This is a genomic window from Afipia sp. MLSD5-FHT05B12, assembly GCF_058793355.1.
Map to the genome: position 1 here is coordinate 1 of NZ_JBXAFS010000026.1, position 47,702 is coordinate 47,702.

A 47,702-nucleotide genomic window follows, 5' to 3' on the forward strand; every position below is an offset into this window, starting at 1 on the left:
AGCCTCCGAAGGCCGCGCCGCGTGCGCCCGAGCCTGTGCGTCCGGCCGCCCGCAAATCAGGTGTTGTGTTGCAGACCCTGACCGAAGACGAGCAGAGCGCCCGCGCCAGCGCGCTCGCCGATGCGCGCGTGCGCGAGGAAGAGGAACGCCGCGCGGCGGAAGCCGAAGCTGCGCGCCGTAACACCAAGGAATTCAAGGAACAGCAGGAGCGCGAAGCTGCCGAAGCCCGCAAGAAGGCCGAGGAAGAACGCCATCGCGCCGAGGAAGAGGCCAAGGCGCGCGCCGAACGTGAAGCAACCAAGCGCAGCGCCGAAGCCGCGGCCAAGGCGGCTGCGCCTGCCACCACGGCACGCACAGCCGCAACGCCTCCCGCACGACCTGCTGCCGTCGCCGCCGATGGCTCCGACGACGATGAAGCTCCGCGCATGGTACGCCGTCCAGGCGGCGGTCCGGCTCGTCCCGTCATTGCGCCGAAGCCGGCCGCCAAGCCTGGACCTGCGAAACAGCGCGGGCGTCTCACTATTTCGACCGCGCTGAACGCCGATGACGTGCGCGAGCGTTCGATCGCCTCGTTCCGCCGCCGCACCCAGCGCCTCAAGGGCCATGCGTCCAATGAACCGAAGGAAAAGCTGATCCGCGAAGTCACGATTCCCGAAGCCATCACGATTCAGGAACTCGCCAACCGCATGACCGAACGCGCGGTGGACGTGATCCGCCTGCTGATGAAGCAGGGCGCGATGCACAAGATCACCGACGTGATCGACGCCGATACCGCGCAACTGATCGCCGAGGAAATGGGCCATACCGTCAAGCGCGTAGCCGCGTCGGACGTGGAAGAAGGCCTGTTCGACGTTGCCGACGATCATGCTTCGGACACGATACCGCGTCCTCCGGTCGTAACCGTCATGGGCCACGTCGACCACGGCAAGACCTCGCTGCTCGACGCGCTGCGTCACGCCAATGTCGTCAGCGGCGAAGCCGGCGGCATCACCCAGCACATCGGCGCCTATCAGGTCACGTCGCCCGAGAGCGGCAAGAAGATCACCTTCATCGACACGCCGGGCCACGCCGCGTTCACCGCGATGCGCGCGCGCGGCGCCAAGGTCACCGACATCGTGATTCTGGTTGTCGCTGCCGACGACGGCGTCATGCCGCAGACGATTGAAGCGATCAACCACGCCAAGGCGGCGAAGGTTCCGATGATCGTTGCGATCAACAAGATCGACAAGCCGGATGCGAAGCCGGAGCGCGTGCGCACCGAACTGTTGCAGTACGAAGTTCAGGTCGAGTCCTTCGGCGGCGAAGTTGTCGACGTCGAAGTGTCGGCCAAGAACAAGACCAATCTCGACAAGCTGCTGGAAATGATCGCGCTGCAGGCCGAACTGCTCGACCTGAAGACCAACCCGGATCGTCCGGCCGAAGGCACCGTGATCGAAGCCAAGCTCGATCGCGGCCGTGGTCCGGTTGCGACCGTTCTGGTCCAGCGCGGCACGTTGCGGGTCGGTGACATCATCGTGGCCGGCGCAGAAATGGGCCGCGTGCGCGCACTGATCAACGATCAGGGCCAGACCATCCAGGAAGCCGGACCTTCGGTTCCTGTCGAGGTGCTCGGCTTCAACGGCCCGCCGGAAGCAGGCGATCGCCTCGCCGTCGTCGAGAACGAAGCCCGCGCCCGTCAGGTCACCGACTACCGTGCGCACCAGAAGCGCGAGAAATCCGCAGCCAGCAACGCCGGCATGCGCGGTTCGCTCGAGCAGATGATGTCGCAGCTCAAGACCACGGGCCGCAAGGACTTCCCGCTGGTCATCAAGGCCGACGTGCAGGGCTCGCTGGAAGCCATTCTCGGCTCGCTCGAGAAGCTCGGCACCGACGAAGTCGCCGCCCGCATCCTGCATGCAGGCGTCGGCGGCATCTCTGAATCCGACGTCACGCTGGCGGAAGGCTTCAATGCCGCCATCATCGGCTTCAGCGTCCGCGCCAACAAGGAAGCGGCGGCCCTCGCCAAGAGGGACGGCATCGAAATCCGTTACTACAACATCATCTACGATCTCGTGGATGACGTGAAAAAGGCGATGTCCGGCCTGCTCGCGCCGACGCTGCGCGAAACCATGCTCGGCAACGCCCAGATCCTCGAAGTGTTCAACATCTCGAAGGTCGGCAAGATCGCCGGTTGCCGCGTCACCGACGGCAGCGTGGAACGCGGCGCCAATGTGCGCCTGATCCGCGACAACGTCGTCGTGCATGAAGGCAAGCTCTCGACACTGAAGCGCTTCAAGGACGAAGTGAAGGAAGTGCAGTCCGGCCAGGAATGCGGCATGGCATTCGAAAGCTATCAGGACATGCGGGTCGGCGACGTTATCGAGTGTTACCGCGTGGAGACCATTCAGCGCTCCCTGTAAGTCCAAGTCTTACGGGTTCGTTGAATTAATACGGGACGTCATGCCCGCGAGCCTGTCCCCGACTTGATCGGGGATGTCGCGGGCATCCACGTCTTCATTAAGTTTCACAGCAAGGACGTGGATGGCCGGGACAAGCCCGGCCATGACGTCTGAATTTTCAGGACCACTTCATGCCCCGCCAACAACGCGGCAAATCACAAGGCTCGGCCTCCGGCGCATCGCAGCGGCAGTTGCGCGTCGGCGAGCTTGTGCGCCATGCCATCTCCGATCTCCTTTCACAAGGCAGCGTGCATGACCCGGCGCTCGAGGGTCACATCATCACCGTGCCCGAGGTGCGGATGTCGCCGGATCTCAAGCTCGCGACCATCTATGTGATGCCGCTCGGCGGCCGTGGCATCGACGACGTGATCGCCGCGCTCGATCGCAACAAGAAGTTTCTCCGCGGCGAAGTCGCGCATCGCGTTAACTTAAAATTTGCGCCTGATCTTCGCTTCCGCGTTGACGAACGATTCGACGAAGCAGAACGGATCGAGAAATTACTGAGAACACCCGCGGTTCAAAAAGACCTCAAGACAGATTCGGACCAAGACTGATGACGATGACTGTTCCAAACCGCGCGATCGAACCGCAATCCGCCGATTCGAACGCGGTGAGCGAAAATAAATTTTCCGATGCGCACCGCAAGGCGGATGGCACTCATGTTTCGGTTACCTCCCCCCTTGTGGGGGAGGTCGACGCGCAGCGTCGGGAGGGGGGTGAGCAACGGACGGCAATGCGTCAATCTACCCCCCTCCCCAACCCTCCCCCACAAGGGGGGAGGGAGCAGAAAAAAGGCGGCCAGCAGAAGCGCGACCGCCGTGACGTCCATGGCTGGGTGATTCTCGACAAGCCGATCGGCATGACGTCGACGCACGCGGTCGCCGTGCTCAAGCGCCTGTTCAATGCCAAACGCGCGGGCCATGCCGGCACCCTCGATCCGCTCGCTTCAGGCGGATTGCCGATTGCGCTCGGCGAAGCCACCAAGACCGTTCCGTTCGTGATGGACGGCCGCAAGCGCTACCGCTTCACAGTGCAGTGGGGCGAGGAGCGCGACACCGACGACACCGAGGGCCGCGCCACCCAGACCAGCCCTGCCCGGCCCACCGCCGAGGCGATCCGGGCCCTGCTGCCGCAGTTCACCGGAACCATCGAACAGATCCCGCCACAGTATTCGGCGATCAAGATTCAGGGCGAACGGGCCTATGACATGGCGCGCGACGGCGAAGTGGTCCCGTTGCAGCCCCGGCCGGTCGAAATTCACGAATTAACCCTTGTGGAACAACTAGATGGCGACCGCTCGGTATTCGAAGCCGAATGCGGCAAGGGCACCTATGTCCGGGCGCTGGCCCGCGATATGGGCCGGATTCTCGGGTGTTTTGGCCATATTTGCGCGCTCCGGCGCACGATTTGCGGGCCTTTTACCGAAGCGGACATGATTCCACTGGCAGATCTGGAGGCTTTGTGCGATAGAGCCGCGTCTGGCGAGGGCAGCCTCGCCGACGCGCTTTTGCCCGTTGAGACCGCGCTGGACGACATCCCGGCACTGGCCGTCACACGGGCGGATGCCGCAAGGCTCCACCGGGGCCAAGCGGTTTTGTTGCGCGGACGGGATGCGCCAATTTCAAACGGCACAGTCTATGCCACCGTCGGAGGAAGGCTTCTGGCCCTCGCCGAGATTGGCAATGGCGAACTCATCCCCAAGCGTGTGTTCAACCTGACCGGGCTGACAGCTCATCCCGGCCGCAAAGAAGGTGTTTGACGATGTCGATTGCCGCAGAACGCAAAGCGGAAGTCATCAAGAAGAATGCAACCAAGACCGGTGACACCGGTTCGCCCGAGGTCCAGGTCGCGATCCTGTCGGAACGCATCGCCAACCTCACCGAGCATTTCAAGAGCCACGTGAAGGACAACCATTCACGCCGCGGCCTTTTGAAACTCGTCTCCACGCGCCGTTCCCTTCTGGACTACGTCAAGAAGAAGGACGAGGCGCGTTACAAGGCGCTGCTCGAGAAGCACAACATTCGCCGCTAAGAGATACACGCGCGCAGGTTTGCGCGCGTTTTTGCGTGGCGTGTGAATACGTCACGCATTTCCAACGCGTGGTCCCTTGAAATATCCACGCGGCGTGTCCAGCAGCAATCCGGCGGCTGGGCGATAACGGGTAACATGCCCGTACCATCGAAAGGATGGACGCCATTCCAAACCTGAAGACCATGGCAGGATCGCCGGACGCTGACGCCGCATTCGCATGCGATCAGCGTCCCGCAATCTTGCGCATGGTTTTTGTGTTTCAGGCGTCCGTTCTTTCGTGAACCCATGAAAGACGAAGACAATGTTTAATGCTCATTCAGTCGAGATCGACTGGGGTGGACGTCCACTCAAACTCGAAACCGGCAAGATTGCGCGTCAGGCCGACGGTGCCGTGATCGCCACCTACGGCGAGACCATCGTGCTTGCCACCGTCGTCGCCGCCAAGGCGCCGCGTGAAGGCGTCGATTTCCTGCCGCTTACTGTGGACTATCAGGAAAAGACCTACGCAGCCGGCCGCATTCCCGGCGGCTACTTCAAGCGCGAAGGACGGCCCACCGAAAAGGAAACGCTGGTTTCCCGCCTGATCGATCGCCCGATCCGCCCGCTGTTCGTTGACGGCTGGCGCAACGAAACCCAGGTCATCGTGACGGTGCTGTCGCACGACATGGAAAACGACCCGGACATTCTCGCGCTGGTGGCCTCCTCCGCTGCGCTGACTCTCTCCGGCGCGCCGTTCCAGGGCCCGATCGGCGCAGCCCGCGTCGGTTTCATCAACGACGAATACGTTCTCAACCCGACGCTCGACGAGATGGCCGATACCAATCTCGATCTCGTCGTCGCCGGCACCGCCGACGCCGTTCTGATGGTGGAATCGGAAGCCAAGGAACTGAACGAAGACATCATGCTCGGCGCCGTGATGTTCGGTCATCGGCATTTCCAGCCGGTCATCAAGGCAATCATCGAACTGGCCGAGAAGGCCGCGAAGGAGCCGCGCGAGGTCAAGACTGACGACAACAGCGCGATCGACACCGAAATGCGCAGCGTCGGCGAAGCCGAATTGCGCACAGCCTATGCCATTCCGGTCAAGCAAGACCGCTACGCTGCGGTCGGCGCCGTGAAGAAGAAGGTCATGGACCATTTCTTCCCGGAAGGTCAGGAACCGAAGTACGACAAGCTGCGCATCGCCGGCGTGTTCAAGGAACTGGAAGCGAACGTCGTTCGCAACAACATTCTCGACACCGGCAAGCGCATCGACGGCCGCGACGTCAAAACCGTCCGTCCGATCATCGCCGAAGTCGGCGTGCTGCCACGCGCACACGGCTCGGCTCTGTTCACGCGCGGTGAAACCCAGGCGATGGTTGTCACCACGCTCGGCACCGGCGAAGACGAGCAGTACATCGACTCGCTGTCGGGAACGTACAAGGAGCGCTTCCTGCTCCATTATAACTTCCCTCCCTACTCGGTTGGCGAGACCGGCCGCCTCGGCGGCACCAAGCGCCGCGAAATCGGCCACGGCAAGCTCGCCTGGCGCGCGATCCATCCGGTCCTGCCGGCACATCACGAATTCCCGTATACGCTGCGCGTCGTCTCGGAGATCACCGAGTCGAACGGCTCATCCTCGATGGCTTCGGTCTGCGGCGCCTCGCTGGCGCTGATGGACGCGGGCGTTCCCCTGAAGCGGCCGACTGCCGGTATCGCGATGGGTCTCATTCTTGAGGGCGAGCGGTTTGCGGTGCTGTCCGACATTCTCGGCGACGAGGATCATCTCGGCGACATGGACTTCAAGGTCGCCGGCACCGAAAACGGCATCACGTCGTTGCAGATGGACATCAAGATCGCCGGCATTACCGAGGCGATCATGAAGCAGGCCCTCGCCCAGGCGAAGGACGGCCGCATCCACATTCTCGGTGAAATGGCGAAGGCATTGACCAATGCCCGCGCCGAGCTCGGCGAGCATGCCCCGCGCATCGAAGTGTTGCAGATCCCGACCGACAAGATCCGTGAAGTGATCGGCACCGGCGGCAAGGTGATCCGCGAGATCGTCGAGAAGACCGGCGCCAAGGTCAACATCGAAGACGACGGCACCGTGAAGGTGGCATCCGCCAACGGCGAATCGATCCGCGCCGCGATCAAGTGGATCAAGTCGATCGCGTCCGATCCGGAAGTCGGCCAGATCTACGACGGCACCGTGGTCAAGGTGATGGAGTTCGGCGCGTTCGTGAACTTCTTCGGTCCGAAGGACGGTCTGGTTCACATCAGCCAGCTCGCCGCCAACCGCGTGCAGAAAACCTCCGACGTCGTCAAGGAAGGCGACAAGGTCAAGGTCAAGCTGCTCGGGCTGGACGATCGCGGCAAGGTTCGACTGTCGATGAAGGTTGTCGATCAGGAAACCGGCGAAGACCTCGAGGCCAAGCAGAAGGCCGAAGGCGTTTCCGCCGCTGAGTAATTGTTTCACAAACTTGTGTGATAACCCGAAGGGGCGGCATTTTGCCGCCCCTTTTTGTTTGCCTCATGCGAAACTTGCTTTGTATCCGCAGCGTAGCCCTGTGTTGGCTCGGCTGCATTCGCACCGGATCGCATCACGCTGCCACATCAGGGAGACCACCATGTCATCGATATCCCGACGCCATCTCATCGCCGCTGCCGCCGGGGCCGCAGCCTTCGCTGCCGCGCCGCGCATCGTGTTTGCGCAGGCTGCACCGGCTCCCGCTGCTCCGGCGGCCGCGCCCGCCACCGGCCCCTTCACGCTGCCGCCTCTCACCTACCCGACAAACGCCCTTGAGCCGCATATCGATGCCAGGACCATGGAAATCCACCACGACAGGCATCACGCAGCCTACGTCGCCAACATGAACACCGTAGCCAAGACAAATCCGCAACTTGGAGCGGTGCCGATCGAAAACATCCTCGGCAACATCAATGCGCTGGATGACTCGATCAGGTTCACGGTGCGCAATAATCTCGGCGGCCACGCCAACCACACCATGTTCTGGAGCATCATGGGCCCGAACGGCGGCAAGCCTGAAGGCGACGTGCTTGCCGCGATCGATAAGGATCTTGGCGGCATGGAGAAATTCCAGACCGATTTCAACGCCGCTGGCGGGCGCCAGTTCGGCTCTGGCTGGGTATTTGTCACGGTTACCAAGGACGGCAAGCTTGCGATCGAGACCCGGCCCAATCAGGACTCTCCGATCATGGACGGCAAGCGCGTGCTGATGGGCAACGACGTCTGGGAGCATGCCTATTACCTGAATTACCAGAACCGCCGCCCCGACTATCTCAAGGCGTGGTGGAACACGGTGAACTGGGCGAAGATTTCCGAGCGTTATGCCGCGGCGAAGGCCGGCACGCTCGGGGTGTAGATTTTCAATACACGTCAATTTCAAACAAAAGGGCGGCTTTTCAGCCGCCCTTTTTCAATCACAAAGCGATCATCCAGCGACAGTAGAATTGGTTCGCCGATCAGAATTACTTATCTGATCGCAAAGAAAAACCGACTGGACCTGATGCTGGAATTCTTCCAAAGTTCTGCCGGAACGGTTCTCAACCGTACCGTCGCCCACGGCGAAACGCCCAGCAACAGCGAGCGCATTTCAGAGACCTGAGACAGCATCCGGGTCTTGGCAGGAAGACATTCCAACGTGAGCGGCGCATCGGATCAAACCGGCGAACCAAAAATCACAGAACGAATCGGAGAAGATCATGGACGCAAAAACCGATGACAAAGGCGCAGGCAAGTGCCCCGTTGCACATACACGAGGCCGTCATAACCGCGACTGGTGGCCCGAACACCTCGATATCGGTGTGCTGCACACCAATGCGCCGGCCGCCGATCCGATGGGGGAAGCGTTCGACTATGCCAAGGAATTCGAAAGTCTCGACCTTGATGCCGTGATCAAGGATCTGCATGCATTGATGACCGACTCCCAGGAATGGTGGCCAGCCGACTTCGGTCACTACGGCGGGCTGTTCATCCGCATGGCCTGGCACAGCGCGGGCACCTACCGCATCACCGATGGCCGCGGCGGCGCCGGCGCCGGTCAACAGCGTTTCGCGCCGCTCAACTCATGGCCGGACAACGCGAACCTCGACAAGGCACGCCGTCTCTTGTGGCCGATCAAGCAGAAGTACGGCCGGAAAATCTCCTGGGCCGATCTGATGATTCTCACCGGCAACGTCGCGCTCGAATCGATGGGCTTCAAGACGTTCGGCTTTGCCGGCGGACGTGCCGATGTCTGGGAGCCGGAAGAACTTTATTGGGGTCCTGAAGGCACGTGGCTCGGCGACGAACGCTACAGCGGCGAACGCCAGCTGTCCGAACCGCTCGGCGCGGTGCAGATGGGTCTCATCTACGTCAATCCGGAAGGGCCGAACGGTAACCCGGACCCGATCGCCGCGGCCAAGGATATCCGTGAAACGTTCTTCCGCATGGCGATGAACGACGAAGAAACCGTTGCGCTGATTGCCGGCGGCCATACCTTCGGCAAAGCCCATGGTGCCGGCGATCCGTCGCTGATCGGCCCGGAGCCGGAAGGCGCGGCTCTCGAGAACCAGGGTCTCGGCTGGAAGAGCAAGCACGGCACGGGCATTGGTGCCGACGCCATCACCGGCGGCCCGGAAGTGACATGGACCCAGACCCCGACGAAGTGGAGCAACCACTTCTTCGACAACCTGTTCAAGTATGAATGGGAACTGACGAAGAGCCCGGCAGGTGCGAAGCAGTGGAAGGCGAAGAACGCCGACGCCTCAATCCCCGACGCCTTCGACAAGTCAAAGAAGCACCTGCCGACAATGCTGACGACGGACCTCTCGCTGCGGTTCGACCCGGCTTATGAGAAAATCTCGCGGCGTTTCTACCAGCATCCGGAACAGTTCGCGGACGCGTTCGCGCGCGCCTGGTTCAAGCTCACGCACCGCGACATGGGACCGATCGTGCGCTACCGCGGCAAGCTCGTGCCGAAGGAAACGCTGATCTGGCAGGACCCGATCCCGGCCAATGATCATCAACCGATCGGCGACAAGGATATCGCCGACCTCAAGGCGAAGATTCTCGCTTCCGGTCTCACCGTGCCGCAACTCGTCGCGGCAGCATGGGCGTCGGCATCGACGTTCCGCGGCTCCGACAAGCGCGGCGGCGCCAACGGCGCGCGCATTCGCCTCGCCCCGCAGAAGGATTGGGAGGTCAACCAGCCCGCTCAGCTCCAGACCGTGCTTGCGAAGCTCGAGGAGATCCAGAAGGGCTTCGGCAAGAAGGTATCGCTCGCCGACCTGATCGTTCTCGGCGGCAGCGCGGCGGTCGAGAAAGCCGCGAAGGATGCCGGCATCGACGTCAAGGTTCCCTTCGCGCCAGGTCGCGCGGACGCAACACAGGAGCAGACCGACGTCGATTCCTTCGCGCCGCTCGAGCCCCGCGCTGACGGCTTCCGCAACTATATCAACAGCAAGAAGCTCCAGTTCATGCAGCCCGAGGAGGCGCTGGTGGACCGGGCGCAATTGCTGACGCTGACTGCGCCAGAGTTGACGGCCCTCATCGGCGGTCTTCGCGTTCTCGGCGCCAACGCCAATGGCTCTAAGCACGGCGTCTTCACCCAGAAGCCGGGAGCGCTGACGAACGACTTCTTCGTCAACCTCCTCGATATGAATACCGAATGGCAACCAGCCGGCGATGGCGTGTACGAAGGCCGCGACCGCAAGACCAAGGCGGTCAAATGGATCGGCTCCCGTGTCGACCTGATCTTCGGCTCGCACTCCCAGCTTCGCGCCATCGCGGAGGTTTATGGAAGCGCGGACTCGAAGGAGAAGTTCGTCAAGGATTTCGTAAAGGCTTGGACCAAGGTGATGAACGCCGACCGCTTCGACCTCACCGGCCAACCCAAGACGCTGCAAGCCGCGGAATAATCCGTTCGGCTTGACGACAGAACGAACAAAGTCCCCGCGATCGCATCGCGGGGGCTTTTTCGTTGCGTCTTCGCCGAGAGACAATCCTGCTATGAATTGGCTATAACGTAAAAAAGTCTGGGAGGACCGAGAATGATGAAGCTTTACTGGTCGCCGCGCTCGCGCTCGTTTTCCGGTCTCTGGCTGATGGAAGAGACCGGACAGCCTTACGAACGGGTGCTGACGGATATTTCAATCGGCGCGCAGAAGACCCCGGAGTTTCTCGCGGTCAATCCGATGGGCAAGGTGCCCGCGCTGAAAGACGGCGATGTATCCATCGCGGAAGCCTCCGCGATCTGCGCCTATGTCGCTGACCGGTACCCTGAGGCAAAACTTGCGCCGTCCATCGGCGATCCGCGCCGCGGAAAATATCTGCAATGGCTATTTTTCTCGCCGGGCTGCATCGAGCCGGCGATCATCCAGATCTTCACCAAGATCGACGTGCCGACCTCGACCGCGGCGTGGGGCAGCGCAACGCAGGTGTTCGACGTGCTTGACGCTGCGCTTGAGAAGGGCCCGTTCCTGCTCGGCGATATGTTTTCCGCCGCCGACATCATGATCGGTTCAGGACTGAATTTCGCGATCAGGCTGTTCAAGATGGTGCCGCCACGGCCGTCATTCGACCGCTACATCGACGCCTGTTCGGCGCGCCCCGCGTTTCAGCGCGCCACCGTGATCGCAGCGGGATGAGGATCCGGCGCGTGGGCTAGTCAGCCTTGTCTTCGGCCTTCAACGCATCCGGATGCGGCATCGAGATGATGTTGTATCCGGAGTCGACGAAGTGGATTTCGCCGGTCACGCCGCCGGACAGATCCGACAGCAGATACAGAGCCGTGCCGCCGAGTTCGTCGAGCGTGACGCCCCGTCCCAGCGGCGAGTGTTTTTGCTGGAACGAAAACATCGCGCGCGAATCGCCTATTCCAGAACCGGCCAGCGTGCGCACGGGCCCTGCCGAAATTGCATTGACGCGAATGCCGGCGCGGCCAAAATCCGCTGCGAGGTAACGCGTCGAGGACTCCAGCGCCGCCTTGGCCACGCCCATCACATTGTAATTCGGCATCACGCGGGTCGAGCCGCCAAAGGTGAGCGTTATGATCGAGCCGCCGTTCGGCATCATTTCAGAAGCGCGCTTGGCGACTTCCGTGAACGAGAAGCACGAGATCACCATGGTGCGCGAGAAATTCGCGCGGGTGGTGTCGGCGTAGCGGCCCTTGAGTTCGTTCTTGTCGGAAAAGCCGATGGCGTGGACCACGAAATCGATCGTACCCCATTTCTCCTTCATCGCGGCGAAGGTCGCATCGACGCTGGCGATGTCCTCGACATCGCAAGGCAGGACCAGCGCTGCATTTAGCGAGTCCGCCAGCGGCTTGACGCGTTTGCCGAGCGCATCGCCCTGATAGGTGAAGGCAAGCTCTGCGCCGTGGGCGTGAAGGGTCTTTGCAATACCCCATGCAATCGAATGATCGTTGGCGACGCCCATGATGAGCCCGCGCTTGCCTTGCATCAATCCGGACATGTCAAACCCTGCTGCGCCCACTCGATATTTTGGTGAGACTGAAAATGATTACGCGTCGAGACGCTTGAACACCAATGTCGCGTTGGTGCCGCCAAAGCCGAAAGAATTCGACAGGACCGCGCCAATCTTGGCGCCGTCAATCCGCTTGCGCACGATCGGCATGTCGGCAAACACCGGGTCGAGCTCCGTAATGTTCGCGCTTTCACAGATGAAGCCGTTGTTCATCATCAGCAGCGAATAGATCGCTTCCTGCACGCCGGTTGCGCCGAGCGAATGACCGGTCAGCGACTTGGTTGCCGAGATCGGCGGGCATTTGTCCCCCGCGCCGAACACATTGCGAATGGCATTCATCTCGGGCGGGTCGCCCGCGGGCGTCGATGTCGCGTGCGGATTGATGTAGTCGATCGGGACATTCACGGTGGACAGCGCCATTTTCATGCAGCGCTCGGCGCCTTCGCCCGACGGCGCCACCATGTCGTAACCATCGGAAGTCGCGCCGTAGCCGACGATCTCGCCGTAAATGCGCGCGCCGCGCGCCTTGGCGTGCTCAAGCTCCTCGAGCACGACGACGCCCGCACCGCCGGCGATGACGAAACCGTCGCGGCTGATGTCGTAGGCGCGCGACGCGGTCGTCGGCGTATCGTTGTATTTCGACGACATCGCACCCATCGCGTCGAACAGCACGGACATGGTCCAGTCGAGATCCTCGCACCCGCCGGCGAAGATGATGTCCTGCTTGCCGACCTGAATGGTCTCATAGGCATTGCCGATGCAATGGTTGGACGTGGCGCAGGCCGACGAGATCGAATAGTTGACGCCCTTGATCTTGAACCAGGTCGCCAATGTCGCGGACGCTGTCGATGACATGGCCTTGGGGACGGCGAACGGGCCGACACGCTTCGGTCCCTTGGTACGGGTGATGTCAGCAGCCTCAACGATGGCGCGTGCCGAGGGTCCGCCCGATCCCATGATGATGCCGGTGCGCGGATTGACGATATCGGACTCTTCCAGTCCCGAATCGCGGATCGCCTGCTCCATCGCGACATGATTCCATGCCGCACCCTCGCCCAGGAACCGCATGGCGCGACGATCGACCACCTCGGCGGGATTCAGTGTCGGCGCGCCTTGAACCTGCGAACGGAAGCCGAGCTTGACGTAATCCTCGGCCCGCGAAATTCCAGGCTTGGCTTCATACAGACTCGCAAGCACTTCCTGAGTGTTGTTTCCGATGGAAGAGACAATGCCCATCCCCGTGACCACAACCCGCCTCATGATCCCTCGCCTTTAGTTGCTGCGCTTTGACGTCTGCGCCTTCGACTGCCCGAGCCGGTCCATATGGCCGGCAATTCCGAAGCTCATCCTCGTGAGCTTCATCGACCCTGCATTACGTTCCCGGCTGCAATGGGGCATCCTGCTGGAATAGCCCGACCTTGAGATCCTTGGCGCGATAGATGATCTCGCCATCGGCCGAAAGTGTCCCGTCAGCTATGCCCAGCACCAGCTTTGAGCGCATCACGCGCTTGATGTCGATGTTGTACACGACCTTGGTGACATGCGGCAGAACCTGCCCCGAAAACTTCAGCTCGCTGAGACCGAGCGCCCGGCCGCGACCTAGACCACCCGTCCAGCCAAGAAAAAAGCCGACCATTTGCCACAGCGCATCGAGTCCGAGGCATCCGGGCATCACAGGATCACCCTTGAAATGGCAGCCGAAAAACCAGAGATCGGGTTTGACCTCAAGTTCGGCGCGAATCAGACCCTTGCCGTACTCGCCCCCGGTGTCATTGATCTCTGTGATCTGGTCGAACATCAGCATCGGAGGGAGCGGCAGCTGGGCATTGCCCGCTCCGAACAGCTCGCCCCGGCCACAAGCCAGGAGCTCTTCGTAGGAGTAGCTGTTCCGGCGGTCTTTCATCTCGATCCCTTATTTTGACATGCCGGTCCTGCGGCAGCTCCGCGGGACCTCTAACATAGGCCCACCGAGGGTCAAAGTGGCCGTAACAGCCCGATTCGAGACCGTTTTTAACCCCAAGCGATCCTCGCTAGTTGCGAAAAACTTGCATGTAGCTGCATCCTTTCCTATAATTGGGTAACAAGCCTTCTCAGCGGGCGGCTATCGGCTGCCCCAATGTATACGAGTGATCTGATGGATGACGTTGTAACCACCGTGAGCAAGCGCGACGAGCCGCACGTCCAACATGGGCATGCGCCGGCGCTCACCGGCTGTCCGTGGCATGACGTCAATGAAATGTTGCAATCGGTCGGCCTGCGTCCGACCCGGCAGCGTATGGCACTGGGCTGGCTGCTGTTCGGCAAGGGCGGACGCCACCTGACCGCTGAAATGCTCTACGAAGAGGCGACCCACGCCAAGGTGCCGGTGTCGCTCGCCACCGTTTACAACACGCTCAACCAGCTCACCGAGGCCGGCCTGCTGCGTCAGGTCAGCGTCGACGGCACCAAGACCTATTTCGACACCAACACCAGCGCGCATCATCACTTCTACATGGAAAGCAATCACGAGCTGGTCGACATTCCCGACCCAAATCTCGTGTTGCAGAAGATGCCCGACGTGCCGGAAGGCTACGAGATCAGCCGCATCGACATGGTCGTGCGCCTGCGCAAGAAGCGCTGAGCCGATCTTTATTGTCTTGAGAATACGATCGCCGGGCCCTGCCCGGTGATCTGCTTTTTGAGGTCAGTTGACCTTTTCGTCGGCATAGACGCCCCACAGCCGCTGCTGCTCGATCCAGCCATCGTAACCGCTGCCGGCGACGCGGCACCAGCCGTTGTTGCATCGCTTGACGGTCACGACCACGCCGGCCTGTAGCCTGGCCGCGACAGCGCTGTTTGCATCCGCGCTGTCATAGATCGGCGCGAGATCGTCCTTCTTCTTCATGGTGACGACCGCGGTGCGCTTGCCTGACAGCAGCGAGTGATAGACCCAGCCTTCCGCGCCTTCCGAATCGCGCACACGGCGCCAGTTCTCGAACTCGGCGGTGATTTCCACCGGCAGACCCGAGCGCGTGTAGATCCAGGTCACATCCTGATCCTTGGTCGGCCCGGCGCGGACATTGACGTGATCCGACTTCAGGCTGACATAGCGCGGCACCGGCAGGCCACTGGCCGTCGCCACGGCGTCCTTGTCCTTTGCGGCAAGGCCGGGCGCGCATGACGCGACCCAGAGGGCACAAATCCCGACAAGTGACGCAAAATTCCGAGCAAATCCCATAACAACATTCCTTCGTGCGGCCCCGCCGCCGCTTCCCGCCGTCCGTGATGCCCTCCAGCATTCCCGGTCGCCACTGACCGCGCTTTCAGGAACCTTGGGAGGGCCTTGAAGACCCGCCACGCTCCTTGGGGTTCTTGTCTTGGCGCGGCCTTCTGCTAGAGAGGGACCATGGGCCAAGCGCCTGAAAAGCTGCGAAAAGCTCACCGGACTGACAACGAATTTCTACCTTCGAACAGGCCGGTTAATGTGAACTGAACGGCCGGACCAAACTGTCCGGAAACGGCGACTCCGCTTACGGGATTATTTCTTCACGCGAACCAGTATCCACTTCGCTTGAAAACGCTCTAAGGAGGCCTTCGGAGAATGGTTGCGGGTAAGAAAAAGCCTCTGGTGGTGGTCACGCGAAAGCTGCCTGACAGCACCGAAACGCGCATGCGCGAGCTTTTCGACACCCGGCTCAATCTCGACGATACGCCGATGACAAAGGAACAGCTCGCCGAAGCCATTCGCACCGCTGATATTCTGGTGCCGACGGTATCCGACGAGATCACTGCCGAGCTGCTCAGCCAGCCGGACATCCGCCTCAAGCTGATCGCGAACTTCGGCAACGGCGTCGACAACATCGATGTGGCTGCGGCGATTGCGCGCGGCATCATGGTCACCAACACACCGAAGGTTTTGACCGAAGACACCGCCGACATGACCATGGCGCTGCTTCTGGCGGTACCGCGCCGTTTGATCGAAGGCGCGTCGATCCTGACCGAAGGCAAGGACTGGCCGGGCTGGTCGCCGACCTGGATGCTCGGGCACCGCATCGGCGGCAAACGCCTTGGCATCATCGGCATGGGCCGCATCGGTCAGGCGCTGGCGCGCCGCGCCCATGCCTTCGGACTGCAGATCCACTATCACAACCGCCGCCCCGTCGCGCCGCAGATCGAAGAAGAGTTGGGCGCGACCTATTGGGACAGCCTTGACCAGATGCTGGCGCGGATGGATTTCATTTCGGTGAACTGCCCGCACACACCGGCGACGTTCCACCTGCTGTCGGCGCGGCGGCTCAAACTGATCCGCAAGGATGCCTACGTCATCAATACCGCGCGCGGCGAGGTGATCGACGAAGCGACACTGACAAAACTGATCGAGGACGGCGAGATCGCGGGCGCAGCGCTCGACGTGTTCGAGAACGAGCCTGCGGTCAACCCGAAGCTGGTGCGGCTGGCCAAGGCGGGCAAGGTCGTGCTGCTGCCGCATATGGGATCGGCCACCATCGAAGGCCGCGTCGAGATGGGCGAGAAGGTGATGATCAACATCCGCACCTTCCTCGACGGCCACAAGCCGCCGGACCGCGTGCTGCCAGGCGTGGCGTGAGCATTGCTACACGCACGTCATTCCGCACAGCCCGCATAGCGGGCTGACCCGGAATCTCGAACAGTTCATTGAAAACAATTTCTGGATTCCGGGTTCGCTCGCAAGCTCGCGTCCCGGAATGACAATGCTTGGGACTATTTATGCGCCGATAAATCCCTGATCGTCGGCTTGTCACCGTTCAGCGGATTTGACGGATCGCGCGCGTAACGCAACGTCTCGAACCGCATCGCGCGCGCATCGATCATCACCAGCCGCCCGACGAGACTTTCGCCAAAACCGACAATCTCGCGGATGGCTTCCAGCGCCATCATCGAGCCGAGGACGCCCGCCAGCGCGCCGAGAACGCCGGCTTCTTCACAGGTCGGCGTCGTGCCCGGCGGCGGGGCTTCCGGAAACAGGCAGCGATAGGTCGGATTCCGATTGCCGTTCGCGTCCATTCCGTGCGCGCGAATTGTGGTCAGTGAGGCATCGAACACACCGAGCGCGCCGGCGACAAGGGTTTTCTTCGCCAGATAACACGCGTCCGACACCAGATAGCGCGTGGCGAAATTGTCCGAGCCATCGACCACCACATCGTAGTTTCCGATCAGATCCAGCGCATTGGCCGCGGTCAGCCGTACCGCGTGGGGGCGCAGCGCGACATGGGGGTTGAGCGCCAGAATCCTGTCCCCCGCGCTGTCCACTTTGGGCCGGCCTACATCCGGCGTGGCGTGGATAATCTGGCGCTGCAGGTTGGACAGCGACACCGCGTCGTCATCGACCACGCCGAGAGTGCCGATCCCCGCCGCAGCAAGATACATCAGCGCCGGGGCACCGAGCCCGCCCGCGCCGATCACCAGCACCCGGGCGGCTTTCAGCGCAGCCTGACCGGGACCGCCGACCTCGCGCAACACGATATGGCGCGCGTAGCGCTCCAGTTCCTCAGATGTCAGCATTCCCGCCGTCGCCTTCCTGCTTCAACTTATTTTAGCCGTGCGGTTCGAACCACCTCGCCGCTGTCGCGGACAAACTAACGTTATTTTGGAGCATGATCTTGTCCGAAAACCGGTACCCACTTTTCGGGATCATGCTCTATGCTTGAGTGCGTTCATTACCAGCTACGAGACCAATCATGAAATTGCCGCTCGTCATTGCCGCGATATTGGCAGCCCTGCACGGCTCCGCCGCCGCACAGACACCGGCCAAGCAGCCGCCGCAGCCCAAGCAGGCGCCGGCGCAGATCAAGCCCAAACCGGTGACGACGGTGCCGATCCGCCCGGCGGTGCAGACCCCGGTCGATACCGCCAAGGCAATGGAGCAGGCCGAACGTCTCGCAATCCAGTCGGATCTGGCCTGGGTGAGCCTCTACAATGGCGTCATCAATGGCGAGGCCAGCGACCGGATGGTGGCCGCCATCAAGGCCTTCCAGAAAGACCACGGCGCCAAGGAAACCGGCGTGCTGAACGCGCAGGAGCGCGGAGCGCTCAGCGCAGCCGCGAAAAAATTGCAGGACAATGTCGGCTGGAAGATCGTCAGTGACGCGACCAGCGGCGCGCGGATCGGCCTGCCGTCGAAACTGGTGCCGCTGATCGTCAGCGACGTCAACGGCACCAAATGGTCGTCCGCCACCGGCACCATCCAGATCGAGTACGCGCGCCGCAAGGAAGCTGGTGCGACCACAGCGACAGTCGCTGCCAGCGAGAAGAGGCTGAACGCACGCAAGGCCGACTACAGCGTGGTGAAGCCAGATTTCTTTGTGCTGTCGGGATCGCAGGGCCTGAAGAAATTCTATATTCGCGGCCAGACCCGGAACGACGAAGTCCGTGTTCTCACCATCCTCTACGACCAGGCCACCGAAGGCACCATGATCCCGGTCACGGTGGCGATGTCGAGCGCATACAATCCGTTCCCCGGCAACGGCACCGCGCAGGTCAGCCCGCCGCCACGCAAGAAGGTCGAGTACTCCACCGGCATCATCGCCAGCGCGGATGGCGCCATCGTTGCGGACCGTCAGGCCACCGACGGCTGCATGACCATCGCTGTGCCGGGTTATGGCAATGCGACACGCGTGGCTGACGACGAGACCCGCGAACTGGCGCTGCTGCGCATCTACGGAGCGACGGGGTTGAAGCCGCTGGCGATGGCAGGCAATGGCACACCAAAGCCGGGTGTCACACTCACCGGCATTGCCGATCCGCAAAGCCAGGGCGGGCGCAGCGCCGTAACTTCCGTTGCCGCAACTGCAGCGCCCGCAGGTGCGGAGACATCGCTCTCGCCTGAACCCGCGCTCGGCTTCTCCGGCGCGGCGGCAACCGACAGCGACGGCAAATTCGCTGGCATCGCGCGGCTCAAGCCCGCGGTCGTGGCAGGACCAACGGGCACGCCGCTACCATCGCAAGCGTTGCTGGTTTCCGCCGAGTCCGTGCGCGAGTTCTTGAAAGCGAAGGGTGTGACGCCGACCGCTGGCGCATCCGATACCAAGGCCTCGGTGCTGCGGCTGGTCTGCGTGAGGAAGTAGCGCGACCTTTCTCCGGTCGTCCCCGCGAAGGCGGGGACCCATACTCCCTGAATTCAGTTTTGGAGTGCGATATTGAAATTCTCGCCAAAACGAGAACGTAGTGGTTATGGGTCCCCGCCTTCGCGGGGACGACCCATTGAATATTGCGCGAAACACAATCATTCAGAAACGACAAAGTTCACTTCTGACAGGTCGGGCACCAGAAAGTCGAACGGCCGTTCTGGGTGAACCGCTTCACCGTGCCACGGCACTCCGGCGTCTTGCACGGCTCGCCCTCGCGGTCATAGACCAGAAACGAATGCTGGAAATAGCCAAGCTCGCCGTCGGTCTGGCGGTGATCGCGCAGCGACGAGCCGCCTGCCTTGATGGCCGCATTCAAGACGGTGCGAATTGAATTGACCAGGCGCCTGGCGTGATCGGTGGGGCCGCCCTTGCGGTCGGCCAATGTCGAAGCCTGCCGCTTCGGGGACAGGTGCGAGCGGAACAGCGCCTCGCAGACATAGATGTTCCCGAGACCCGCGACCACGCGCTGATCAAGCAGCGCAGCTTTCAGTGACGTCTTCTTGCCCGCGCAGGACCGTGCCAGCATCGCGGCGTCGAATTCGTTGCCGAGGGGTTCGGGTCCAAGGCCGCGCAGCAGCGGTTCGGATTCCATGTCCGTGCGCGGCACGATTTTCATGTAGCCGAAGCGGCGCGGATCGTTGAACGAGATCGTCGCGCCCGATGCCATGTGAAACACCACATGGTCGTGGGTGCGGTTCTCGCTGCGCGGATAGTGAAAATCGCCTGGCGTGTTCTCGCCGTCGGGAAGCACCACGCGAAACGAGCCCGACATGCCGAGATGCATCAGCAGCACATCGCCGCTTTCCATGTCGGCCATCAGGTATTTCGCACGCCGGCCGAGGCCGCTGACCACCTTGCCTTCGAGGCGCGCGACAAAATCCTTCTGGAACGGAAATCGCAGGCCGTCGCGGCGGGTCTCGACACGCGCGATCCGCTGCCCCTCCATCACCGGCTGCAAGCCGCGCCGAACGGTCTCGACCTCGGGTAACTCAGGCATCGGCGGCTCTCATGCCGGGGCCTTGTCGGCTTCGCTGAAAGTGATGTGATTGGAGAACGGATCGTACACGGTCAATGTGGTGGCACCCCACGGCTGCTTCTCGAGGCCCGGCCGCATGTAGTTGTAACCTTTCGCTGCAAGCTCGGCATGGTACTCGGCAACGCCAACGGTATCGACGTGGATATGCGCGCCGGGCGAGCCGTCACCATGATGCTCACTCAAGTAAAGCTGGATCCCGCTCCGCGAGATTCCCATGAACAGCGGCAGCGACGGCTCAAAACGATGCTCGAAATCGGCCTTGAACCCCAGATAATCGAAATAGAACTCACGCGCCCTGGCGATATCGAACATCCGCAGGATTGGAATAACCCGGCTGAACTCGATCGGCATCGGCGACCCCGCAAGCAATTTGCGCATTAACCTTGACGCCATGCGGCGTCGAATCCGCGCATTCCGGCAAGGTATGTAGCGCGCTGCGGCGCGACACGCTATGGTCCCGCCGCAAAAAGCCGCCTGGATGGAAAAGTATGGAACGGCCTGACGGAACGACACATTTCGGCTTCCGGGATGTGGAGCTTGGCGAGAAGCAGACGCTGGTGAACGAGGTGTTTCACAGCGTGGCAAAGCGCTACGACCTGATGAACGACCTGATGTCCGGCGGCATGCACCGGCTCTGGAAAGAGGCGATGATCACCGCCCTCAACCCGCCGCGCTCCGATACGCCGTTCGCGCTGCTCGATGTGGCCGGCGGCACCGGCGATATTTCCTTCCGCGCAGCCAGGGCCGCAGGCCACGGATTTCGGGCGACCGTCTGCGACATCAACGGCGAGATGCTCGCCGTTGGCCGCGAACGCGCGGTGGCCCAGCATCTCGATCATCAGGTGTCGTTTGTCGAAGGCAACGCGGAAGCCCTCACCTTCCCGGACAAGAGTTTCGATGCCTACACCATCGCGTTCGGCATCCGCAACGTGCCCCGAATTCCGCTGGCGCTCAGCGAAGCATACCGCGTGCTGAAACCCGGTTCGCGGTTTCTCTGTCTGGAATTTTCGTCCGTCGATGTGCCGGGCCTCGATCGGATCTACGATCTGTTTTCGTTCAATGTGATCCCGCAGCTTGGCCGCGCGGTCACCGGCGACGCAGAATCCTATCGCTATCTCGTCGAATCGATCCGCCAGTTTCCGAAACCCAATGCCTTTGCCGACATGATCCGCGCAGCAGGTTTCTCCCGCGTCAAATACGACATCATGTCCGGCGGCATCGTCGCGCTCCATTCAGGCTGGCGTTTGTGATTTCTGCCATCACTCATACCCTGAGACTGGCGCGAGCGGGTTACGTGTTCGCACGCGAAGGCGTGTTCGGCTTCGCCGATCCATCCACCATGCCGCCGCAGGCGCAGTTCGCGGTTCGCATGGCGCGGCTGATCGAGCGGCGCGGCGCGGCGACAAGCGGACGGCTGTCCCGCGCGCTGACGCGGCTTGGCCCGACTTACGTCAAGCTCGGCCAGTTTCTCGCCACCCGTCCCGATGTCGTCGGCGTGACGATGGCGCGCGATCTTGAAAATCTGCAGGATCGCCTGCCGCCATTTCCGCAAGCGCAGGCAGAAGCCGTGGTCGCCGACGCCTTCGAGAAGCCTCTGGCACAGGTGTTTGCGAGCTTCGGCGAATCGGTCGCCGCTGCATCCATCGCACAGGTGCATCGCGCCGAAGTGGAGAAGGACGGCGTCCGCAGGACAGTCGCAGTGAAGGTGCTGCGCCCCAATGTCGGCGGCCGGTTCCGGCATGATCTCAGCGACTTCATGTTCGCGGCGCGAAAAATGGAAGCGGTGTCGGCCGAGGCACGGCGGCTGCGTCCGGTCGAGATCATCGATACGCTGTCGCGCTCTGTAGCGATGGAAATGGATCTGCGGCTGGAAGCGGCCGCGCTCTCGGAGATGGCGGAGAACACCCGCGACGATCATGATTTCCGCGTTCCGTCGGTGGACTGGGATCGCACCAGCCATCATGTGCTGACGATGGAATGGATCGACGGCATCGCGCTGAACGATCGTGCCAAGCTTGAGGCCGCGCAGATCGATCTGCCGGATCTCGGCCGCAAGGTGATCCAGAATTTCCTGCGGCACGCGCTCCGCGACGGTTTTTTCCACGCCGACATGCACCCGGGCAACCTGTTCGTCGACGACACCGGACGGCTGGTCGCGGTCGACTTCGGCATCATGGGACGGCTTGGCCTGAAGGAGCGGCGCTTCCTCGCAGAAATTCTCCTGGGATTCATTACGCGGAACTATCGCCGCGTCGCTGAGGTGCATTTCGAAGCAGGCTATGTGCCCGCGCATCATTCGGTGGAGAATTTCGCGCAAGCCATCCGCGCCATCGGCGAGCCGATTCACAACCGCGCGGCTGATGAAATCTCGATGGCGAAGCTGCTGTCGCTGCTGCTCGAAGTGACCGGCCTGTTCGATATGCGCACGCGGCCTGAGCTGATCATGCTTCAAAAGACGATGGTGGTGGTGGAAGGCGTGGCGCGGGGCTTCGACCCCAAGCTCGACATCTGGACCACCGCCGATCCCGTGGTGCGCGAATGGATCGCGCGCAACCTCGGCCCGCTCGGCCAGATCGAAGGCGTGGTGCATGGCGCTGGCGACCTCGGCAAGGTGCTGGCCGGGCTGCCGGCGATCGCCGCGCGATCGGTCGCGGTGCTGAACCAGTTCGACCAGATGACCCGCGACGGGCTGGTGCTGGCGCCTGAGACGGTCGCCGCCATCGGCAAGGCCGAGGCGAAACGCAGCCGCTGGCAGACGGCGGCGCTGTGGGTGATCGCACTGACGTTTATCGGTATTCTGTGGTCCATCCGCTGAAATGATAGCATTGCAGTCATGATTTGATTGCATTGCCATCATTTGCTATGAATTGCTCGTATGGGAACATGCCTCCATCGGAGCAAGTCATGGCCAGCCTGACCGTCCGCAAACTCGATGAAGCCCTCAAGGCCAGCCTCCGGCTGCGCGCCGCCCGGGCCGGCCGTTCGGTCGAGGACGAGGTGCGGATGATTCTGCGGGAGGCGGCCGAGGCACCAGCGCCGGCCAAGGCCCTGTCCGGCCCCGCGCGAAATACTCCGGTCCAGCCGCACCGGACCCGCGCACAGTCCGCCACCAGCCTGCCCCGGGTCACGCTCATCATCGGAGGCGGCATCGCCGCCTACAAGGCGCTCGACCTGATCCGCCGCCTGAAGGAACGCGGCATCCATGTCCGCTGCGTGATGACCCGCGCCGCGCAGCAGTTCGTGACCCCGCTCACCGCCGGGGCGCTGGCGGATGAGCGCTGCTACACGGACTTGTTCGATGCCCAGAGCGAGTTCGATGCCGGGCACATTCGCCTGGCCCGCGATACCGATCTGATTATCGTCGCACCCGCCACCGCCGACCTGATGGCCAAGATGGCGCAAGGCCAGGCCGACGACCTCGCCACCGCGATCCTGCTGGCGACCAATCGTCAGGTGCTGGTGGCGCCCGCGATGAACCCGCTGATGTGGGCCAATGCCGCGACCAAACGCAACGTCGCGCAGCTCGCGCGCGATGGCGTCGCCTTCATCGGCCCGAATTCCGGCGAGATGGCGGAGGCGAATGAAGCCGGTGTCGGCCGCATGTCCGAGCCGACCGAAATCGCCATCGCCGCAGAGGCGATGTTGCGCCCGCTTCCGACAGGACCGCTCGCGGGGAAAAAGATCCTCATCACGGCGGGCCCGACCCACGAGCCGATCGATCCGGTGCGCTATATCGCCAACCGATCCTCCGGCAAGCAGGGTTATGCCATCGCGGCATCCGCAGCCGATGCAGGTGCGGACGTGACGCTGATTTCAGGTCCGGTCGATCTCGACGATCCCGCAGGCGTTCGCGTCATTCATGTGGAATCCGCACGCGACATGCTGGCGCAGGTGGAGCGTGCGCTGCCGGTGGACATCGCGATTTTTGCCGCAGCCGTGGCCGACTGGCGCGTCGCCAACGCCGGCGAACAGAAAATCAAGAAGACCGCAGGCGGCATGCCACAGCTGGCACTGGTCGAAAACCCCGACATCCTGGCGACCATCTCGAAGCTCGAACAAAACCGGCCTCGCCTCGTGATCGGCTTCGCCGCCGAGACCCAGAATCTGATTGAGAACGCGACCTCGAAGCTGAAGCGCAAGGGCTGCGACTGGATCGTCGCCAACGATGTGTCGCCCGCGTCCGGCGTGATGGGCGGCGACCGCAACACCGTCCACATTCTCACGCGGGATAAAGCCGATATCGCGGTTGATTCCTGGCCAGTGATGACGAAAGAGGAAGTCGCCGACGCCCTCGTGGCGAAAATCGCCGACACCCTTGGACAATCATCCGAATGACATCAGTCATCACCGTCGAGGTTCAACGCCTGCCACACGCTGAGGGCCTTGCGCTACCGGCCTATCAATCCGCGCATGCCGCGGGCCTCGATCTGCTGGCGGCGGTTCCCGAAGGTGAACCGCTGACGATGCAGCCGGGACAGCGCGCCCTGGTACCGACCGGGCTGGTGATCGCCGTGCCGCCGGGCCATGAGGCACAGGTGCGGCCGCGCTCCGGTCTCGCATTCAAGCATGGCGTGACCGTTCTCAATTCACCGGGAACCGTCGACGCCGACTATCGCGGCGAAGTTTCGGTGCTTTTGATCAATCACGGCGACGAACCATTCACGATCCGGCGCGGTGAACGCATCGCCCAGCTTGTCATCGCGGCGGTGACGCAGGCAAATCTGGTGGTCGTCGCATCGCTGTCGCCCACCGATCGGGGCAGCGGCGGATTTGGTTCCACCGGACGGTAAATCGATCCCTCGTTAAAGGCCGAATCGCACCGCACAATCGCTCGGCCAGCCATTATTTTGCAGTGCGATTCACGTTCACGGTCTGGACTCTTACCCGGCGACTCCTCTTGAGGATATTGTCGTTCGATTCGTGTGCGGTGGTTGGGATAGATCATGTCAGGCGTGATCGAGGGGATGCGGCGGACCTTGCTGTCGTGCACTTCGATTGTGCGCGGAGGGGCAACTGGCCTTGGCGCGTGTCTTGGCGCGACGGTCCTGTTCGGGGCTGCGCCCGCGTTGGCGCGCGATGGCTTCATCGACAATGCACTGTCGCTGTTTGCGAACCTCGACCGCCAGGAAATAGCGGCGCTTAGCGTCGCAGCGGCGGTACTCGGATTTTCGGTGGTCGCAGCAATCCTTTTGATGCGCACTCGCCTTCGCGCCGCGCGTATCGAATCCCGTCTGCTGTCGGATAACCAGGCGCTCCAGCTCGAAGCAGACCGTTTTCGCGCGCTGCTGTTCGCCGAGCCGCAGGTTCTGATCTCATGGGCCGCCGGCGAAGACCGTCCGGACATCAGCGGCGACATCGCGTTGCTGATGCCGCATGGTACGGACCATTTCAATCCGCAACGAATCCTTGCATTCGGAAGCTGGCTGCTTCCCGAGCAGGCGCTCACGATGGATCACGCCGTCGATAAGTTGCGCGAAGCGGGTGAAGGCTTCCAGCTCAATCTCACCACGGCAACGGGCCGCACCATCGAAGCGATGGGACGGGCCATCGGCGGGCAGGCCATCGTCCGGATTCGCGAACTCTCCGGCGTGCGGATGGAACTCGCCGAGATCAACATCCGGCACAATCAATTGCTGGAGGAGACCGGCGCGCTTCGCGATTTCGCCGCGGCGGTTCCGCTGCCGGTATGGGCACGCCGCAGCAACGGTACGCTCAGCTTCGCCAATGCCGCTTACGCGCAGGCAACCGATGCGGCTTCGATTGCCGATGCCATTGAGCGCAATCTCGAACTGCTCGACCACGACGACCGCGCCACCATGGCGCGCGCACTGGCAGACAAGAATGTCTTCGAAGCGCGCGTTCCGGTGGTGACCGGCGGCCAGCGCCGCATCCTCGACATTCACGCGCTGAACGTGACGGGCGGCAGCGCCGGGATCGCAGTCGATGCGACGGAGGCCGCGAGCCTGCGCGCCTCGCTGGAGCGGATGGCGGAGGCACACCGCCGCATGCTCGATCAGCTTTCTTCCGGCGTGGCGGTGTTCGACGCCGCGCGGCGCCTGACCTTCTACAACGATTCCTACCGCCGGCTCTGGGACTTCGATCGGGCGTTTCTCGACGACAATCCCGATGATTCAAGCGTCATCGACCGGCTGCGCGTCGCCCGCAAGATTCCCGAACAGCAGGACTTCCGCGCCTGGAAGAACAGGCTGTTCGAAGCCTACCGCGCCATCGAGCCGGCGAAAGACACCTGGTATCTGCCTGACGGCCGCGCGCTCAGCGTCGTCACCACGCCCAATCCGGAAGGCGGCGTCACCTACCTGTTCGACGACGTCACCGAGAGCCTGAAGCTGGCGCGGCAGAACGATGGCCTGATCCGCGTTCAGCGCGAAACGCTGGACAACCTCTCGGAAGCCGTCGCGGTGTTCGGCAGCAACGGCCGCGCGCAACTGTTCAATCCGCCGTTCGCGCGCATGTGGAAGCTGTCTCCAGAAGCCCTGGCGCAGCAACCGCATATCGAAACCATCGAGCGGCTGTGCCGGCCCCTGTTCGACGACAACGCGACCTGGCAGACCCTGCGCGCGGCCATCACTGGCATCGACGACCGCATTTCCGTTCCGCTCAAGCTCGAGCGCAAGGACGGCAGCGTGATCGATTGCACCACGATGCCGCTGCCCGACGGCGCGACCATGCTGACGTTCCAGGACGTCACCGACACGGTGAATGTGGAGCGCGCGCTGCGTGAGCGCAACGAAGCGCTGGAAGCCGCCGACCAGATGAAGGTCGATTTCGTCCACCACGTATCCTACGAGCTGCGCTCACCGCTCACGACCATCATCGGTTTCGCGCATTTCCTCAGCGATCCGTCGACCGGGCCGATGACGCTGAAGCAGAGCGAATATCTCAGCTACATCACGACCTCGACCAACGCGCTGCTCGCCATCATCAACAACATCCTCGATCTTGCCACCATCGATGCCGGCGCGATGACGCTCAATCTCGGGCCGGTGGACGTGCAGAAGACCATCTCGGACGCAACCGCCGGCATTCAGGACCGGCTCGCCCACGAACAGATCCGCCTTGATGTCGAGATCGATCCGGCGATCGGCGATTTCGTCGCCGACGAGCGCCGCATCGTCCAGGTGCTTTATAATCTGCTGGCCAACGCGGTCGGCTTCTCGCCGCAGAACAGCATCGTGACGCTGCGCGCGCGCCGTCACGATTCAAGCGTGGTTTTTTCGGTGTCCGACTCCGGCCCCGGCATTCCCGAAGAAGTCAGGGACAAGGTGTTCGACTGGTTCGAAAGCCATGCCAATGGATCGCGCCATCGCGGTGCCGGGTTGGGCCTGTCGCTGGTCCGTTCGTTCGTCGAACTGCACGGCGGCAAGGTCCATGTCGACTCGGTCGTCGGCAAAGGCACCACGGTGACCTGCGAATTTCCCGTCGATCAGACCTATCGCAATGCCGCTGAATGAGCGACCCCTCGACATTCCATGCCGCGCTGGCGAATGAGACCGCAACCGGCCAGCTGATGGCGGACCTCGCGCTGCTGATGAGCGCGGGCGATGTCATCACATTGTCCGGCGACCTTGGCGCCGGAAAGACCGCCGCCGCCCGCGCGCTGATCCGTTATCTCGCGCAGGACGACGAACTTGAGGTCCCAAGTCCAACCTTCACGCTGGCGCAGACCTACGACCTTCCATCGTTTCCGCTGCTGCATGCCGATCTCTATCGCGTCAACGATCCCGATGAACTGGAAGAAATCGGATTGTCGCCGCTGCCCGACGGGACGGTGGCTTTGATCGAATGGCCGGAGCGCGCACCCGGCATGCTGCCGCCCGACCGGATCGACATCGCGTTCAGCCACCGCCCGTCGCTCGGCACCAGCGCACGCGCGGCCGAGATCACGGGATTCGGAAAACTGTCCGCGAAGGTCGAACGTCTGGCTGCGCTTCGGAGTTTTCTCGAACTCACGGGCAGCCTCGACGCCAGGCGGCAGCGCATGCCGGGCGATGCCTCGACACGGTCCTACGCACGGCTGATCAAGGGCGACCGATCGGCCATCCTGATGAATTCGCCGCGCCGTCCCGACGGCCCGGCGCTGTACGACGGAAAGTCTTACAGCGAGGCGGTCCATCTCGCCGAAGACGTCAAGCCCTTCGTCGCCATTGCCAATGGATTGCGCGAGCGCGGCTATTCGGCGCCCGCCATCCATCATGCCGATCTCGACGAAGGCTTTCTCATCACAGAAGACTTTGGCAGCGCCACCTTCATTGAAGGCGATCCTCCGAAGCCGATCGCCGACCGCTACCAGACCGCGGTCGACATGCTGGCGGCGTTTCATCGGGAACTGTTGCCGGGCGTGCTGCCTCTCGCGCCGCATCTCGATTACGTCATCCCGCCATTCGATAACGACGCGATGATGATCGAGGTCGGCCTGATGCTGGAATGGTATCTGCCCGACAAGGGCGTGACGCTGACGAGCAACATTCAGGCAGACTTCCTGCTGATCTGGCGTGATCTGCTGGCAAAGCTCGCCGACACTCCGAAAACCTGGATGTTGCGCGATTTCCATTCGCCCAATCTGATCTGGCTCGAACACCGCAAGGACACCGGCCGCGTCGGCATCCTCGACTTTCAGGACACCGTGATGGGTCCGGCGGCCTACGATCTGGTATCACTGTTGCAGGACGCGCGGATCGACATCCCCGAGAAGATCGAGATCGCGATGCTGACCCGCTATGCCGGCGAGCGGCGGGCCGCGGACGCCACCTTCGACCCAGCCGCCTTTGTCCAGCAATATGCCATCATGTCGGCGCAGCGGAACACACGGCTGCTCGGCACTTTCGCGCGGCTGAACCGGCGCGACGGCAAGCCGCAGTATCTGCGGCATCAGCCGCGAATCTGGACGTATCTCAACCGGGCCCTTGCTCATCCGTCGCTTGAGACATACCGGGAATGGTGCATGGCCCATGTCCCCCCGCCGGCGACCTGAGCAATGCCGCCACTTGAAGGCCTTGCCTTTACCGGTTGTTAGCCAGCCAGCACGTAATTTGGGTTCCGACGACTGTGCGGCGCGCAGCCCCGGCGATGCATCGCACGACATCGAAAAGCAGCGAGCGGAGTAACAATTCATGGCAACGGAACGACGCGTGGGCGACCGCGTGGTTTTCGAGCGCGGTTTTGCAGCTCACCTGATGGGCATTGACGGAACGTGGCGGCGCAACTGTCTGGTCGAGGATATCTCCGAGACCGGTGCGAAGCTGACCGTCGAAGGCTCTGTCGAAGGCCTGAACCTCAAGGAATTCTTCCTGCTGTTGTCCTCGACCGGCCTGGCATACCGCCGCTGCGAACTGGCCTGGGTCAATGGCGAGCAGATCGGCGCGGGCTTCCTGAAGCCGGATACCAAGAAAAAGCCTGCACGCCGCTCCGCTGGCTCGCAGATTGTGGAGGTCTGATAACGCATCGGGTAGCCGGAACCGCCGCCCCCCTTGAGTCGCACCGTTGTCACAAAGTGTGTCTACAGCCTGAACTGCCAGCGCGCAGCGCCGATTCGGATGCTATGCTCGGCATCTACCCGACTTTGCAGGCAGTCCTGCCACGGGTTGCTGCGAAACAGTTGAGATAAACGCGCCGATGCCGACCAAACCCGTCTCCGCCATGGTTCTCGCCGCCGGTCTCGGCGTTCGCATGCGGCCGCTGACGGACAAAATGCCGAAGCCGATGGTCTCGGTCGCCGGAAAGCCGCTGCTCGATCACGTGCTCGACCGGCTCGCGGAAGTCAGCGTCACCACCGCCGTGGTCAACGTGCATTATCTTCCCGATCAGATCGTGCAGCATGTCAACGGCCGGACAACCCCGCGCGTGATCATCTCCGACGAACGCGACGTTGTGCTCGGCACCGGCGGCGGCGTCGTGAAAGCGCTGCCCTTGCTTGGCGATACGCCCTTCTATCATCTGAATGCCGACACAATGTGGATCGACGGCGTGCAGCCAAATTTGCTGCGCCTCGCGGAGGCGTTCGATCCGGCACGGATGGACATTCTGCTGCTGATGGCGCCGACCTCGCACAGCATCGGCTACTCCGGCTGCGGCGACTACGCCATGCTGACCGATGGCGCGCTGCGCAAGCGCAAGGAGCATCAGGTGGTGCCGTTCGTCTATGCCGGCGCCGCGATCATGTCGCCCGCGATTTTCAAGAACGCGCCGGCCGGCGAATTCTCGCTGACGAAGATATTCGACGCCGCCAACGAACAGGAACGGCTGTTCGGCCTGCGGCTCGATGGCCTGTGGATGCATGTCGGAACGCCCGACGCCGTGCAGGCCGCCGAAGAAGCGCTGCTCGCCAGCGTCGCCTGAGAGCCGGTCAAGACTCCCCTCGCTCCCCCTCCGCGTGCCATGATGCCGCCGATCGCGAATCGGATATTTTATGCGCGTTTTCAATGTTCCCTCGTCTGCGCCGTTTCTCCACACGGTCATCGCAGCGCTTGTCGACGGCCGGCTCGTCGAGGGATTCGACGCGCGCACAAATCCCGGGCGACTGGCCGACGTTACGCTCTACCTGCCGACCCGCCGCGCAGGCCGCATGGCCCGCGAGGTGTTTCTCGATGTGCTGCAAACCGATGCCGTGGTGCTGCCGCGCATCGTCGCCCTCGGCAGCGTCGATGAGGACGAACTGGAATTTTCCGACGACGGGCAACTTGGCGGCCCGGATGCATCATTGCTTCCGCCAAAACTGGAAGACCTCGAACGCAGGCTGACGCTGGCTCAACTCGTGGCGCAGTGGGCAGCGGGTCTCAAATCTGACGATCTGGCTTCTGCTACGCTTGTTGCAGGCGGTCCCGCCTCGACGCTGGCGCTGGCCGGTGATCTGGCCCGACTTATCGACGACATCGTAACCCGCCAGGTAGAATGGCGCGCACTTGATAGCCTGGTCCCCGACGATCTGGACAAATACTGGCAGCTGACGCTGGATTTCCTGAAAGTTGCCCGGGACGTCTGGCCGCCTGTCCTCAGCGCGATGGGCAAAATCGAGCCCTCCGCACGCCGCGACATGCTGATCGCAGCGGAAGCGAAGCGGCTCAGGGCGTGGCAAAAGGGTCCGGTGATCGCCGCAGGCTCCACGGGCTCGATGCCCGCGACGGCGAAGTTCCTGCACGCCATCGCGGAGCTTCCGCAAGGCGCCATGGTGCTGCCCGGTCTCGACACCGATCTCGACGACGCTGCGTGGGACTCGATCGGCGGCACTGTGGCGGCCGGTGACCTCGTTGCGACACCCGCGGCCTGGAGTCATCCCCAGGTCGCGCTGCACGGATTGCTTGCGCGGTTCGGCATCAGGCGCCGCGACGTCGAGCTGCTTGCAGCGCCTGCCGCCCATGGCCGCGAGGTGCTTGCGTCCGAGGCAATGCGTCCCGCGACATCGAGCGAGCAATGGCACGCACGGCTTGGCGACAAGTCTGTTGCGCAGCGAATCGCCTCCGGCATGGAGGGCATCACGCTGATCGAAGCCGCCAATCCCGAGATGGAAGCGCTGGCGATCGCGGTGGCGATGCGCGAGGCGCGCGAACAGCATCTGACTGTTGCTCTGGTGACACCCGACCGCGCGCTGGCACGCCGCGTGATGGCGTCGCTCGATCGCTGGAAACTCCAATACGACGACTCCGGCGGCGATTCCCTGATGGACACACCGGCCGGCATTTTCGCGCGGCTTGCGGCACAAACAGTCGCGGAAGAGTTGGCTCCTCCGGCTTTGCTGGCGCTGCTGAAACATCCGCTGTTCCGGCTTGGTCAGGCGCAGGGCACCTTTGCAAAGGAAATCGGCGACTTTGAGCTGGCGCTGCTGCGCGGGACGCGGCCTGCTCCCGGGAGCACTGGCCTGAAGCACGACCTTGCGTCTTTCCGCAATGGCGTCACTGAACTGCATCACTCCGATCCACGGCGAAAGCTGACCGCTGCCGATCTCGATGCGGTCGAAAGACTGATCCAGCGACTGTCCGCCGCGCTGTCGCCGCTCGAAGATATCCGGCGCGGCAAGTCACATGATCTCATCGACTACGCCGCGTGCCACTACGACGTCATCAAACACCTGTCCGCCGACGACACAGGCACCCCTGTTGCCTTCGACGGCCCCGACGGCAATACGCTGTCAAAAGCGTTCGACGATCTGTTTCAGGCGAGCGCCTCCACCGACGGCGACAAGCCGCTGCCGAGCGGGCTTGTCCTCGACCTCACCGATTATCCTGATGTCTTCCAGACCGCCTTCGGCGACCGCATCGTGCGGCGGCCGCAACTGGCCGCATCGCATCTTCGCATCTACGGTCCCCTCGAAGCCCGTCTGACCGAATGCGACCGTGTCATCCTCGGCGGACTTGTCGAAGGCGTCTGGCCGCCGGCGCCGCGCATCGATCCCTGGTTGAGCCGTCCAATGCGGCATCAGCTCGGCCTCGATCTGCCCGAGCGGCGCATCGGACTGTCGGCGCATGACTTCGCGCAGTTGCTGGGCACCCGCGAAGTGATCCTGTCGCGCGCCGCGAAGGCCGGCGGCGCACCTGCGGTGGCCTCGCGCTTTTTGCACAGGCTCGAAGCCGTGGCCGGAGCAGATTCCTGGGCGCAGGCCAAGGACAGGGGCGCAACCTATGTGCGTTACGCCAACGAACTCGATCGCCCCCAGAATGTCGCGCCCGCACCGCGGCCGGAGCCGAAGCCGGATGTCGCACTGCGCCCATTGAAAATGTCGGTCACCGAGATCGAGGACTGGCTGCGCGATCCTTACACCATCTACGCAAAGCGCATTCTCAGACTGACACCGCTCGATCCCGTGGACATGCCGCTGACCGCGGCGGATCGCGGCTCTGCAATTCACGAGGCGCTGGGCGAATTCACCAGCCGGTTCGCGATCGAACTCCCGGACGACATTGCCGATGCTTTGCGGAAGATCGGCGACAAGCACTTCGCGCCATTGATGGAACGCCCCGAAGCGCGCGCGCTGTGGTGGCCGCGATTCCTGCGCATCGCCGACTGGTTTTCCGGCTGGGAAACGCGGCGGCGGCTGAACATCTCCCGCGTCGATGCCGAAACCCGGGGCGAGATTCCCATTTCTCTCGGCAACGGCCGCACGTTCGTTCTCTTGGCCCGCGCCGACCGCATCGAGCATCGCGCCGACCGCACCTACGCCATCCTCGACTACAAGACCGGCCAGCCACCGAGCGCCAAACAGGTGCGCCTCGGCCTGTCGCCTCAGTTGACTCTGGAAGCTGCGATCCTGCGCAAGGGCGGGTTCGAAACCATTCCTGCCAATTCATCGGTCAGCGAACTGGTCTATGTCAGGCTCAGCGGCAACAATCCGCCCGGCAAGGCGACGGTTCTGGAATTGAAAATCAACAAGGGGGACACGCCGCAACCGCCCGACGATGCCGCCGACGAAGCGCTGCAAAAGCTCGAAGGCCTGATCCGCACATTCGAGAACAAGGAGACGCCGTATCGCTCGGTGGTGCTGCCGATGTGGGAAAACCGTTACGGCAACTACGACGACCTCGCGCGCATCAAGGAATGGTCGGCCATCGGCGATGGACAAGAGGACATCGAATGAGTTCGCCTCGGCCCGATATTCCCGATGCCGTGCGCTACGCGCAGGCGCGCGCCTCGAACCCCGAAGCGTCAGCCTTCGTCGCGGCCAACGCCGGATCGGGCAAGACCCACGTGCTGGTCAATCGCGTCATCCGACTGCTGCTCAACGGCGTGCCACCGGAGAAAATTCTCTGCATCACCTTCACCAAGGCGGCCGCAGCCAACATGGCGCAGCGCGTGTTCGAGACGCTCGGCCACTGGGTGACGCTGCCCGACCGGCAGCTCGACGAGGCGATCCGCACCGTGGGCGCACCTCTCAATGCCAGCACCCGGCTACGGGCACGCAAGCTGTTTGCCAGCGCGCTGGAAACACCCGGCGGGCTGAAGGTGCAGACCATTCATGCGCTCTGCACCCGGCTGCTTCAGCAATTTCCGTTCGAGGCCAATGTCCCGGCGCGTTTCTCGGTGCTCGACGACCGCGACCAGAACGACATGATGGAGCGCGCCAATCTCGCGGTGCTGCTGGAAGCAGCCCGCGCGCCGGGAAGCGAGACAGGGCGCGCGCTCAACATCGCGATGTCAGCAGCAGCAGATGTGACATTCAAGGATGTAGTGCGCGAGGCCTGTCTCAGCCGCGACCATTTCATGGAATGGTCCGACAGCACCGGCAGCCTTGACGTAGCGATGGCGCAGATCACGGCGGCGCTCGGGGTCAGCGCCAGCGAACGCATCGAGGACGTCGAGCGCGAGATTGTCGATGGACCGAATCTGCCTCGGCGCGATTGGCCTGCGATAGCAGCGGCATTCGATGGCGGCAGCTCCGCCGATATTTCCCAGGCCGAGCGCTTCCGGATCGCCGACGGCCTGACCGACCGCGCGCAGGTCGAGGCCTATCTCGATGTTTTCCTGACCGAGACCAAGGGCGTGATCGGCCCGCGCAAGACGCTGATGACGAAACCGCTCGCCAGGCTGCAATCCGTCTTCGCGTCCCGGCTGGATGCGGAGCAGACGAGAATCGTCGAGCTGGATGAGAAGCGCCGCGCGGTCATGCAGCGCGACCGCGCCTATGCGCTTCTGGTCATCGCCAGCGCTGTCGCCGCGAACTACCGGCGCGAAAAGCGCGAGCGCGGCCTGCTCGATTACAACGACCTGATCGACAAGACCTACGAGATGCTGACCAACGTCTCGTCCGGGTGGGTGCATTTCAAGCTCGACCGCGGCATCGATCATGTTCTGATCGACGAGGCGCAGGACACCAGCCCCCGGCAATGGGACATCATCGAGCGGCTGACCTCGGAATTCACCTCGGGCGCCGGTGCGCGCGATGGCGTCAAGCGCACGATCTTCGCGGTCGGCGACGAGAAGCAGTCGATTTTCTCGTTCCAGGGCGCGGCGCCGCGTGAATTCGACAGCCGCAAGCGCGATATCGAGAAGCGGTTCAAGAACGCTGGCCTCGCCTTCGAGCCGGTCTCGTTCAAGCACTCGTTCCGGTCGGGCTGGACGATCCTCCAGTCCGTCGATTTCGTGTTCCGGGATCCTGCGATCTACAAGAGCATTCATGCGCTGGAGAACGCGCATCCCATTCACGACGCTCTCAGCGACGCCGCGCCGGCGCTGGTCGACCTGTGGGACATTGAAACGCCTGACGACCGGGAAAACATCGAAGGTTGGAGCGCGGCGTTCGACCACATTTCCGAAACCAGCCCCGAGGTGCGGCTGGCGCGGCGGATTCAAAGCGAGATCAAGTCGCTGATCGCGGCCCGTACCATGACCGGCCCGCGCGACAAGCGCCGCCCGCTGCGTTACGGAGACATGCTGGTGCTGGTGCGGAGGCGCGGCAGGGCGTTCGACGCCGTCATTCAGGCGCTCAAGCATGCGGGCCTTCCCGTCGCGGGCGCCGACAGATTGAAACTCACCGAGCATATCGCGGTCATCGATCTGATGAATCTGGCGGACGCGCTGCTGCTGCCGCGTGACGACCTCGCGCTGGCGACCGCGCTGAAGAGCCCGCTGTTCGGTCTCGATGACGACGACCTTCAGATCCTCGCGCCCCAGCGGACGGGCACATTGCGCGATGCGTTGAGCGAGCACGCCAGGACCAGCGACAAGCTGCTGGCTGCAATGAGGCGGCTGGAAGACTGCGAACGGCGTTTCGCTCACGAGACACCGTTCACGTTCTACGCGTGGCTGCTTGGCGGCGACCGCGGCCGCGCGCGGATTCTCGCGCGAATGGGCCCCGAAGCCGATGACGCCCTCGACGAATTTCTCGAACTGGCGCTGACCTATGAACGCAAGGCACCGGCCTCGTTGCAGGGCTTCATGGCGTGGCTGCGCGCCGCCGATACCGAGGTCAAACGCGACATGGAAATTGCGCGCGACGAGATTCGCGTGATGACCGTCCATGGCGCGAAGGGACTTGAAGCGCCCGTGGTGTTCCTTGTCGATACCACCACCTCCCCGGCGGACACCCAGCGCATGAACCTCATTCGCATGCCGCAAGGCAACGCCGCGCCGAACGCCCCGGCGGTCGTGCTCTGGGCGGGCAAGAAGGCGAACGATCTTCCGGTGGTCGCGGCCGCGCGCGCCGCCATGAAGGAAGACACCGAGGACGAATACCGGCGGCTGCTGTACGTCGCGATGACCCGCGCGGCGGATCGCCTGATCGTCGGCGGCGTGCTGCCCGGAGGCCGCAATGCGGTGCGCCCGTTATCCTGGTACGACCTCATTCAGAAGGGCCTGACCCATCCGGACCTGAGCCTGCAATGTGAAATTGTCGAGACCGGCTTCGGGCCGGTAAAGCGCTATTCGCGGCCGCAGGATGTGCAATCGCCGGCGGACACAGCGGCGCCGATTCAGGAAATGCTGGCGCTGGAACAGTTCCCAGGCTGGCTGAAAGCCGATGCTCCGAAAGAAACGCCCGCGGACATCCTGCTGCGTCCATCCGATGCCTCGGATAACGAGGCTGAAAGTCACGCCAAGGTCACTGACGAATCGCGCCTTGCGCGCGAACGCGCGCTGAAGCGCGGCACGCTGATCCACCGGCTGCTGCAATCGCTGCCGGACATCGCCCTTGAGCGGCGCGAGGGCGCCGCGCGCGATTTTCTCCAGCGCAACGCGCATCCATGGTTCACAGAGAATGAGCGCGGCGCGCTCGCGCGGCAGATCGTGGCGCTGATCGAAACGCCCGCCTTCGCAGCCCTGTTTGCCGAGGGCAGCCGCGCCGAAGTTTCCATCGCGGGCCGCGTGGCGCGGCGAGGACGGCCGCCCGCGCTGGTTTCGGGTCAGATCGACCGCCTGGTGGTGACGCCGCACGAGGTGCTGATCGTCGATTACAAGACCAACCACGCCCCGCCGCAGGCCGCCGCCGAGGCTCCGCAAACCTATGTCCGGCAGCTCGCGCTGTATCGCGACGTGTTGCAGCGGCTGTATCCCGGCCGGCCGGTGCGCTGTGTCCTGCTGTGGACCGAGACGGCCGCCATGATGGAAATCCCCGCCTCCGCGCTGGACGCAGAGCTGCAATCGCTTGTGTCCTGATCTCCACCCGCTGTCCGGCGCCGGTCCTGGCTGGGACTAACCCCTTGAATCGGGGCCCATTCCCAGAAACATCCGCGCCGCCGCCAATGGAACACGTCCCGGTGACCAGCCTTGACCGCGCAAGGGGGCATTCATAGGTTGATCCTACGTTTCCGGCGCGCGATTCTCTCAAATTCCCGCGCCTTTCATCCAACGAGGCAGATCACATGAGTGTGGGTAAGGTTTCGGACACCGATTTCGATGCGGAAGTTCTCAAGGCGGACGGCCCGGTGGTCGTCGATTTCTGGGCGGAATGGTGCGGCCCGTGCCGCATGATCGCGCCCGCCCTTGACGAGATCGCTGGCGCCATGGGCGACAAGGTCAAGATCGTGAAGCTCAACGTCGACGAGAGCCCGAAGACCGCTTCGAAATACGGCGTGATGTCGATCCCCACCCTGATGATCTTCAAGGGCGGCGAGATGGCCTCGCGCCAGGTCGGCGCGGCGCCGAAGGCCAAGCTGCAGCAGTGGATCACCGCCGCGGTCTGATCCTGCGTTCTAGTGGATACTGAAACGGCCTGCGCAAGCGGGCCGTTTTTGTTTGGCCGTCTTGCCGATCCCGAGCGGGTTCTCGCCCGGTCGTCCCCGCCAACAGGTCCGGCTTCGCGATTCTTCTCGTTGTCGTCCCCGCGAAAGCGGGGACCCATACTCCCTGAGCGATCGATGCTGTCGCGATAGCGGGTCAACTCTTTCCCTGATTCTCAGCGAGGACGGTGGTTATGGGTCCCCGCTTTCGCGGGGACGACATCGCGTGTGTGGCGCTGTCTGCTTCACTGGCGCTACCTGATCCAGCCGGTCGCGAGTGCTTTTGCGAGATCCGCGTGCCCATTCTGCCGCGCCAGCGCCGCCATCGCCTCGTGATCGTAGGGCACGTGGCGGAAGGTGGCGTGCCATTGCCCCGCTTTCTGCTCAAGGATCGCGTAGCGCGCATCCGGCGTGCCGGCCTCCATGACATGCGGAAACGGTACAACGTCGCGATAGCCCGGCGATCCCACGCTGCCGGGATTGACGACCATGCGGCCGTCGCGAAGCCGGACCGCACGCGCGATGTGTGTATGCCCGCACAGGATCAGCGATTGCCCGATGCCCGTTGCCGCCTTCTCGATCATCTCGATCGGGGATAGCCGCACCGCCCCATCCGGCTGCACGGTTTCGAGCCAATAGGTTTCGTCATTCGCAGGCGTCGCATGGCAGAGATAAGCCGCGTCCTCGAACACACGCGTCGGCGGAACACCGCGCAGCCAGTCAAGATGCCGCGCGTCGAGCTGCGCGTGGACGGGACGATCCCATGATCCCATCTTCTCCGGCTTCCTGTCGATCAGGTAGCGATCGTGGTTGCCGAGGACATGAACAGCATCGAGCGCCATCAGGATGTCCATCGTCCGCCGGCCATCGAGCGGCCCGCTCGCCATGTCGCCAAGATTGACGATCTTGCCGATCTGCTGCGCGCGAATATCGGCGAGCACCGCATCGAGCGCGAGGTGGTTGCCGTGAACATCCGCAATGGCGGCAAAGCGCATAATGGATTCCGTCTATTGCGGCAGCGTTCCGTTTTCCGACAACACATGTCCCGCCAGATACAGCGAGCCGGTGATGAGGATGCGCGGCGGCACATCATAGGCGAGCCTGGCGATGGCACGCAGCGCCGCCTCGACGCTCAAAGCCGTTTCGACCCGCATGCCGAGCTGCCGCGCGCTGTCGGCCAGCACATCCGGCGGCATGGCATTGTCCTGATCGGGAATCTTCACCGCGATGATGTGACGGGTCTGACCGGAAAAGTTAGCGAGAAAGCCGCCCGCATCCTTGTTGCCCATCATGCCGGCGATCACCACCAGCGGGCGCGACACCCGCTCCTCGAGATCGCCAAGCGCGGCAGCCGCCACGCGCCCGCCATCGGGATTGTGACCGCCGTCGAGCCACACCTCGGCGTCCTTCGGCGCGGCGTCGACCAGTCTGCCCGATGCCAGCCGCTGCATCCGCGCCGGCCACTCAGTGCGTGCGATGCCCTGCTCGAATACGGACGGCTCAAGCTTGATGGAATCGATGGCGCGCAGCGTCGCGATCGCAAGCCCCGCATTGTCGAACTGATGCCGCCCGAACAGCCGCGGCGCGGACAAATCCAGCAGGCCGCGCTCATCGGAATACACCAGCCGCCCGCGCTCGACATTGACATGCCAGTCCTGTGTCGCCGCATGCAGCGGCGCCCGGGCGCGCTTCGCGGCCCGCTCGATCACGGCGGTTGCTTCCGCCGTCTGCTCCGCGCAGACCACCGGAACATTCTTCTTGATGATCCCCGCCTTCTCGGTTGCGATCCCGATCAGCGTATCGCCGAGAAACTCGACATGGTCCATGCCGATCGGCGTGATGACGCTGGCAAGCGGTGCATCGATCACATTGGTCGCATCGAGCCGTCCGCCAAGGCCGACTTCCAGCAGCACGACGTCAGCCGGATGTTCGGCGAACAGATGAAATGCCGCCGCGGTCTCGATCTCGAAAATGGTGATCGGCTCGCCGCCGTTGACACGTTCGCAGTGATCGAGCGCGGCGCGCAGCTGATCGTCGGTCACGAGGACGCCGCCACCGGCCTTGCCGAGACGAAAGCGCTCGTTGAACCGGACCAGATGCGGCGAGGTGTAGACATGAACGCGCAGGCCCGCCGCTTCCAGGATGGCGCGCAGGAATGCCACCGTCGATCCCTTGCCGTTGGTGCCGGCGACATGGATCACAGGCGCAATGCGGCGCTCGGGATGATCGAGGCGCTCAAGGATGCGCCACATCCGGTCCAGCGTCAGATCGATGCGTTTCGGATGCAGCGACGCCAGACGCGCGAGAATGTCGTCGTAGGAGCGCGAGGGTTCTTTGGCCGCCGGTGATGTCACGCGGGCGACGCAGACGCAGGCAGATCGACAGGCAGCGGCGCGGTTCGCGACTCAAAACCTTCCGCAGCCGGCGCCTTGGTCAGCAGACGGCACAGACGCGCCAGTGTCGCGCGCAGATCATGGCGATGGACCACCATGTCCACCATGCCGTGTTCTTTCAGATACTCGGCGCGCTGGAACCCCTCGGGGAGCTTTTCACGGATGGTCTGCTCGATCACGCGCGCGCCCGCGAAGCCGATCAGCGCGCCAGGCTCGGCGATCTGCACATCGCCCAGCATCGCATAGGACGCCGTGACACCGCCGGTGGTCGGATTGGTCAAGACCACGATGTAGGGCTGGCCGATTTCACGCAGCATCTGGATCGCGACCGTGGTGCGCGGCATCTGCATCAGCGACAGAATGCCTTCCTGCATCCGCGCGCCGCCCGAGGCCGCGAAGATGATAAACGGTGATTTTTTCTCGACCGCGAGTTCGAGACCCTTCACGACGGCTTCGCCCGCCGCCATGCCGAGCGAACCGCCCATGAAATCGAAATCCTGCACGGCGACCACGACGGCATTGCCTTCGAGCTTGCCGTAACCGACCTTCACGGCATCGTTCATGCCGGTCTTGGCGCGGGCATCCTTGATGCGATCGGCATATTTGCGTTCGTCGCGAAACTTCAGCGGATCCGCGGTCACTTCAGGCAGCGCGACGTCGTACCAAGTCTCGTTGTCGAAGATCGACTTCAGCCGCGCGGTGGCGCCCATGCGCATGTGATAGTTCGAGCCGGGAATCACGAACTGGTTCTGTTCGACATCCTTGTAGAACACGAGCTGCCCGGAATCCGGGCACTTGATCCAGAGATTCTCCGGCGTCTCGCGCTTGAGGATGCTGCGAATCTTCGGCCGGACAACGTTGGTCAACCAGTTCATGATCTAGCTCCATGCACATCACGCAAGCGGCGCGATGGTCAAACCCTCTCCCCTTGTGGGAGAGGGTGGCAAGCACCGCGCGAAGCAAGGTGCGAGCCGGGTGAGGGGTATTCTATCGCGGATGAGATGTCCAAGCGACCCCTCACCCGCCTCACCGCATACATGCGGTTCGGCACCCTCTCCCACATAAGGGCGTTACGCCCGTCTTCAACGGGCTAATGGGAGAGGAAAAAAAGCTATTCCGCCGCCTGTTTCGCGCCGCGCACGCCCTGCGCCAGCGCCGCCGCGAGATCGGCCACCGCCGGAACCGTCCTTGCCGTGGCGCGGCCCTCCGGATCGAGCGTCGCGCGCAGGGCATCGATCAATGCGGAGCCTACCACGGCACCATTCGCCGCCTGCGCGATCCCGCGCGCGGCGTCGGGCGTGCGGATGCCAAAACCGACGCAGACCGGCAGTTGCGTGTGGCGCTTGATGCGTGCGACTGCGGCCGAGACCTGCGCGGTGTCGGCGCTGGCGGAGCCGGTGATGCCGGTGATCGAGACGTAATAGACGAAGCCCGAGGTGTTCGCGAGCACCGCGGGCAGGCGCTTGTCGTCGGTGGTCGGCGTGGCAAGGCGGATGAAATTCAGTCCGGCCTTCATCGCAGGAATACAGAGTTCGGTATCTTCCTCGGGCGGAAGATCGACAATGATGAGACCATCGACGCCGGCGGATTTCGCGTCGGCAAGGAATTTGTCGACGCCGTAGATGTAGATCGGATTGTAGTAGCCCATCAACACGATCGGCGTGACGTTATCGCCCGCACGGAAATCACGCACCACCTGAAGCGTCTTCTTCAGCGTGGTGCCGGCCTTCAGCGCGCGCAGACCCGCCGCCTGAATCGCAGGACCATCGGCCATCGGATCGGTGAACGGCATCCCGATCTCGATGATGTCGGCGCCCGCCTTCGGCAGCGCCTTGATGATCTCGAGCGAGGTCGCCAGATCCGGATCGCCGCACATCACGAAGGTGACGAACGCCGCGCGGCCTTCCTTCTTCAGCTCAGTGAAACGTGTGTCGATACGCGTGGTCACTTCTTTTTACCCTTCAGAATGTCGCCGACCTGCGGCACGTCCTTGTCGCCGCGTCCCGACAGATTGACCACCATCAGATGATCCTTCGGCCGCTTCGGCGCGAGGTCCATCACTTTCGCAATGGCGTGCGCGGGCTCCAGCGCCGGAATGATGCCCTCAAGACGCGACAGCAACTGGAACGCCGCCAGCGCCTCGTCATCGGTCGCCGACAGATAGGTCACGCGGCCGGTCTCATGCAGCCAGGAATGTTCCGGACCGATGCCGGGATAATCGAGGCCCGCCGAAATCGAATGCGCGTCCTGGATCTGGCCGTCGTCGTCCATCAGGAGATACGTGCGGTTGCCGTGCAGCACACCGGGACGCCCGCCCGCGATCGACGCCGCATGGAGTTGCGTCAGGCCGTGACCCGCCGCCTCGACGCCAAAAATCTCGACACCCGGATCGTCGAGGAACGGATGGAACAGCCCCATCGCATTGGAGCCGCCGCCGATGCAGGCCACCAGAGAATCCGGCAGGCGGCCTTCGGCCTCCTGCATCTGCGCGCGGGTCTCGGTGCCGATGATCGACTGGAAGTCGCGCACCATCATCGGATAGGGATGCGGACCGGCCACCGTGCCGATGCAATAGAACGTGTCCGCGACATTGGTCACCCAGTCGCGCAAGGCATCGTTCATCGCGTCTTTCAGCGTGCGCGATCCGGACTGCACCGGCACGACTTTCGCGCCCAGCATTTCCATGCGGATCACGTTCGGCTGCTGCCGCTCGACATCGACCGCGCCCATATAGACGATGCATTCGAGGCCGAAGCGCGCGCACAGCGTGGCGGTGGCGACGCCGTGCTGGCCCGCGCCGGTCTCGGCGATGATGCGCTTCTTGCCCATGCGGCGCGCGACCATGATCTGGCCGAGCACATTGTTGACCTTGTGCGAGCCGGTGTGGTTCAGCTCCTCGCGCTTGAAGTAGATCTTCGCGCCGCCAAGATGCTCGGTCAGGCGCTGCGCAAAATACAGCGGCGACGGACGGCCGACATAGTCCTTCAGGTAGCCGTTCATTTCCTTCTGAAACGCCGGATCGGCCTTGGCCTCCGCATAGGCCTTTTCCAGATCGAGGATCAGCGGCATCAGCGTCTCGGCGACATAGCGCCCGCCGAAAATGCCGAAGTGTCCGCGCTCGTCGGGACCGGAACGGAAGGAATTGGGAAGTTGAACGCTCATACGCTGCTCGCAATCCTGGAAGATATCACCGCACGCTCCGCCTCGCGCGCGGCGCGGATGAAGGCACGGATCATGTCGGGATCCTTGATACCCGGCGCGCTTTCGACGCCGGACGAAACATCGACGCCATTCGCGCGGGTGACGCGGATGGCTTCAGCGACGTTGCCTGCATTGAGCCCGCCGCCGACCATGAACGGGATCGCCAGCTTGATGTTTTCAAGCAGGCGCCAGTCGAACGGCACGCCAAGGCCGCCGGGACGGGTGGCATCCTTCGGCGCGCGCGCGTCGAACAGGATGCGGTCGGCCACCGCCGCATAGCCCGGAAGATCCGCGAGATCGGATGCGGTCGCGACCGACAGCACCTTCATCACGGGCAAGCCGAACTTCTGTCTGATGTCGCGCACCCGCGCGATGCTCTCGGAGCCATGAAGCTGCAACAGTCCCGGCTGCAACGCCTCGATGCAGTTCTCGAGCGACGCGTCATCCGCATCGACGGTCAGCGCCGCCTTGAGCGCACGACCCTTTGCCAGCCGGCCGAGCTCGCGCGCGGTGCCGAGACTGATGTGACGGGGCGACGCCTCGAAGAACACGAAGCCCACCATATCCGCGCCAGCATCCAGCGCGACCTCAAGGGTCTCGCGCGTGGACAGGCCGCAGATTTTTACCGCAAATGACATGATCTCTGGCGCGTTCCGCCATGGGCCGGTGTTCGAAGGTCAGGCCGCTGGCTTTGGGGTGATCGGGCGGGTTCTACAACGCCGCGCCGTGCTTGTCTCGCCCGATGGCCGGATATTGCGGGGTCAGACCGGGCATCTGCGCGGGAATCTGCCCCTCGGTCCGCACGGCGGCCAGCCGGGCCTGTTCGCGCAGATCGGCCAGTTCGGCGCGGGCATGGCGCGCGTCCGCCTCATGCTGCCGGGCCGCCCGGCGCCAGCGGTGCTGACCGAACCAGGTCGCGATGCCCCCGGCGATCACTCCGAACATGGCGACGGCGATGATGACAACGAACAGCGGCAGCGTGACGCCGAGCGACGGATCGCTGGAGTTGAACGGATCGAATGACAGCGTGACCACGTGCCGGTTCGCAACCGCGAACACGACGAACAGAATCGCAAGCGGCAGGATGACCAGGATGTTGAAAATCTTGCGGAGCATGGTGCGTCCTCGCGATACATCCCGAAGGCAGTTCGCAGAAATGTGAGCAGACGCCCCTTGGAACGATTGTAAGGACCGGCCGGATCAGGTCGCCGGGGCCGGGTCCGCGGCGTCCTCGCGATTGAGCCGCTCACGCATTTCCTTGCCGGTCTTGAAGAACGGCACGCTCTTCTGCTCGACAGGAACATGCGCGCCGGTACGCGGATTACGGCCCGCGCGCGCAGGGCGATGCTTGACCGAAAAAGCCCCAAAACCGCGCAGTTCGACGCGATCACCGCGTGCGAGCGCCGCAACGATTTCGTCGAGAATTGCGTTCACGATGTTTTCGACGTCCCGCTGATAGAGATGCGGGTTATGCTCGGCGATGCGCTGAACGAGTTCTGATTTGATCATTGAATGCTGTGCCCGTGAGGTGCGGTTAGACATTTCCGTGAAAAAGCCTTGAACTGTCAAGTCGCTAATTCAAATCGGAGCGTGGCTAAATCGCGTGACAAATGTCCCGTTTCGTTGTTGCGCCGGCAACCGCAATGCGGCGAAGACTGGCTGACACCGGATTCATGACAGTCAATTTGCCGGCGACGGCTGCCACAGCGCCAGCATGCCGTCGAGACCGAAGCGATCGACCGCTTGCGTCACGCCGGATTGCGCGAGCTGCCGCGAGATCGCTCCAAGCCCCATCGCATCGAGAGCCGCGGCGGCGGTTGCCCGCAAGAATGTCATGTCGCCGAAGCGCGGTGAGAGCTTGAAATCCTTCACAGGGACGTCCGAACCGACCTTCTTTTGTGCAACAAGCCATGCCACGGCGGTTTTCTCATCGCCAAGCTGATCCACCAGCTTCAGGCCGACCGCCTGACGGCCCGTGAACACGCGGCCATCCGCCACGGTCTGCAATGTCGCGTCATCCATGTTGCGCCGATCCTTCACCAGTCCGCGGAACCAGGCGTAAGAATCCTTCACCAGCGCATCGAGCGCGGCGCGCGCTTCCGGGCTGGTCGGCTCATAACCGTTCGGCGCGGCCTTGAGCGGCGACGACTTCACCTCTTCGACCTTGACGCCGACGGTCTTGAGAAGGTCGGACACATTCGGAATCTGGAACAGCACACCGATCGAGCCGACCAGCGACGTCTGCTGGGCAATGATCTGGTCCGACGCCAGCGCTGCGATGTATCCACCCGACGCGGCGAGACCCTCCACCACCACGACCAGCGGCTTCTTTGCCTTCAGGCGCGTCAGCGCGTCGAAAAGCTGCTCGGAGCCCGCCGTGGTGCCGCCGGGCGAATTGATGTGAACGATGACGGCGGCGGCGGACGATTTCTCCAGCCGCTCGAGCGCCTCGACGCGGGTCTGATCGCTGCGGATCAGGCCGTCGATCTTGACCCGCGCGATCGCGTTCGATCCGGTAATCGCGCTGCGGCTCGCCGGCGATGCCAGCGCAGCCACCGCGACCACCGCGGCGATCACGCCCAGCGCAGCCACCACCCGCCAGAACGTCAGCTTGCGGCGAATACGGCGGCGATCGACAATCACATCGGAATCGAGCGACATGGAATTTCTCCTCAAGCATCAGATACTTTGCAACGGCCATGAAGACCGTTGCTCTGAAAAGTTATCCCGCGCTTTTGCGAGTGCAGCCTTGATGTATGGTAACTTCAATACATCAATTGCGATGCAAATTGAAGCTAACAAGCGCGAGATTGCGCACGCACATCTTACGTGAGCAACCGCTCACCATTATGCCCGATGATTGTCATCGCATGCACGGCGCCTTGCATGCCGCCCTCGATCGCGACCGGCACAAAATGTTCGGTGCGTCCCTGCGTCGCGCTTTCGATCAGCACATCGCGCGTGGCTCCGACTTCCGATGCAAGCCGCCTTTGCAGCGCGGCTTCGCCGGTTGCGCGCAGCCGCCCCGCGCGATCCTTGATGACGCGGCCATCAACCTGCGGCATCCGCGCCGCCGGCGTGCCGGGACGCTTTGAGTACGGAAACACATGAAGGAATGTCAGATCGCATTCGCCGACGAGAGCCTGCGAGCGCGCGAACATCTCCTCGGTCTCGGTGGGAAAGCCCGCGATGATATCCGCGCCGAACGCGATGTCGGGCCGCAGCCGCCGCACCTGCCGGCAGAACGCGATGGCATCGGCGCGCGTGTGCCGCCGCTTCATGCGCTTGAGAACGAGATCGTCGCCGGCCTGCAATGACAGATGCAGATGCGGCATCAGCCGCTCGTCGGCCGCGATGACGTCGAGCAGATCGCGGTCCGCCTCAATGGAATCGATCGACGAGATCCGCAGCCGCTTCAAATCCGGCACATGCTTGAGGATCTGCTTCGTCAGCGTGCCCAGTTTCGGCGCGCCTGGCAGATCCGCGCCATAACTGGTGAGATCGACGCCGGTCAGCACAATCTCGGCATGCCCCGCTTCGGTCAGCGCGCGCACCTGATCGACCACCGCGCCCATGGCGACCGAACGCGAATTGCCGCGGCCATAGGGGATGATGCAGAAGGTGCAGCGATGATCGCAGCCGTTTTGCACCTGCACGAACACACGCGGCAATCCCGCCTGAAAACCCGCCGCCAGATGCGGCGCCATCTCGGTGACCGCCATGATATCGGAGACGGCGACTTTCTCGCCGCCGCCGTCGAACGCCGAGCGGGTGTCACGCCACGCCGCCGCGCGCATCTTGTCGTCGTTGCCCAGCACGCGATCGACTTCGGGCATGTCTGCGAACATCGCGGTCTGGGTCTGCGCCGCGCAGCCGGTGACCACGATCCGCGCATCGGGCCGCTCACGGCGCAGTTTGCGGATGGTCTGGCGCGCCTGCGCGACGGCCTCGCCGGTCACAGCGCAGGTATTGACGACGACGGTGTCCTGAAGCCCCGCGTTCTGCGCCTCGCGCCGGATCACGTCCGACTCGCATGCGTTCAGCCGGCAACCGAAGGTGACGACATCGACGCGGGGAATTCGTCCCGAGGGTGAGGGGCGATCGAACATGAGAGTTAGGCCACGGGAGTGGATGCGAACAGCGCCGGATCGAAACGGCCTTCAAACTCGAACGACGCCGGGCCGGTCATCAGCACGTGATCGTCCTGCGCGCGCCATTCGATGGTGAGTTCGCCGCCGGGCAGCGTCATGTGAACGGTGCGCCCGGTGCGCTTCAGCCGCGCCGCCGCCACCGCGGTTGCGCACGCCGCCGAGCCGCAGGCCCTGGTCAGGCC

The 47,702-nt window shown here is 63.2% G+C and carries 40 protein-coding genes and 1 pseudogene; 23 read left to right on the forward strand and 18 right to left on the reverse strand.

What is annotated here, in order from left to right; all coding sequences use genetic code 11:
- The 8 genes from infB to AC1Q6J_RS21210 form a co-directional block, all read left to right on the forward strand.
- Window positions 1–2,399: translation initiation factor IF-2 (gene infB / locus AC1Q6J_RS21175; protein WP_492281123.1), on the forward strand; the 2,399-nt coding region annotated here is incomplete at its 5' end.
- 170 nt (window positions 2,400–2,569) lie between these two features.
- The gene (gene rbfA, locus AC1Q6J_RS21180) at window positions 2,570–2,992 is read left to right on the forward strand and encodes a 30S ribosome-binding factor RbfA (RefSeq protein ID WP_492281124.1); all 423 of its coding nucleotides are present in this window, start codon (window positions 2,570–2,572) and stop codon (window positions 2,990–2,992) included.
- Window positions 2,992–4,197, forward strand: coding sequence for a tRNA pseudouridine(55) synthase TruB (truB, locus tag AC1Q6J_RS21185; RefSeq protein ID WP_492281125.1), 1,206 nt, complete (start codon window positions 2,992–2,994; stop codon window positions 4,195–4,197). Before rbfA ends, truB begins: the two co-directional genes overlap by 1 nt.
- Window positions 4,198–4,199: 2 nt before the next feature.
- Complete coding sequence (gene rpsO, locus AC1Q6J_RS21190; RefSeq protein WP_006023527.1) at window positions 4,200–4,469, forward strand: 30S ribosomal protein S15; 270 nt, start codon at window positions 4,200–4,202, stop codon at window positions 4,467–4,469.
- A 301-nt stretch (window positions 4,470–4,770) separates the two neighbouring features.
- Window positions 4,771–6,915, forward strand: a complete 2,145-nt coding sequence (gene pnp, locus AC1Q6J_RS21195; RefSeq protein WP_492281126.1) for a polyribonucleotide nucleotidyltransferase — start codon at window positions 4,771–4,773, stop codon at window positions 6,913–6,915.
- A 160-nt stretch (window positions 6,916–7,075) separates the two neighbouring features.
- Window positions 7,076–7,831 carry a superoxide dismutase gene (locus AC1Q6J_RS21200; protein WP_492281127.1) on the forward strand — a complete coding sequence of 252 codons (756 nt, stop codon included), beginning with the start codon at window positions 7,076–7,078 and terminating at the stop codon, window positions 7,829–7,831.
- 340 nt (window positions 7,832–8,171) lie between these two features.
- Complete coding sequence (gene katG / locus AC1Q6J_RS21205; RefSeq protein WP_492281128.1) at window positions 8,172–10,367, forward strand: catalase/peroxidase HPI; 2,196 nt, start codon at window positions 8,172–8,174, stop codon at window positions 10,365–10,367.
- A 132-nt stretch (window positions 10,368–10,499) separates the two neighbouring features.
- On the forward strand, window positions 10,500–11,096 hold the full coding sequence (locus AC1Q6J_RS21210) for a glutathione S-transferase family protein (RefSeq protein ID WP_492281129.1): 597 nt from the start codon (window positions 10,500–10,502) through the stop codon (window positions 11,094–11,096).
- A gap of 16 nt (window positions 11,097–11,112) precedes the next feature.
- Here the strand turns inward: AC1Q6J_RS21210 and fabI are convergent, their stop codons facing one another.
- From fabI to fabA, 3 genes are all read right to left on the reverse strand, one after another.
- On the reverse strand, window positions 11,113–11,922 hold the full coding sequence (gene fabI, locus AC1Q6J_RS21215; protein ID WP_492281130.1) for an enoyl-ACP reductase FabI: 810 nt from the start codon (window positions 11,920–11,922) through the stop codon (window positions 11,113–11,115).
- Between the two features lie 48 nt (window positions 11,923–11,970).
- The gene (fabB, locus tag AC1Q6J_RS21220) at window positions 11,971–13,194 is read right to left on the reverse strand and encodes a beta-ketoacyl-ACP synthase I (RefSeq protein ID WP_492281131.1); all 1,224 of its coding nucleotides are present in this window, start codon (window positions 13,192–13,194) and stop codon (window positions 11,971–11,973) included.
- A 112-nt stretch (window positions 13,195–13,306) separates the two neighbouring features.
- On the reverse strand, window positions 13,307–13,837 hold the full coding sequence (fabA, locus tag AC1Q6J_RS21225; RefSeq protein ID WP_492281132.1) for a 3-hydroxyacyl-[acyl-carrier-protein] dehydratase FabA: 531 nt from the start codon (window positions 13,835–13,837) through the stop codon (window positions 13,307–13,309).
- Between the two features lie 231 nt (window positions 13,838–14,068).
- On the opposite strand from fabA, the gene irrA reads away from it, so the two are divergent.
- Window positions 14,069–14,554, forward strand: coding sequence for an iron response transcriptional regulator IrrA (irrA, locus tag AC1Q6J_RS21230; protein ID WP_492281133.1), 486 nt, complete (start codon window positions 14,069–14,071; stop codon window positions 14,552–14,554).
- A gap of 63 nt (window positions 14,555–14,617) precedes the next feature.
- On the opposite strand, the gene AC1Q6J_RS21235 is transcribed toward irrA, so the two are convergent.
- Window positions 14,618–15,151 carry an SH3 domain-containing protein gene (locus AC1Q6J_RS21235; protein ID WP_492281134.1) on the reverse strand — a complete coding sequence of 178 codons (534 nt, stop codon included), beginning with the start codon at window positions 15,149–15,151 and terminating at the stop codon, window positions 14,618–14,620.
- A 363-nt stretch (window positions 15,152–15,514) separates the two neighbouring features.
- Between AC1Q6J_RS21235 and AC1Q6J_RS21240 the strand changes: the two genes are divergently transcribed.
- Window positions 15,515–16,519 (forward strand): 2-hydroxyacid dehydrogenase, encoded by a 1,005-nt coding sequence (locus AC1Q6J_RS21240; RefSeq protein WP_492281135.1) that lies wholly within the window; start codon window positions 15,515–15,517, stop codon window positions 16,517–16,519.
- A gap of 134 nt (window positions 16,520–16,653) precedes the next feature.
- Here AC1Q6J_RS21240 and AC1Q6J_RS21245 read toward each other — a convergent pair whose 3' ends face one another.
- Window positions 16,654–17,454: a HesA/MoeB/ThiF family protein gene (locus AC1Q6J_RS21245; protein WP_492281136.1), complete on the reverse strand. Its 801-nt coding sequence runs from the start codon at window positions 17,452–17,454 to the stop codon at window positions 16,654–16,656.
- 176 nt (window positions 17,455–17,630) lie between these two features.
- Here AC1Q6J_RS21245 and AC1Q6J_RS21250 point away from each other — a divergent pair, with 176 nt between their 5' ends.
- Complete coding sequence (locus AC1Q6J_RS21250; RefSeq protein WP_492281137.1) at window positions 17,631–19,016, forward strand: peptidoglycan-binding protein; 1,386 nt, start codon at window positions 17,631–17,633, stop codon at window positions 19,014–19,016.
- Between the two features lie 178 nt (window positions 19,017–19,194).
- On the opposite strand, the gene mutM is transcribed toward AC1Q6J_RS21250, so the two are convergent.
- On the reverse strand, window positions 19,195–20,076 hold the full coding sequence (mutM, locus tag AC1Q6J_RS21255; RefSeq protein ID WP_492281138.1) for a bifunctional DNA-formamidopyrimidine glycosylase/DNA-(apurinic or apyrimidinic site) lyase: 882 nt from the start codon (window positions 20,074–20,076) through the stop codon (window positions 19,195–19,197).
- A 9-nt stretch (window positions 20,077–20,085) separates the two neighbouring features.
- Entirely contained in the window at window positions 20,086–20,466 is a 381-nt protein-coding gene (locus tag AC1Q6J_RS21260; protein ID WP_492281160.1) for a glyoxalase superfamily protein, read from the reverse strand.
- Window positions 20,467–20,603: 137 nt separating this feature from the next.
- Here AC1Q6J_RS21260 and ubiE point away from each other — a divergent pair, with 137 nt between their 5' ends.
- The 11 genes from ubiE to trxA all read left to right on the forward strand — a co-directional run bounded on the left by ubiE (window position 20,604) and on the right by trxA (window position 37,739).
- Window positions 20,604–21,365, forward strand: a complete 762-nt coding sequence (gene ubiE / locus AC1Q6J_RS21265) for a bifunctional demethylmenaquinone methyltransferase/2-methoxy-6-polyprenyl-1,4-benzoquinol methylase UbiE (RefSeq protein ID WP_492281139.1) — start codon at window positions 20,604–20,606, stop codon at window positions 21,363–21,365.
- On the forward strand, window positions 21,362–22,930 hold the full coding sequence (gene ubiB, locus AC1Q6J_RS21270; RefSeq protein ID WP_492281140.1) for a 2-polyprenylphenol 6-hydroxylase: 1,569 nt from the start codon (window positions 21,362–21,364) through the stop codon (window positions 22,928–22,930). The genes ubiE and ubiB overlap by 4 nt, the downstream gene beginning before the upstream one ends.
- Window positions 22,931–23,019: 89 nt before the next feature.
- Window positions 23,020–24,450 carry a bifunctional phosphopantothenoylcysteine decarboxylase/phosphopantothenate--cysteine ligase CoaBC gene (gene coaBC, locus AC1Q6J_RS21275; RefSeq protein WP_492281141.1) on the forward strand — a complete coding sequence of 477 codons (1,431 nt, stop codon included), beginning with the start codon at window positions 23,020–23,022 and terminating at the stop codon, window positions 24,448–24,450.
- Complete coding sequence (dut, locus tag AC1Q6J_RS21280) at window positions 24,447–24,905, forward strand: dUTP diphosphatase (protein WP_492281142.1); 459 nt, start codon at window positions 24,447–24,449, stop codon at window positions 24,903–24,905. The genes coaBC and dut overlap by 4 nt, the downstream gene beginning before the upstream one ends.
- A gap of 153 nt (window positions 24,906–25,058) precedes the next feature.
- Window positions 25,059–27,587, forward strand: a complete 2,529-nt coding sequence (locus AC1Q6J_RS21285; RefSeq protein ID WP_492281143.1) for a sensor histidine kinase — start codon at window positions 25,059–25,061, stop codon at window positions 27,585–27,587.
- The gene (gene tsaE / locus AC1Q6J_RS21290; RefSeq protein WP_492281144.1) at window positions 27,584–29,107 is read left to right on the forward strand and encodes a tRNA (adenosine(37)-N6)-threonylcarbamoyltransferase complex ATPase subunit type 1 TsaE; all 1,524 of its coding nucleotides are present in this window, start codon (window positions 27,584–27,586) and stop codon (window positions 29,105–29,107) included. The genes AC1Q6J_RS21285 and tsaE overlap by 4 nt, the downstream gene beginning before the upstream one ends.
- A 139-nt stretch (window positions 29,108–29,246) precedes the next feature.
- Entirely contained in the window at window positions 29,247–29,570 is a 324-nt protein-coding gene (locus AC1Q6J_RS21295; RefSeq protein WP_492281145.1) for a PilZ domain-containing protein, read from the forward strand.
- A gap of 178 nt (window positions 29,571–29,748) precedes the next feature.
- Entirely contained in the window at window positions 29,749–30,471 is a 723-nt protein-coding gene (locus AC1Q6J_RS21300; RefSeq protein WP_492281146.1) for a nucleotidyltransferase family protein, read from the forward strand.
- 70 nt (window positions 30,472–30,541) lie between these two features.
- Window positions 30,542–33,700 (forward strand): double-strand break repair protein AddB, encoded by a 3,159-nt coding sequence (gene addB, locus AC1Q6J_RS21305; protein WP_492281147.1) that lies wholly within the window; start codon window positions 30,542–30,544, stop codon window positions 33,698–33,700.
- Window positions 33,697–37,212 (forward strand): double-strand break repair helicase AddA, encoded by a 3,516-nt coding sequence (gene addA / locus AC1Q6J_RS21310; protein WP_492281148.1) that lies wholly within the window; start codon window positions 33,697–33,699, stop codon window positions 37,210–37,212. Before addB ends, addA begins: the two co-directional genes overlap by 4 nt.
- 206 nt (window positions 37,213–37,418) lie before the next feature.
- On the forward strand, window positions 37,419–37,739 hold the full coding sequence (trxA, locus tag AC1Q6J_RS21315) for a thioredoxin (protein WP_006023502.1): 321 nt from the start codon (window positions 37,419–37,421) through the stop codon (window positions 37,737–37,739).
- A gap of 290 nt (window positions 37,740–38,029) precedes the next feature.
- Here the strand turns inward: trxA and AC1Q6J_RS21320 are convergent, their stop codons facing one another.
- The 9 genes from AC1Q6J_RS21320 to sppA all read right to left on the reverse strand — a co-directional run bounded on the left by AC1Q6J_RS21320 (window position 38,030) and on the right by sppA (window position 46,030).
- On the reverse strand, window positions 38,030–38,770 hold the full coding sequence (locus AC1Q6J_RS21320; protein WP_492281149.1) for a metallophosphoesterase family protein: 741 nt from the start codon (window positions 38,768–38,770) through the stop codon (window positions 38,030–38,032).
- A gap of 12 nt (window positions 38,771–38,782) precedes the next feature.
- Window positions 38,783–40,129 (reverse strand): bifunctional folylpolyglutamate synthase/dihydrofolate synthase, encoded by a 1,347-nt coding sequence (locus tag AC1Q6J_RS21325; protein WP_492281150.1) that lies wholly within the window; start codon window positions 40,127–40,129, stop codon window positions 38,783–38,785.
- A complete protein-coding gene (accD, locus tag AC1Q6J_RS21330; RefSeq protein WP_492281151.1) occupies window positions 40,126–41,043 on the reverse strand; it encodes an acetyl-CoA carboxylase, carboxyltransferase subunit beta in 918 nt (305 codons plus the stop codon). The genes AC1Q6J_RS21325 and accD overlap by 4 nt, the downstream gene beginning before the upstream one ends.
- A gap of 236 nt (window positions 41,044–41,279) precedes the next feature.
- On the reverse strand, window positions 41,280–42,116 hold the full coding sequence (gene trpA, locus AC1Q6J_RS21335) for a tryptophan synthase subunit alpha (RefSeq protein WP_492281152.1): 837 nt from the start codon (window positions 42,114–42,116) through the stop codon (window positions 41,280–41,282).
- Window positions 42,113–43,330, reverse strand: coding sequence for a tryptophan synthase subunit beta (trpB, locus tag AC1Q6J_RS21340; RefSeq protein ID WP_492281153.1), 1,218 nt, complete (start codon window positions 43,328–43,330; stop codon window positions 42,113–42,115). Before trpB ends, trpA begins: the two co-directional genes overlap by 4 nt.
- Window positions 43,327–44,007, reverse strand: coding sequence for a phosphoribosylanthranilate isomerase (locus AC1Q6J_RS21345; RefSeq protein WP_492281154.1), 681 nt, complete (start codon window positions 44,005–44,007; stop codon window positions 43,327–43,329). Before AC1Q6J_RS21345 ends, trpB begins: the two co-directional genes overlap by 4 nt.
- Before the next feature lie 73 nt (window positions 44,008–44,080).
- The gene (locus AC1Q6J_RS21350; RefSeq protein ID WP_492281155.1) at window positions 44,081–44,485 is read right to left on the reverse strand and encodes a LapA family protein; all 405 of its coding nucleotides are present in this window, start codon (window positions 44,483–44,485) and stop codon (window positions 44,081–44,083) included.
- 84 nt (window positions 44,486–44,569) lie between these two features.
- Entirely contained in the window at window positions 44,570–44,878 is a 309-nt protein-coding gene (locus AC1Q6J_RS21355; RefSeq protein WP_492281156.1) for an integration host factor subunit beta, read from the reverse strand.
- Window positions 44,879–45,049: 171 nt separating this feature from the next.
- Entirely contained in the window at window positions 45,050–46,030 is a 981-nt protein-coding gene (gene sppA, locus AC1Q6J_RS21360; RefSeq protein WP_492281157.1) for a signal peptide peptidase SppA, read from the reverse strand.
- Between sppA and AC1Q6J_RS21365 the strand changes: the two genes are divergently transcribed.
- Complete coding sequence (locus AC1Q6J_RS21365; protein WP_492281158.1) at window positions 46,029–46,202, forward strand: hypothetical protein; 174 nt, start codon at window positions 46,029–46,031, stop codon at window positions 46,200–46,202. The genes sppA and AC1Q6J_RS21365 overlap by 2 nt on opposite strands.
- Here the strand turns inward: AC1Q6J_RS21365 and mtaB are convergent.
- Window positions 46,195–47,478: a tRNA (N(6)-L-threonylcarbamoyladenosine(37)-C(2))-methylthiotransferase MtaB gene (gene mtaB, locus AC1Q6J_RS21370; protein ID WP_492281159.1), complete on the reverse strand. Its 1,284-nt coding sequence runs from the start codon at window positions 47,476–47,478 to the stop codon at window positions 46,195–46,197. The genes AC1Q6J_RS21365 and mtaB overlap by 8 nt on opposite strands.
- 5 nt (window positions 47,479–47,483) lie before the next feature.
- A pseudogene (locus tag AC1Q6J_RS21375) lies at window positions 47,484–47,702 on the reverse strand (diaminopimelate epimerase); the annotation flags it as partial.

Excerpts from the sequence above, each read along its gene's own strand:
- AC1Q6J_RS21240 (WP_492281135.1), top strand. The coding sequence starts at position 15,515 with ATGGTTGCGGGTAAGAAAAAGCCTCTGGTGGTGGTCACGCGAAAGCTG.
- dut (WP_492281142.1), top strand. The coding sequence starts at position 24,447 with ATGACATCAGTCATCACCGTCGAGGTTCAACGCCTGCCACACGCTGAG.
- AC1Q6J_RS21245 (WP_492281136.1), bottom strand. The coding sequence starts at position 17,454 with ATGCTGACATCTGAGGAACTGGAGCGCTACGCGCGCCATATCGTGTTG.
- ubiE (WP_492281139.1), top strand. The coding sequence starts at position 20,604 with ATGGAACGGCCTGACGGAACGACACATTTCGGCTTCCGGGATGTGGAG.
- AC1Q6J_RS21250 (WP_492281137.1), top strand. The coding sequence starts at position 17,631 with ATGAAATTGCCGCTCGTCATTGCCGCGATATTGGCAGCCCTGCACGGC.
- AC1Q6J_RS21210 (WP_492281129.1), top strand. The coding sequence starts at position 10,500 with ATGATGAAGCTTTACTGGTCGCCGCGCTCGCGCTCGTTTTCCGGTCTC.
- AC1Q6J_RS21320 (WP_492281149.1), bottom strand. The coding sequence starts at position 38,770 with ATGCGCTTTGCCGCCATTGCGGATGTTCACGGCAACCACCTCGCGCTC.
- AC1Q6J_RS21345 (WP_492281154.1), bottom strand. The coding sequence starts at position 44,007 with ATGTCATTTGCGGTAAAAATCTGCGGCCTGTCCACGCGCGAGACCCTT.
- rbfA (WP_492281124.1), top strand. The coding sequence starts at position 2,570 with ATGCCCCGCCAACAACGCGGCAAATCACAAGGCTCGGCCTCCGGCGCA.
- addA (WP_492281148.1), top strand. The coding sequence starts at position 33,697 with ATGAGTTCGCCTCGGCCCGATATTCCCGATGCCGTGCGCTACGCGCAG.
- irrA (WP_492281133.1), top strand. The coding sequence starts at position 14,069 with ATGGATGACGTTGTAACCACCGTGAGCAAGCGCGACGAGCCGCACGTC.
- truB (WP_492281125.1), top strand. The coding sequence starts at position 2,992 with ATGACGATGACTGTTCCAAACCGCGCGATCGAACCGCAATCCGCCGAT.
- AC1Q6J_RS21260 (WP_492281160.1), bottom strand. The coding sequence starts at position 20,466 with ATGCCGATCGAGTTCAGCCGGGTTATTCCAATCCTGCGGATGTTCGAT.
- fabA (WP_492281132.1), bottom strand. The coding sequence starts at position 13,837 with ATGAAAGACCGCCGGAACAGCTACTCCTACGAAGAGCTCCTGGCTTGT.
- tsaE (WP_492281144.1), top strand. The coding sequence starts at position 27,584 with ATGAGCGACCCCTCGACATTCCATGCCGCGCTGGCGAATGAGACCGCA.
- fabB (WP_492281131.1), bottom strand. The coding sequence starts at position 13,194 with ATGAGGCGGGTTGTGGTCACGGGGATGGGCATTGTCTCTTCCATCGGA.
- AC1Q6J_RS21200 (WP_492281127.1), top strand. The coding sequence starts at position 7,076 with ATGTCATCGATATCCCGACGCCATCTCATCGCCGCTGCCGCCGGGGCC.
- AC1Q6J_RS21235 (WP_492281134.1), bottom strand. The coding sequence starts at position 15,151 with ATGGGATTTGCTCGGAATTTTGCGTCACTTGTCGGGATTTGTGCCCTC.
- sppA (WP_492281157.1), bottom strand. The coding sequence starts at position 46,030 with ATGTCGCTCGATTCCGATGTGATTGTCGATCGCCGCCGTATTCGCCGC.
- AC1Q6J_RS21300 (WP_492281146.1), top strand. The coding sequence starts at position 29,749 with ATGCCGACCAAACCCGTCTCCGCCATGGTTCTCGCCGCCGGTCTCGGC.
- AC1Q6J_RS21355 (WP_492281156.1), bottom strand. The coding sequence starts at position 44,878 with ATGATCAAATCAGAACTCGTTCAGCGCATCGCCGAGCATAACCCGCAT.
- AC1Q6J_RS21365 (WP_492281158.1), top strand. The coding sequence starts at position 46,029 with ATGGAATTTCTCCTCAAGCATCAGATACTTTGCAACGGCCATGAAGAC.
- pnp (WP_492281126.1), top strand. The coding sequence starts at position 4,771 with ATGTTTAATGCTCATTCAGTCGAGATCGACTGGGGTGGACGTCCACTC.
- AC1Q6J_RS21295 (WP_492281145.1), top strand. The coding sequence starts at position 29,247 with ATGGCAACGGAACGACGCGTGGGCGACCGCGTGGTTTTCGAGCGCGGT.
- addB (WP_492281147.1), top strand. The coding sequence starts at position 30,542 with ATGCGCGTTTTCAATGTTCCCTCGTCTGCGCCGTTTCTCCACACGGTC.
- coaBC (WP_492281141.1), top strand. The coding sequence starts at position 23,020 with ATGGCCAGCCTGACCGTCCGCAAACTCGATGAAGCCCTCAAGGCCAGC.
- trxA (WP_006023502.1), top strand. The coding sequence starts at position 37,419 with ATGAGTGTGGGTAAGGTTTCGGACACCGATTTCGATGCGGAAGTTCTC.
- mtaB (WP_492281159.1), bottom strand. The coding sequence starts at position 47,478 with ATGTTCGATCGCCCCTCACCCTCGGGACGAATTCCCCGCGTCGATGTC.
- katG (WP_492281128.1), top strand. The coding sequence starts at position 8,172 with ATGGACGCAAAAACCGATGACAAAGGCGCAGGCAAGTGCCCCGTTGCA.
- fabI (WP_492281130.1), bottom strand. The coding sequence starts at position 11,922 with ATGTCCGGATTGATGCAAGGCAAGCGCGGGCTCATCATGGGCGTCGCC.
- mutM (WP_492281138.1), bottom strand. The coding sequence starts at position 20,076 with ATGCCTGAGTTACCCGAGGTCGAGACCGTTCGGCGCGGCTTGCAGCCG.
- trpB (WP_492281153.1), bottom strand. The coding sequence starts at position 43,330 with ATGAGCGTTCAACTTCCCAATTCCTTCCGTTCCGGTCCCGACGAGCGC.
- rpsO (WP_006023527.1), top strand. The coding sequence starts at position 4,200 with ATGTCGATTGCCGCAGAACGCAAAGCGGAAGTCATCAAGAAGAATGCA.
- AC1Q6J_RS21350 (WP_492281155.1), bottom strand. The coding sequence starts at position 44,485 with ATGCTCCGCAAGATTTTCAACATCCTGGTCATCCTGCCGCTTGCGATT.
- AC1Q6J_RS21285 (WP_492281143.1), top strand. The coding sequence starts at position 25,059 with ATGTCAGGCGTGATCGAGGGGATGCGGCGGACCTTGCTGTCGTGCACT.
- accD (WP_492281151.1), bottom strand. The coding sequence starts at position 41,043 with ATGAACTGGTTGACCAACGTTGTCCGGCCGAAGATTCGCAGCATCCTC.